General features: G+C 59.7%; 57 protein-coding genes and 2 pseudogenes (1 of these 59 only partly in view). 39 read left to right on the plus strand and 20 right to left on the minus strand.

Annotated elements, in window-relative coordinates:
* Positions 1-332: 332 nt before the first annotated feature.
* Both ABID44_RS16300 and ABID44_RS16305 read right to left on the minus strand, forming a co-directional pair.
* Complete coding sequence (locus ABID44_RS16300) at positions 333-806, minus strand: type II toxin-antitoxin system VapC family toxin (RefSeq protein ID WP_354152766.1); 474 nt, start codon at positions 804-806, stop codon at positions 333-335.
* Positions 803-1105 carry a type II toxin-antitoxin system Phd/YefM family antitoxin gene (locus ABID44_RS16305; protein ID WP_354152767.1) on the minus strand — a complete coding sequence of 101 codons (303 nt, stop codon included), beginning with the start codon at positions 1103-1105 and terminating at the stop codon, positions 803-805. The genes ABID44_RS16300 and ABID44_RS16305 overlap by 4 nt, the downstream gene beginning before the upstream one ends.
* Positions 1106-1611: 506 nt before the next feature.
* Here ABID44_RS16305 and ABID44_RS16310 point away from each other — a divergent pair.
* Positions 1612-1950, plus strand: a complete 339-nt coding sequence (locus ABID44_RS16310; RefSeq protein ID WP_354152768.1) for a hypothetical protein — start codon at positions 1612-1614, stop codon at positions 1948-1950.
* On the opposite strand, the gene ABID44_RS16315 is transcribed toward ABID44_RS16310, so the two are convergent.
* On the minus strand, positions 1931-2521 hold the full coding sequence (locus ABID44_RS16315; RefSeq protein WP_354152769.1) for an amino acid synthesis family protein: 591 nt from the start codon (positions 2519-2521) through the stop codon (positions 1931-1933). The genes ABID44_RS16310 and ABID44_RS16315 overlap by 20 nt on opposite strands.
* Positions 2522-2634: 113 nt before the next feature.
* Between ABID44_RS16315 and ABID44_RS16320 the strand changes: the two genes are divergently transcribed.
* The 9 genes from ABID44_RS16320 to ABID44_RS16360 all read left to right on the plus strand — a co-directional run bounded on the left by ABID44_RS16320 (position 2635) and on the right by ABID44_RS16360 (position 12649).
* Complete coding sequence (locus ABID44_RS16320) at positions 2635-4488, plus strand: helix-turn-helix domain-containing protein (RefSeq protein WP_354152770.1); 1854 nt, start codon at positions 2635-2637, stop codon at positions 4486-4488.
* A 114-nt stretch (positions 4489-4602) separates the two neighbouring features.
* The gene (locus ABID44_RS16325; RefSeq protein ID WP_354152771.1) at positions 4603-5616 is read left to right on the plus strand and encodes a flavin reductase; all 1014 of its coding nucleotides are present in this window, start codon (positions 4603-4605) and stop codon (positions 5614-5616) included.
* 4 nt (positions 5617-5620) lie between these two features.
* The gene (locus tag ABID44_RS16330) at positions 5621-7132 is read left to right on the plus strand and encodes an aldehyde dehydrogenase (protein WP_354152772.1); all 1512 of its coding nucleotides are present in this window, start codon (positions 5621-5623) and stop codon (positions 7130-7132) included.
* A 55-nt stretch (positions 7133-7187) separates the two neighbouring features.
* Positions 7188-8270, plus strand: a complete 1083-nt coding sequence (locus ABID44_RS16335) for an LLM class flavin-dependent oxidoreductase (protein ID WP_354152773.1) — start codon at positions 7188-7190, stop codon at positions 8268-8270.
* Positions 8267-9109, plus strand: coding sequence for an alpha/beta fold hydrolase (locus ABID44_RS16340; protein WP_354152774.1), 843 nt, complete (start codon positions 8267-8269; stop codon positions 9107-9109). The genes ABID44_RS16335 and ABID44_RS16340 overlap by 4 nt, the downstream gene beginning before the upstream one ends.
* Positions 9102-9506 carry a carboxymuconolactone decarboxylase family protein gene (locus ABID44_RS16345; RefSeq protein WP_354152843.1) on the plus strand — a complete coding sequence of 135 codons (405 nt, stop codon included), beginning with the start codon at positions 9102-9104 and terminating at the stop codon, positions 9504-9506. Before ABID44_RS16340 ends, ABID44_RS16345 begins: the two co-directional genes overlap by 8 nt.
* Positions 9503-9817, plus strand: coding sequence for an NIPSNAP family protein (locus ABID44_RS16350; RefSeq protein ID WP_354152775.1), 315 nt, complete (start codon positions 9503-9505; stop codon positions 9815-9817). Before ABID44_RS16345 ends, ABID44_RS16350 begins: the two co-directional genes overlap by 4 nt.
* Before the next feature lie 281 nt (positions 9818-10098).
* Entirely contained in the window at positions 10099-10932 is an 834-nt protein-coding gene (locus tag ABID44_RS16355; protein WP_354152776.1) for a hypothetical protein, read from the plus strand.
* A 169-nt stretch (positions 10933-11101) separates the two neighbouring features.
* The gene (locus tag ABID44_RS16360; protein ID WP_354152777.1) at positions 11102-12649 is read left to right on the plus strand and encodes an acetolactate synthase large subunit; all 1548 of its coding nucleotides are present in this window, start codon (positions 11102-11104) and stop codon (positions 12647-12649) included.
* Between the two features lie 41 nt (positions 12650-12690).
* On the opposite strand, the gene ABID44_RS16365 is transcribed toward ABID44_RS16360, so the two are convergent.
* Positions 12691-14550 (minus strand): helix-turn-helix domain-containing protein, encoded by a 1860-nt coding sequence (locus ABID44_RS16365; RefSeq protein ID WP_354152778.1) that lies wholly within the window; start codon positions 14548-14550, stop codon positions 12691-12693.
* Between the two features lie 190 nt (positions 14551-14740).
* Here ABID44_RS16365 and ABID44_RS16370 point away from each other — a divergent pair, with 190 nt between their 5' ends.
* The 16 genes from ABID44_RS16370 to ABID44_RS16445 all read left to right on the plus strand — a co-directional run bounded on the left by ABID44_RS16370 (position 14741) and on the right by ABID44_RS16445 (position 30674).
* Complete coding sequence (locus ABID44_RS16370) at positions 14741-16279, plus strand: ABC transporter substrate-binding protein (protein ID WP_354152779.1); 1539 nt, start codon at positions 14741-14743, stop codon at positions 16277-16279.
* Positions 16280-16388: 109 nt separating this feature from the next.
* Positions 16389-17342 (plus strand): ABC transporter permease, encoded by a 954-nt coding sequence (locus ABID44_RS16375; RefSeq protein WP_354152780.1) that lies wholly within the window; start codon positions 16389-16391, stop codon positions 17340-17342.
* A gap of 14 nt (positions 17343-17356) precedes the next feature.
* The gene (locus ABID44_RS16380) at positions 17357-18241 is read left to right on the plus strand and encodes an ABC transporter permease (protein ID WP_354152781.1); all 885 of its coding nucleotides are present in this window, start codon (positions 17357-17359) and stop codon (positions 18239-18241) included.
* A 3-nt stretch (positions 18242-18244) separates the two neighbouring features.
* Entirely contained in the window at positions 18245-19219 is a 975-nt protein-coding gene (locus ABID44_RS16385; RefSeq protein ID WP_354152782.1) for an ABC transporter ATP-binding protein, read from the plus strand.
* 14 nt (positions 19220-19233) lie between these two features.
* Positions 19234-20238, plus strand: a complete 1005-nt coding sequence (locus ABID44_RS16390; protein WP_354152783.1) for an ABC transporter ATP-binding protein — start codon at positions 19234-19236, stop codon at positions 20236-20238.
* A gap of 129 nt (positions 20239-20367) precedes the next feature.
* A complete protein-coding gene (locus ABID44_RS16395; RefSeq protein ID WP_354152784.1) occupies positions 20368-20529 on the plus strand; it encodes a hypothetical protein in 162 nt (53 codons plus the stop codon).
* Positions 20530-20650: 121 nt separating this feature from the next.
* On the plus strand, positions 20651-20821 hold the full coding sequence (locus ABID44_RS16400) for a hypothetical protein (RefSeq protein WP_354152785.1): 171 nt from the start codon (positions 20651-20653) through the stop codon (positions 20819-20821).
* A 241-nt stretch (positions 20822-21062) separates the two neighbouring features.
* The gene (locus ABID44_RS16405) at positions 21063-21533 is read left to right on the plus strand and encodes a tripartite tricarboxylate transporter TctB family protein (protein ID WP_354152786.1); all 471 of its coding nucleotides are present in this window, start codon (positions 21063-21065) and stop codon (positions 21531-21533) included.
* Between the two features lie 15 nt (positions 21534-21548).
* The gene (locus ABID44_RS16410) at positions 21549-23048 is read left to right on the plus strand and encodes a tripartite tricarboxylate transporter permease (protein ID WP_354152787.1); all 1500 of its coding nucleotides are present in this window, start codon (positions 21549-21551) and stop codon (positions 23046-23048) included.
* A 103-nt stretch (positions 23049-23151) separates the two neighbouring features.
* Entirely contained in the window at positions 23152-24099 is a 948-nt protein-coding gene (locus ABID44_RS16415; protein WP_354152788.1) for a Bug family tripartite tricarboxylate transporter substrate binding protein, read from the plus strand.
* Between the two features lie 35 nt (positions 24100-24134).
* The gene (locus ABID44_RS16420; protein ID WP_354152789.1) at positions 24135-25580 is read left to right on the plus strand and encodes an amidase; all 1446 of its coding nucleotides are present in this window, start codon (positions 24135-24137) and stop codon (positions 25578-25580) included.
* A 15-nt stretch (positions 25581-25595) separates the two neighbouring features.
* A complete protein-coding gene (locus ABID44_RS16425) occupies positions 25596-25790 on the plus strand; it encodes a hypothetical protein (RefSeq protein WP_354152790.1) in 195 nt (64 codons plus the stop codon).
* A gap of 170 nt (positions 25791-25960) precedes the next feature.
* Positions 25961-26719: an SDR family NAD(P)-dependent oxidoreductase gene (locus ABID44_RS16430; protein ID WP_354152791.1), complete on the plus strand. Its 759-nt coding sequence runs from the start codon at positions 25961-25963 to the stop codon at positions 26717-26719.
* An 89-nt stretch (positions 26720-26808) separates the two neighbouring features.
* A complete protein-coding gene (locus ABID44_RS16435) occupies positions 26809-27858 on the plus strand; it encodes an AbrB family transcriptional regulator (protein ID WP_354152792.1) in 1050 nt (349 codons plus the stop codon).
* A gap of 28 nt (positions 27859-27886) precedes the next feature.
* The gene (locus ABID44_RS16440) at positions 27887-29284 is read left to right on the plus strand and encodes an MmgE/PrpD family protein (protein ID WP_354152793.1); all 1398 of its coding nucleotides are present in this window, start codon (positions 27887-27889) and stop codon (positions 29282-29284) included.
* Positions 29285-29327: 43 nt separating this feature from the next.
* Positions 29328-30674: an MmgE/PrpD family protein gene (locus tag ABID44_RS16445; RefSeq protein ID WP_354152794.1), complete on the plus strand. Its 1347-nt coding sequence runs from the start codon at positions 29328-29330 to the stop codon at positions 30672-30674.
* A 61-nt stretch (positions 30675-30735) separates the two neighbouring features.
* Here ABID44_RS16445 and ABID44_RS16450 read toward each other — a convergent pair whose 3' ends face one another.
* Positions 30736-31671, minus strand: a complete 936-nt coding sequence (locus ABID44_RS16450; RefSeq protein WP_354152795.1) for a LysR family transcriptional regulator — start codon at positions 31669-31671, stop codon at positions 30736-30738.
* Between the two features lie 78 nt (positions 31672-31749).
* Here ABID44_RS16450 and ABID44_RS16455 point away from each other — a divergent pair.
* Positions 31750-31934: pseudogene (locus ABID44_RS16455) on the plus strand (DDE-type integrase/transposase/recombinase); the annotation flags it as partial.
* 88 nt (positions 31935-32022) lie between these two features.
* Here ABID44_RS16455 and ABID44_RS16460 read toward each other — a convergent pair.
* The 9 genes from ABID44_RS16460 to ABID44_RS16500 form a co-directional block, all read right to left on the minus strand.
* Positions 32023-33426, minus strand: a complete 1404-nt coding sequence (locus ABID44_RS16460; protein WP_354152796.1) for a dipeptidase — start codon at positions 33424-33426, stop codon at positions 32023-32025.
* A gap of 41 nt (positions 33427-33467) precedes the next feature.
* Positions 33468-34565: an ABC transporter ATP-binding protein gene (locus tag ABID44_RS16465; protein ID WP_354152797.1), complete on the minus strand. Its 1098-nt coding sequence runs from the start codon at positions 34563-34565 to the stop codon at positions 33468-33470.
* A 57-nt stretch (positions 34566-34622) separates the two neighbouring features.
* A complete protein-coding gene (locus tag ABID44_RS16470) occupies positions 34623-36017 on the minus strand; it encodes an amidase (protein WP_354152798.1) in 1395 nt (464 codons plus the stop codon).
* A 69-nt stretch (positions 36018-36086) separates the two neighbouring features.
* Complete coding sequence (locus tag ABID44_RS16475) at positions 36087-37463, minus strand: ABC transporter substrate-binding protein (protein ID WP_354152799.1); 1377 nt, start codon at positions 37461-37463, stop codon at positions 36087-36089.
* Between the two features lie 60 nt (positions 37464-37523).
* Positions 37524-38357, minus strand: coding sequence for a carbohydrate ABC transporter permease (locus ABID44_RS16480; protein ID WP_354152800.1), 834 nt, complete (start codon positions 38355-38357; stop codon positions 37524-37526).
* A gap of 1 nt (position 38358) precedes the next feature.
* Positions 38359-39276: a carbohydrate ABC transporter permease gene (locus ABID44_RS16485; protein WP_354152801.1), complete on the minus strand. Its 918-nt coding sequence runs from the start codon at positions 39274-39276 to the stop codon at positions 38359-38361.
* Positions 39277-39418: 142 nt separating this feature from the next.
* Complete coding sequence (locus ABID44_RS16490) at positions 39419-40921, minus strand: UxaA family hydrolase (RefSeq protein ID WP_354152802.1); 1503 nt, start codon at positions 40919-40921, stop codon at positions 39419-39421.
* Positions 40918-42045 (minus strand): mannitol dehydrogenase family protein, encoded by a 1128-nt coding sequence (locus ABID44_RS16495; protein WP_354152803.1) that lies wholly within the window; start codon positions 42043-42045, stop codon positions 40918-40920. Before ABID44_RS16495 ends, ABID44_RS16490 begins: the two co-directional genes overlap by 4 nt.
* A gap of 4 nt (positions 42046-42049) precedes the next feature.
* Positions 42050-43057 carry a zinc-binding alcohol dehydrogenase family protein gene (locus tag ABID44_RS16500; RefSeq protein ID WP_354152804.1) on the minus strand — a complete coding sequence of 336 codons (1008 nt, stop codon included), beginning with the start codon at positions 43055-43057 and terminating at the stop codon, positions 42050-42052.
* Between the two features lie 193 nt (positions 43058-43250).
* Here ABID44_RS16500 and ABID44_RS16505 point away from each other — a divergent pair, with 193 nt between their 5' ends.
* Positions 43251-44144 carry a GntR family transcriptional regulator gene (locus ABID44_RS16505; protein ID WP_354152805.1) on the plus strand — a complete coding sequence of 298 codons (894 nt, stop codon included), beginning with the start codon at positions 43251-43253 and terminating at the stop codon, positions 44142-44144.
* On the plus strand, positions 44141-45235 hold the full coding sequence (locus ABID44_RS16510; RefSeq protein WP_354152806.1) for a sugar kinase: 1095 nt from the start codon (positions 44141-44143) through the stop codon (positions 45233-45235). The genes ABID44_RS16505 and ABID44_RS16510 overlap by 4 nt, the downstream gene beginning before the upstream one ends.
* Positions 45236-45462: 227 nt before the next feature.
* Here the strand turns inward: ABID44_RS16510 and ABID44_RS16515 are convergent, their stop codons facing one another.
* The 6 genes from ABID44_RS16515 to ABID44_RS16540 form a co-directional block, all read right to left on the minus strand.
* Entirely contained in the window at positions 45463-46449 is a 987-nt protein-coding gene (locus tag ABID44_RS16515) for a Tim44 domain-containing protein (protein ID WP_354152807.1), read from the minus strand.
* 207 nt (positions 46450-46656) lie between these two features.
* Positions 46657-46932 (minus strand): DUF1488 family protein, encoded by a 276-nt coding sequence (locus ABID44_RS16520; protein ID WP_354152808.1) that lies wholly within the window; start codon positions 46930-46932, stop codon positions 46657-46659.
* A 184-nt stretch (positions 46933-47116) separates the two neighbouring features.
* Complete coding sequence (locus ABID44_RS16525; RefSeq protein WP_378226658.1) at positions 47117-47365, minus strand: hypothetical protein; 249 nt, start codon at positions 47363-47365, stop codon at positions 47117-47119.
* Between the two features lie 34 nt (positions 47366-47399).
* The gene (locus tag ABID44_RS16530; protein ID WP_354152809.1) at positions 47400-47543 is read right to left on the minus strand and encodes a hypothetical protein; all 144 of its coding nucleotides are present in this window, start codon (positions 47541-47543) and stop codon (positions 47400-47402) included.
* Complete coding sequence (locus ABID44_RS16535; protein WP_354152810.1) at positions 47518-47829, minus strand: hypothetical protein; 312 nt, start codon at positions 47827-47829, stop codon at positions 47518-47520. Before ABID44_RS16535 ends, ABID44_RS16530 begins: the two co-directional genes overlap by 26 nt.
* Complete coding sequence (locus tag ABID44_RS16540; protein WP_354152845.1) at positions 47826-48089, minus strand: hypothetical protein; 264 nt, start codon at positions 48087-48089, stop codon at positions 47826-47828. Before ABID44_RS16540 ends, ABID44_RS16535 begins: the two co-directional genes overlap by 4 nt.
* Before the next feature lie 503 nt (positions 48090-48592).
* Here ABID44_RS16540 and ABID44_RS16545 point away from each other — a divergent pair.
* The 10 genes and pseudogenes from ABID44_RS16545 to ccoS form a co-directional block, all read left to right on the plus strand.
* Positions 48593-48910 (plus strand): co-chaperone GroES, encoded by a 318-nt coding sequence (locus ABID44_RS16545; RefSeq protein WP_354152811.1) that lies wholly within the window; start codon positions 48593-48595, stop codon positions 48908-48910.
* 49 nt (positions 48911-48959) lie between these two features.
* Positions 48960-50585 (plus strand): chaperonin GroEL, encoded by a 1626-nt coding sequence (gene groL, locus ABID44_RS16550; RefSeq protein WP_354152812.1) that lies wholly within the window; start codon positions 48960-48962, stop codon positions 50583-50585.
* A gap of 597 nt (positions 50586-51182) precedes the next feature.
* Positions 51183-51380, plus strand: a complete 198-nt coding sequence (locus ABID44_RS16555; protein ID WP_354152813.1) for a hypothetical protein — start codon at positions 51183-51185, stop codon at positions 51378-51380.
* 28 nt (positions 51381-51408) lie between these two features.
* Positions 51409-53067, plus strand: a complete 1659-nt coding sequence (gene ccoN / locus ABID44_RS16560) for a cytochrome-c oxidase, cbb3-type subunit I (RefSeq protein ID WP_354152814.1) — start codon at positions 51409-51411, stop codon at positions 53065-53067.
* 2 nt (positions 53068-53069) lie between these two features.
* Entirely contained in the window at positions 53070-53798 is a 729-nt protein-coding gene (gene ccoO / locus ABID44_RS16565; RefSeq protein WP_354152815.1) for a cytochrome-c oxidase, cbb3-type subunit II, read from the plus strand.
* 4 nt (positions 53799-53802) lie between these two features.
* The gene (locus ABID44_RS16570; protein ID WP_354152816.1) at positions 53803-53970 is read left to right on the plus strand and encodes a cbb3-type cytochrome c oxidase subunit 3; all 168 of its coding nucleotides are present in this window, start codon (positions 53803-53805) and stop codon (positions 53968-53970) included.
* A gap of 4 nt (positions 53971-53974) precedes the next feature.
* Positions 53975-54853: a cytochrome-c oxidase, cbb3-type subunit III gene (gene ccoP, locus ABID44_RS16575; RefSeq protein WP_354152817.1), complete on the plus strand. Its 879-nt coding sequence runs from the start codon at positions 53975-53977 to the stop codon at positions 54851-54853.
* Entirely contained in the window at positions 54850-55059 is a 210-nt protein-coding gene (locus ABID44_RS16580; protein WP_354152818.1) for a hypothetical protein, read from the plus strand. The genes ccoP and ABID44_RS16580 overlap by 4 nt, the downstream gene beginning before the upstream one ends.
* Positions 55060-55070: 11 nt before the next feature.
* Positions 55071-55847 carry a DUF2189 domain-containing protein gene (locus ABID44_RS16585; RefSeq protein WP_354152819.1) on the plus strand — a complete coding sequence of 259 codons (777 nt, stop codon included), beginning with the start codon at positions 55071-55073 and terminating at the stop codon, positions 55845-55847.
* Between the two features lie 46 nt (positions 55848-55893).
* Positions 55894-55917: pseudogene (ccoS, locus tag ABID44_RS16590) on the plus strand (cbb3-type cytochrome oxidase assembly protein CcoS) (its annotated part continues 126 nt past the right edge of the window); the annotation flags it as partial.

Genomic DNA, 55917 nt, shown 5'->3' on the forward strand with positions numbered 1-55917 from the left:
GGCCGAGAACCGTCTGCGTGTCTTCATGCTGGATCGTCCTTTTCATCGGTCGATCCACCTTATGCCCCTGTCTCGGAAACCGGGACCACCTCACCCTGGCGCCTCTCCTGGCGTGCTGTAGAGGGTTGCGGGGCGCACGCCCGGGAGCCGGGCGGTCTCGGCCGGCTTCTTTTCTTCATAGAAGAGCTGGCGCGCCTGCGCAATCTGCGCTGTTTGGTCTCGCGGCTCCCGACAGTATCCGAGACCTGCATCGTATGATCAGCGGGGCAGCCGATGCGCTGGGGGAGGGCCCTGGCGAGCGTGCGACGCGGATCCATCTCCAGCGGATGTCGCTATGGTGCGCCACGCCTGCCCGGGCTCAATGGGAATTTCTCCGCGTCGTCGTTCCACGGATCGAAGACGATCGCGCCGGACGGCCGTGCGTCCCGCACATTGCGCGTGACCAGATAGAGGTCGAAGGTGATCGCCGTTGCGGCAAGCATCGTGTCGATCACCGGCGGGGCGTAACCGCTTTCACGCTTCACCTCTCCGGAAATCCTTCCCCATAGCCGCAAGATGTCGTCGTCGAGCGACAGGACGCGTCGGCCGAACCGGTCGGCCAGCGCATCGCGCGCCGCGATGTAGCGCTGCCGGTCTTCGTGATCGGGAGGAAGGTTGTGGATGCCCTTGTCGTATTCGGCCAGCGTCAGGACGCTTATGTGGAAGGTTTCCTCCCGCTCGCCGGCCGCCCATGACTTTACCGAGGGCGCACCTCGCGGATTGATCAGAGCGGCCACGACGTTGGTGTCGAGCAGCCAGCCCTTCAAAGCTCGATATCCCGGCCACGATCCACCTCGCGATCCAGATCGAGCCCATCGAGATGCAGGCTTTCCATGAACGCGACAAATGGCGCGCGCGGCCTTTCCGGTGCGAGCCTGTCGAATTCCTCTACGCTCATGATAACGACCGCGTCATGGCCACGCACGGTCACGCGCTGAGGCCCGTCCTGGCGCGCATGCCGGACCACTTCGCTAAACCGGGCCTTGGCGTCCTCGAGCTTCCAACGTCCGGCAGCCGCGCTGCCGGCGGCTTTTTTGCTCTTGGTAAGTTCTGCCTGCTTGCCCATCGGTCTTATACCTAGTCAGATAGTCAGGTATATAGCATATCCGATGTGGAAATTCCAGATCGCGGGTCGGCGGATGCAGGAAAAATGCGCCCGCGGCCGAGATTCAGGAAAATGGTCGGGAAAGAAAGCGGATCGCGCGTAGCTGGGACTTGCGGCTAGAGCAGTGGGCGTTCTGACGAACGCAGTTTCCGCTGCTCCAGCTTTTTTCCAAGCCGCATTTGTGCAACGTCAGACGATCCCGGCTGAGTGCAAAATGTTCTAGAGCGTTGATCATTTGGGGAGCCCATCTTACGGCAGCAGAACGACCGAACCGCTGATGCGGTGGGCTTCCATGTCGGTGTGAGCCTGCTGTGCGTCCTTCAGGGCATAAACCCGAGGTTTCGCGGCCTTGATAACTCCGGTTTCGATGTTCGAGAACAATCGCTGCGCCACAGCTATTCGGTCCGATCCGCCGTGTAATGCGCAATCGAAGAACGGGTTAATAGAGCGAACCCTTAGCCTCGAGCATGTCGCTCGCGTCAGCTCAGAAAGAACGCCGCGAATTGCTGGGCAATTTCGATTTTGCCTCCTTCGGCAACGCGGCGGCAATCCGCGTTCGTGATGTTTCGCCAATCGACAAAGAGGGATGTGCAGCATGTAATCGTCAAGTCGCCTGGCAGGCCGGCTACTTCGAGGATAAATCCGTCACCCAGCGCATCATTGTGAACTCGACGGGGATGGTGACGAATGAAATACCTTTCCTGTCTTGGGTGTGCCACCGACTACGATGGCCGGGCCGCCGCCGGACGAATGCCGGCGGCAGCGCGACCTGTTGCTGCGGATACCTCAGCTCTTGGGGGGCGTGATGCCCATTTCCGCCATGTCCTGGAAGCGATCGCCAATGCGGGGATGAACGCGCCCGCCATCGGATACGCCGATGGCCACCAAAATCTCGTCACGATCGGGCGCGTCGTTGATGCTGAGGTTGAGAGTGATGAAATGGGAGCGCTGCCCGACAACCCCCTTGTGGGTCATCGGCAACGACATAAGCACACCGGGCACCCCCCGGGTGTTGGTGAAATTGAGATAGCTCGTACCGCCAACCGCATCACGGAACACGTTTCCGAAGCGGAGCGTGTGGATCAATGCGGAGCCATGCTCGATTTCACCGCCGAGGCCCACGACAGCCGCCTTGCCGTAGGCTTCGACGCGATCAGCGGGGCACAGGGGGAGCAGTCGGCTGACGAGTTCGTTTGCGAGGACCGGCGCGACCTCCAGGACCGCAGGGCGGAGATCTTCGACGAAGCCCTTGCCTGCCCACGGGTTCCTGATCACCGCAGCCACCGCTACGGCGATGACCGGACGTTCAGCGGCCTTTCCACCTTCGATGAAAACTTCCTCGACGTGGCGGACGATCTTGCGGATTTCAAGGCTCATGGCTTCCCTTCTGTATCTGTGGACGGTTTGTCCCAGGACGCAGTAGCAGGTACAGAGCGATCCGTTCTTCCTCCGAATGAGAGGAAGAACGGCATTGATGTCTCGCCGGATTGATGACATTTACTTCAAGCCGTGGCATAGGGAACCTCGGAGTACAAATTTTGCACGCGATCGATCGCCCGCTGTCTCAGGCCCTCCGCGATATAACCAGCCTCATAAACTCCAGCGTCGATCTCACCACAACGCTCAGACACCTCGTCCATGCCGCATGCCACCACACTGTATGGTCAATGGCGGGCATAATGAGTATCGACCAGACAAGTGGGCATGCTCTCGTTGTTGCCCGCCACGATCCCAACCTACTTGCTCATGCATATAAGAACCGGTGGACGCTCGTCACGAGTCCGTCGCTGGTTGCGCTGACGCGAAATGAACCGGTCATTATCCGAGACGCTCAGACGGCTCACGAGTATCCCGGATACCAGAAAGAGGCCATCGAGCGAGGCTACCGGACGGTGGTGGTCCTGCCACTCGGCTGCAAGGATGCCATGGGGCATGCCATGGTTCTTTCGGTGCAGTCGCGTGAAGTCATCGATCTTACTGAAATCGACCTGACATTCCTTGAGACAGTCGTTCATCTCGGCGCTATCGCGGTTGACAAGGCCCATCGTCTGACGACGGAACGGCTCACTGCGGAGAGGTTGCAGAATGCGCTGACCGCCCATTCCGCACTCATGCACAAGGTCCTGTCGGATGGTTCGGTCGCGTCGGCGACTGCTATGATAAAGACCTTTTTACCGAACCCGGTCGTGGTCGTGGATCTGACTGCAAATCTGGTCATTTTCGAACGCTCTCCTGCGCCCGATCTGATCGACGACGCCACATGGAAGGCAAGTTTTGACAAGACGCTGAGCAGACAGTTCTTGCGGCTGGCACGAGATGTTGCCAAAAGCGCCCGTCTGGAGCCTACACGACTTTATTTGAACTGTGGGGGTCACCACCTCAATCTGCCGGCGCTTCTTGAGCCGTTGCTTGTCGATGGTGAAGCGGCTGGCGTACTGGTCGTATTCTCCGAAAATGCCGATCTTGGAAATCTCGATCACCTCTTGCTGGAAAGCGCTAAATTCGCTCTCAGTGTTCAGATGATGCGTAGTTACGTCCGGTTTCGCAGCGAATCCCAGACGTCCAGCGAGCTTTTTGCGGAAATCGTTTCAGGGCGCTGGCGCAGCTTCGAGGACGTTGCCGCGCGGGCAAGAAGGCTAGGGATCGAGGTTGATGCTCAGGCCCGACTTGTTGCAATCAGTATCCCCGCTGACACCAAGCACCCGGTCAAAACGTCGCTCGAACTGCATCGCTCGATCACGCGAATTGCCGAACAGCAAAATCCACCGGCAACCGCGGTTGCGCTTGACGACATCATAGTCTGCCGCGTTCCAAGTGTGGGTCGCGATAGTGATGCTGCGGCCAAGGTGCTGGTCGCCAAGATAATGGAGGAGGCGTCTTGGCTCCTCGACACGACGCCGGTCGCCGTCATCAGCAAGCCGTGTTCAAGCCTTCAAGAATATCCGATCGCTTGGCGGGAATGCGAGCGCAAAATCAAACTGGCGGTTCGTTACAACCGCAAGGGCCTGCTTTCGGTTGAAGACTTTGGTCCCTCGCCAATTTTGCTTTCTGCGGTCAATTCTGAAGAGGTCCGTTCGTTCATTGAAGTCACAATCGGCTCAGTGACCAGATATGACGAAGAAAATCGGACGGAATACAACAAGACATTGGCGCTTTTCCTTGGGCATGGCTGTCGCCACCAGGCCTGTGCCGATGCAATGGGCTTACATGTGACGACGCTCCGTTATCGCCTGAGTCGGATCCGCGAGCTGTTCGGTATCGAAATTGATACGCCCGAGCGTCGCTTTGCCCTGGAGTTGGCGATCCGCTTGCACGACACGCTGGCGGACGGTTCGTCAGCCTAATAACCCGCTGCTCTGTACAATAGGAATATTCCGCCGCCCTCTCCTGCGTAGTGAAGGAGGAAACGTCCTGCGCTGATCGCTATCCTCCACCACGAAACTGGAGAGATCGTGCGCATGTCAGCGGATAGCGAAGATGAACGAAGCCCAATCGATCCGATCGAACTCCGGCGGGCATTCGGAACATTTGTTACTGGCGTCACGGTTGTAACGACACTGGATGAGGACGGGATGCCGAGAGGCATGACCGCGAACTCGTTTACGTCTGTGTCGTTGGATCCGCCGCTGCTTTTGGTGTGCATCGGGAAGAAAGCCAGCAGCGCCAAGGCGTTCGACGCAGCCCGCTCGTTCGCCGTGAACATCCTGCATGACCGGCAAAAGGATGTCGCATCTGTTTTTGCGTCCAAGTCGCTCTGCAAGTTTGATTCGGTAGAATATGACGCTGTGAATACCAGGGCTCCCGTGCTCACAGACAGCCTGAGCTGGTTCGACTGCGCGCTGCACGAGCGTGTTGACGCGGGCGATCACGTCATTCTCATCGGCCGGGTGGTCGCATTCGGCTCCAGTCCGGCCGCCCCGCTTGGCTTCTGCCGCGGCTCTTACGTGAATGTCGAAGATCCGATGCCGGCCGGCTGGGGAGCATCGCATCGCATGATGGTCTGCCATCTAGTCGAGCACGGCGGTCGTATCCTGCTGCGCGGCGACGGGTCAGGCGGCTGGGGCCTTCCCACCGAGAGCCGAAGTGGCGCGCGCAAGCGCATCGACCTCGACGAGGATGGCCGCATCGCGTCGATTTCCCTGGATGCGTTCCTTTACTCCGTATTCGATGTTGCCGACGAGCACCCCGGCTATGTGATCTACCGGAGCGTTCTGGCGGATCCGAACGGCGCCGTGGCCGAGCTGCCGCCGACGCTGAAATTTTTCGCTCCCGAAGAATTGCCCTGGAACCTCATACGGGTTCGCCAGGTGCGGGCGATGCTGCGCCGCTACCTGCACGAGCGCCAGGAGGGGAGGTTCGGAATCTACAACGATTCCGACGATGGCGGACGGATCGCGATGATCGGTGGGACGCCGCGCCCCTGGAGTTCCTTGAGTGGCGTGGCCTCCGAGCATGAAGCCGCGGAAGGATAGAACAATGGAACTCACGATGAAGGCGATCGAAGGATCGCGCCAGGATCTCTATATCGCCGGTGAGCGCGTCCGCCCCAAATCGGGACGATATATTCCGAGCTACGATCCCACCTGCGCCGAGCCCTGGTACGAAGTCGCAGATGCCAATGCAGACGATGTGGACGCTGCAGTGAAGGCGGCCAAGAGAGCCTTCAACGATCCGGCTTGGCGACGCATTACCCAGTCAGATCGCGGGAAGCTGGTGCGACGCCTGGCCGACCTGATCGCGGAAAACGCCGACGAACTCGCCGCCATCGAAATGCGCGACAATGGCAAGTTGCTCAAGGAAACGCGTGCGCAGCTTCGCGCCGCGCCCGACAGCTATCTGTATTTTGCAGGCATGGCCGACAAGCTCCATGGTGAGACCATCCCCGTCAACAAGCTGGACATGCTGAACTTCACGTTGCGCGAACCGATCGGCGTGGTCGGAATGATTTCGCCCTGGAATTCGCCGCTCATGCTGCTCACCGGCACCCTGGCGCCATGTCTGGCGATTGGAAATACGGTCGTCGTCAAGCCTTCCGAGCACACATCCGCTTCCACTCTCGCGCTTGCCGAACTGGTTGCGAAGGCAGGCTTTCCCGCTGGCGTCTTCAATGTGGTGACGGGCAATGGCTCGACAGCCGGCGAAGCGCTGACCCTGCATCCCGACGTTGCCAAGATCACCTTCACAGGGAGCACGACCACCGGCAAGCGCATCGCAAGCAATGCAGCCGGCCGGCTGGTGTCCACCCAGATGGAGCTCGGCGGAAAATCCCCTCATGTTGTATTCGGCGACGTGGATATTGACCGTGCGGTAAATGGCGTGGTGGCTGGTGTATTCGCTGCGGCGGGCCAGACCTGCATCGCGGGTTCCCGCTGCTTCGTGGAACAGCGTATCTACGACGAATTCGTCGCACGCCTGGTCGAGCGTACGTCACGTATCCGCATTGGACACCCCGCCAAGGATGAGACCGAACTCGGCCCCTTGGCGCTCGCCGCCCAGCTCGAGAAGGTCCAGCAATATGTCGGCTATGGGGTTGCTGACGGAGCGAGGCTGGCAATTGGCGGGCGACGGCCGCAGCAGGAGGCGCTGGCTGGTGGCTGGTACTATGAGCCCACTGTCCTTGCAGACGCCAGAAATGACATGCGCTTCATGCGCGATGAGATCTTCGGGCCGGTCGTCGGCGTTACGCCCTTCCATGACGAATCCGAACTGATGGCGCTGGCCAACGACACAAATTACGGTTTGGCCGCAGGCATTTGGACTCAGAATATCGACCGCGCCATGCGCTTCGCCCGCAATGTCGATGCCGGCACCGTCTGGATCAACACCTACCGCTCCGCTGCCTACATGTCGCCGGCCGGCGGTTTCAAGGAAAGCGGCTACGGCAAACGTGGCGGCTTCGAAGTGATGCGCGAGTTCTCACGGCTGAAAAACGTGGTGCTGGATTATTCGGGCGCTACCCAGGACCCGTTCGTCATCCGGCTGCGCTAGGCGCCACCTTGTTCCCAAATCCGATTGCAACATTTATCCCCAGAGGGTCATTCCCATGAAGTTTTCCATCGCATTGCATATGGAGCGTTTCAGTCCGGACGTCGACATGCGCGAGGTCGTCTCCGACACCCTTGAAATCGCCCGGATTGCGGACGCTGGCGGCTTCGAGACAATCTGGACGGCCGAGCACCACACGATTGAGTTCACCATAGCGCCTAACCCGTTCCAGATGCTGACCTGGTGGGGCGCTCACACCGAACGTATCCGGCTTGGCTCAGCCACTGTCGTAGCTCCATATTGGACCCCTATCCGGTTGGCTGGCGAGGCTGCGCTGTGTGACCACCTCACCGGCGGAAGGCTTGAATTCGGCATCGCGCGCGGCGCCTATCAGTACGAGTTCGACCGCATGGCGGGCGGAATGCCCCAAGAGCAGGGCGGAGCTTACATGCAAGAACTGCTGCCCGCCGTCCAGAAGCTGTGGGCCGGTGATTACGCACACGAAGGCAAATACTATAACTTTCCGCTGGCGACTTCCGTGCCCAAGCCGCGCCAGCAGCTGAATCCTCCAATCTGGGTGGCCGCACGCGATCCCGGCACCTTCGATTGGGCCGTGCGCAACGGATACAATATCCTGTCGACGCCGTTGTCCGCCCCGCCCGCCGAAGTCGGCGTTCTGGGCGAGAAATTCCGCAAGGCGACGTCCGATCACCCTAACGTGCCCAAGCCGCGGTTCATGATGCTGCGCCGCGCCTGCGTCTACGAGAAAGCGGGTGACTGGGAACTGCCGGTGAAACTTTCCGCCGCCTACGGCCGCAGCTTCGAAAACCTCTTCCGTAACATCGGGACAGTCGTGAACGGCTTTCCCGAGAACGTGCCGATGGAAACCGTTGTCAATCGCGCCGACTATGATCCTGAAGCGATCCGCGACAACCTCCTCTTTGGCACGCCTGACGAGGTGATCGAGAAGCTGATGATATATGAGGCCGCCGGCGTCGATCAGTTTTGCCTCGGACTCGCATTCAACCTGCCGCAGGAACTGAAGCGCAAGACGCTGGAGCTGTTCGTCAAGGAGGTTATGCCTGTGTTTGCCGCGCGAGAGCGCGACGCGGCACATGAAAGAGCTAAAGCGACGGCATGATGACTGCGCAGCCAGGCAAATCGATAGATGCTATGTTCGATGCCGGTGGCGTCGGCATTCGCTATCGGCTCGATGGCGCGGGCACGTATCCTCTGGTGTGCGTGCACGGCGTCGGATCGAGTCTGGAAGCCTGGGACCGTGTGGTCGACCGGCTCGCCCCCGATTTTCGTATCCTGCGCTTCGATCTGCGTGGCCATGGTCGTTCTGCTCGCGTCAAAGGGCGCTATGAGATCGGTGATTTCGTCCGCGAACTGTTTCTCCTGGCCGATCATGCCGGTTTCAAGCGTTTTGCGCTCGCCGGCTTCTCGCTGGGCGGTTTGATTGCGCAGCGCGCGACGCTTGATCATCCCAGCCGTATCGATCGGCTTGCGCTGCTGGCCACCGTCGCCGGACGCAATGAAACCGAAAACCAGCGCGTCCGGGATCGCCTGCATCTGCTCCAGACCAAGGAACCTGGATCCCACTACGACAATTCAGTAAGCCGCTGGTTCAGCAAAGAATTCCAGCAGGCGAATCCTGAGTTGATGGCGCAATTGCGCGCGCGCAACGCCTCCAATGATCCCGAGTGCTACGCCGCCGCTTATCGGGTCCTGGCCGAGAGCGACTTCGGAGGCGAGCTGGCGCGCATCGGCTGTCCTACCCTCATCGCCACCGGCGAGGATGATCAGGGCTCCAATCCCCGTATGGCAAGGTTCATGAGCGAGCGTATCGCGGGATCGAAACTGACTATCTTTCCACGCAGGCGCCATTCCATCCTCCTCGAGGCCCATGAAGAGGTCGCTGCGGAACTCAGGACCTTTCTGCTTGCTGGACGAAACCCGGAGAACGAACATGGATAAGAGTTTGCGGGCCAAAGGCGAGGAAATTCGTCGGGCGGTTCTGGGTGACGCCTATGTTGACGCTGCGCTCAGCAACGCCGATGATTTTTCCATGCCCTTTCAGGATGTTCTCAATGAATATTGCTGGGGCATGGGCTGGACCGACCAGGGCCTGTCGCTGCAGCAGCGCAGCCTCCTGAATCTCGGCATGCTGGCGGCTCTGGGGCGGATGCACGAATTCAAGGTGCATTTCCGCGGTGCGATGCGCAACGGACTAAGCGATGCCGAACTGCGCGCGGCGCTGATCCAGATTGGTATCTATTGTGGCGTGCCCGCCGCCGTGGAGGCCTTCCGCGTAGCGCGTACCGTGCGCGAGGAAATGGCCGCGGAAGCCGCTGGGGGGGATATGCCTCTATGATTGTCGAAGAACGCATCTACCGGATCAAGGCCGGCAAGCTTACCCGCTACCTGCAGCTTGTACGCGAGGAAGGGCTTGCCATCCAACAGCCGATTCTGGGCAATCTCATCGGCTATTTCCAGACCGAAATCGGGCCACTCAATCACGTGATTCATCTGTGGGGCTACCGGGATCTCGGTGATCGCGCCGATCGGCGCAAACGCCTCGCAGCCGATCCCGCATGGCAGGCTTTTATCCCGAAACTGTCTGAAAACATCGATATGCTCGACAACCGCATCCTCCTTCCAACGGATTTCTCCCCGTTGCGTTGAGGAAGACGATCGTTCTCCCTGCTTTCCTAACAACAGCCTGGGATCAAACGGCTCTTGCCTGGCGCAACGGAGGGAACGATCGGCCATGCCGCAAAATGGTGCTTTTGGAGAGGCCCTCGTTCTCGAAGAAATAGGATCCTGCCCGTTTGATACCGTTTCGAGGAAACCTGCTCCGGTTAGTAGTACGATTTCGATATGGAAGGCATTGCGGCTGAAAGTTAGGCTTTCCTTGTTTCGGTCGGATCGCTCGGCCGCTCCCATCTTCAACAAGAGGTTACCAGATGACTGATCCAGTTCGACGCCCTGCATTCCGGTTTACGGCCAATGACAGTTTGCAGTACCACTTTTTTGCGGACAACCGACTTTTCTCGATCCGTATGGCCTATCGGGGCGGGCACTGGACTCACGCTGCCTGGATTTATGATGGATCAGCTCGAGAGATTGCCAAAAGCCCCAATCTCTGGGTCCAATCTGATAGTCCGTATCTGGACATTCAGTCTGACATTGCCGAGGTCCGCGACGAAGACGGTGAAATCGTCGTCATTGTCCATGCAGCGTCAAGCGAGGATTCCTTCGAGGCTCGGGTCCGTCCACTGAACACACTTACCTGGATGGACACCTTGTCGGAATCGAACGAGGAAGTTCTCCACCTGCCGGATCTGACGGGCACATTGAAGTTCCGTGGCAAGACCTATGACACCAAGGGTTATTGCAAGCATGTGATGTGGCATACGGGTCCAAGATACACGGGTTACCGTTTTCTACATGGCTTCGTGGATGACGGCGAACTGGCGATCTGGTCCGCCGACGCTGTGTTTGCTTACCAGAAATATGACTACTTCAAGATGGCGAAGCCGGACGGCACGATCATCGCCGCCGACTATGAACAATCGTCGCATAAGCAAAATACGGTCTATGCGCGTATTGGGGAGCGGGCGATCAAGGTCGATTTCGAAGAACTGGGCATGTGGGAACTTCCGATCGTCAACTCGTCATCGGACATGGTCATCATGCAGCGTTACGGCAATATTCGCTATACTGAAGGATCGGTTGTGAAGACCGGCTTTGCCCTCACCGAATATGGATTCGGCAAGTACAGTGATATCAAGCTCTGATTCCACTGTCCGTCTCTATCTGCACCCCCGCCACGGCGAGGGTGCAGCACCAAGGGAAGCGGACTGACGGCAAATGGCAGGAGCCGTATTTCTCCAGCGATACGGAGAATAATTTCCAGGGGAATGGCCTCTTGTCTGTATTCCCTGCCGAGCGTGGAAAGGAATTCCTATGAACGGGGCCGACACCCTGTGCGATGTTCTGTTGGCCAACAAGGTTGATGTTTGCTTCGCCAATCCCGGAACATCGGAAATGCACTTCGTGGCTGCGCTTGATCGTAAACCGCAGATGCGTTGTATTCTCGGCTTGTTTGAGGGCGTCGTCACCGCCGCTGCCGATGGATATGGCCGCATGGCGGACAGGCCGGCGGCAACATTGCTGCATCTGGGGCCAGGTTTGGCCAATGGCCTGGCGAACCTGCACAATGCCCGCCGCGCCCGCACGCCAATGATCAATATAGTTGGTGACCATGCGACGTTTCATCTCGAACATGACGCGCCGCTGACGACTGACATAGAAAGCCTCGCGAGACCCATGTCCCAATGGGTCGGAAGGGTTGCCGATGCGCAGGACGTTCGCAGATGCACGGAAGCCGCCTATCTGGCGGCCATGCGTATGCCGGGCATATCCACAATGATCTTGCCCGCCGATGCGGCATGGACCAATGTGACGCCCGGCATCGAAGTTCCGATAGATCTGCCGCCTCTTTCAGCCATTGCTCCCGAAAAATTGCGCGCGGCAGCGGACCTTCTGCGGGGGCGCAAGGCCGCTATCATCTTGGGCGGAAAGGCGATGCGGGGCGAAGCGCTGCGCATGGCAGGCAGGATTGCGAAAGCCAGGGGCATTCCGCTATTCTCGCACAACGCCTCACGCATGGAGCGCGGAGCCGGACGTGTGGCGGTGCGGCCCATACCCTACAATGTGGATCAGGCCGTCCGGACCTTGGCTGGCTTTGAAGCCGTGGTTTGCATAGGCGCTCGAAGCCCGGTCGCATTTTTCGCATATCCTGGCAAGCCCGGCACTCTGCTGCCGACGGGTTGCGCCGCCGTCGAACTCGCTGGCGACGAGCATGATTACGTTTCTGTCCTGGAAGAGTTGACGGTTGAACTCGGCGTCGCGATCAATGCTCCGTTCGACACGAACTCACTCACCACACGCGACCTCCCGTTGCCATCCGGAAAACTGGACCCGGATACTCTCACCATGGCCCTCGCGCGCTTTTTGCCGGAAAATGCAATTTTGTGTGACGAATCCATTTCATCGGCCGGACGCATGGCCGAACTTGCGCCGTTCGCTCCTCCGCACGACCTCTTGCGGCTTACAGGAGGAGCGATTGGAATAGGTATTCCGCTGTCGGTCGGCGCGGCCGTCGCCTGCCCCGATCGGAAGGTGATCGTATTGCAGGCCGACGGTAGCGGCATGTACACCGCGCAGGGGCTCTGGACCCAGGCACGAGAAAATCTGGACATACTGACGATCGTCCTCGCAAATCGCGGCTACTCCATCCTCAAGGGTGAAATGCGGAATGTCGGGGTGAACGAATTTGGCCGGAATGCCCGGCTCATGTTGGAGGTGGACAATCCAGCGATAGACTGGTGCTCCCTTGCCAAAGGCATGGGTGTTGAGGCAGGGCGTGCCGAAACCGTGGAAGAGTTCGTCAGCCTGCTGCGCGCCGGGATGGCGCGGCGCGGCCCGTTTCTGATAGAGGCGGTGCTGTAGCCCATCTGTACGCAAAATGTCGGGGGCTCCCAGCCTCCCGCTCACTCGATTTTCAATTTTCGAATCCGAAGCGCCAATGAAAGCGCGAAGCGGTGATCTTCGTTACCGTCAAGGTCCAGATCGAAGAGTTCCTTCAGGCGATTCAGCCGATAGCGCAGTGTTGAAACATGAATTTCCAACGCGTCGGCGGCCGCCTGATAGCGGCATGCATGATGCAGGAATGCCTCGCCGCAAGCAAGTAAGGCGCCCCCCTTTGAGTTATCGTGAGCTTCAATCGGCTCTATTGTTTCTGCCAGATATCTGGAGATTGCCTCGTCGCCCAATGCTGCGATTAAGACCGCGAAAACGCCAAAATCATCATTTTTCACCAACCCGGTGCGCTTGAAGAGCCTGGCCAGCCGAAACACCTCAAGGCACTGCGTCCGTACGGTCTTGTAGTCGCCGGGCGATGCGCAGATATGGCTTGCCACCATGGCGACTTCGGTTCCGAGACGCCACTGGATCTGCTGCGCCACCTCCTGTGACAGACGCCTGAGCGTGCGGTCGTCTTCCCTCTTGTCATATGGGTATAGAATGAAGAGGACGTTGGAGTTGATGCATGCCGTCGCTGCCGGAACGATCTGTCGGATCGCCTGCTCTATGGAGCGTAAGGGAGGAGGATCAGCAGAAATCACCGGAAGCAGGTCAACCGCCAAAAAGCGCATTCGTGCCTTAATGTCGATTCCGAGCCGCTCGGCCATGAGCTGAACGCTTTGCCCACCCCGCCAATCTCCATCGAACAAGTAGCCCAGAAATTCGGAGAAGTCGGTGCTCTTCTGCGTCCACTGTGCATAGGTTCGCATCAGATGAGCCGAAAGTGCAAACTGTGCGCCTTGAGCGACCAATGATTCAAAGTCGGTCAGACGTTTTTCGCCAAGCATTATAGCCAGTCCACCTGCCGTTTGATCACTAACCGACATTGGCTGGATAAAAGCATCCATTTCAATCTGTTTGCCTTCATTCAGAGAGATGGAGATTCTGCTTGTCGAATCCTGTTTGGGCTCCGTTACAATAAGTCGTCGGATTTCCGCATCCAGCAGCTCGATGGCGGCAGATCTCTGCTCACTCGGCAGCTTCATCACCGAGTCCGGATAGCGGGACCACAAGAACAAATCTGAAATACAATCATAAAAGGCGACTGGAAGGTGGAGATACGCTTGAATAAGGCTGATTAATTCCGCTAGCGTGCATCCAGATATTACGCGGCTCATCAGGGTTGAATTTATTTCAAGTGTCTGATGCAAATTATCATTTGCTGTCTGCTCGGCGCGGAAAAGCTTAAATTTTTCAACGGCAATCGAGATCATGTGGGCGATTGTGAAAAGGTTGTCCAGTTTTGCAGCTGTGACCTTGGAAAGGTCGCGTGCCGACACCGTAAAGACCATCTCACGACCGTCGACGTCGCGCGAGGACAGAGGCAGCAGGACTATCGTCTTCAGCTTGTGACGGACGGAAAACTCCCGGTAGGCCGAATATCGCTGATCGTTTTGTGCATCGGCAAGAATGATCGCCTCACCCTTCTCCGCCACGTTTAGGGTCGGGCTGCTGACAAGATTCCAGGCTGTTTCAGCGATTTCATCGTTCGGGAAGGCGCGGTCGTGGAGGGCGACGCAACGGGACAGGCCATTTTTCCGGTCAACTATCAGGATGCTGCAGCGTCCCCAGTCGCTCTGCTGGCACACCGTCTGCACGATCCGCGTCAGCATGCCTTCGTAATCGTTGCTCATATTAATGAGATTGGCCACTTCGCGGACGGTGCGAAGTGTCTTTTCTTCGGAATCTAACGGGAGTTCGTGGAGTTGGCGAGCAATCTCCGGCGCATTCGGTTCGTCGATCTCATCCGTGCCTGAAAAGGACCCCATTTCTCATCTCCATAAGGCGGGCAGAATAGCATTGCGGCCTAGTTCCAAGCAGCGCCCATTTTCGTCAAATCGTCAGCATCTTTAGCTATATTTTGGGTGATTCATACAGTGCCGCATCGATGGTGAGGCGTCTATAACGTCTGAGAGAACGTAGATTCTGTGCATAAAAACATAAAAGAGGGTGCAGCTCATGATCACACGCAGGCAGTTTGTTAAAGTCGGAGCCATCGGCGTTGCGGGGCTGGGGCTTTTTCGCCCTGGCGCGCCTGCCGTGGCGGCGCCCGCTCGCGGCGGCACTCTGACGGTGGCTCTGATTGCGGATCCGCGCAGTCTTGATCCTCATCTCACCGGAAATCTACAGGGGCGCGCGACCGTCCGCGCCATCCATGATTCGCTCCTGGCCGTTGACGAAGGCGGAAACCTTGCTCCGATGCTGGTTGAGCGCTGGGAGCAGCCCGATCCCAGGACATACCTGCTGCATCTGCGCCCGGGTGTGAAATTCCATGATGGCACTGACTTTGATGCGGAAGCGGTCATCTATAATTTCAAGCGCATCCAAAACCCGGATATCAGCTCGATCCGCGCCGGCGAAATCAAGGTGCTGGAGAGTATGGAAGCGGTCGACAGCCTTACTGTTAAGCTGACACTCCAGTATCCGTTCGCCGCTTTCCTGTACGCCCTGACCGACGTGGTGGGCTGCATCGGCTCACCCGCCGCGTTCGAAAAGTACGGCAAAGAGCAGTCAGGGCTGAATCCGGTTGGCGCGGGTCCATTCCGCTTCGTGCACTACGCGCAGGACACTGAAACGGTCCTCGAGAGAAATCCCGACTACTGGGATTCCGAGCGTCCCTACCTCGACAGGATCATCCTGCGCCCGATCCCCAGCGATAGCACCAGACTTACTGAACTGAAGACCGGCGGCGTGGATATCGCGGAGGAACTGCCGCTGCAGAATATCGCCGGGCTGCGCAATGAAACGAATTTCGCCGTTTCCGAACGCATCGGCTTCCGCTGGGAATACTTTTCCTTCAACGCCAGAAGCGAATATCCGGGCAGCAACAAGAAACTGCGCCAGGCGTTCCAATGGGCAATCGACCGCGAAGCCCTGCATCGGGCCGCATATTTTGGAACCGGCTCTGTCGGCTATAGCGCCATCCTTCCCGGCAATCCGTTCTACGATGCGGACTACGCTCCATTCTCCTTCGATCAGGACAAGGCCAAGCGGCTCCTGGATGAGTCCGGGCTCGGATCGGTCGAGATCACCACCTACCTGCGCCCCGAGGCCGTCAAACAGCGTGCCGCGCAGATCTTCCAGTCGATGGCTGCGGATGTCGGCGTCAAGGTGAACCTTGAGCAGGTCGACTATGCAAACCATCGAAATAAGCTTTTTGGTGGTACGTTGCCGCTTGATCTTCACGGCTGGTGGGGATATCGCCCCGATCCGGATCAGTACTTGTCCATCCTCCTGCAGTCCGAAGGCTCGTACGCGAAGGCCTTTGCCTGTGCGAGCCCCGAGATGGACGCCCTGTTCCTGCAGCAGCGCGGTGAACTGGACCCGGGCAAGAGAAAGCAGGTCTTCGACCAGATCACCGCCGGGGTGAGCGACGATTCAATCTACATCCCTTGGCACTACAGCTCCGATTTCAAGGGCATCGGTAAGCGGGTCCAGGGCTTCGTCCACAAGCCTGACTCGATCATCGACTTCACGCGGATTTCTGTAACCGCGTGACGCGCGGCCGCCACTTCTGCTTGAGATCATTCGTGTATTGCGCAATTCAGCGACACGACGCGACACCCCAGACGGGGTGTCGCAGCCATTCATCTCGACGGGGAGCTTGATGCTTTCACTCATCACCAGGCGCGTTATCGCCACCATACCCGTCCTGTTCCTGGTTTCCGTGGCCGTCTTCGGGCTTATGCGCCTTTTGCCCGGCGACGTTACCGACCTGATCCTAAGTGATGCTCAGGCCAATGTGAGCGAAGAACAAGTCGCGGAACTGCGCCGTCAGTACGGCATCGATCAGCCGGTCTATATCCAGTATGCGAAATGGGTCGGGCGGCTGGCTACCGGCGATCTGGGCGTCTCGTTCCGAAACAAGCAGGATGTCGGGCAGATCATCCTCCCAAGACTGTGGCCGACACTGCAGATCGGCCTTATGGCCATTCTGCTTGCAACAGCAGTCGGCGTCCCCCTTGGAGCGCTGAGCGCCTCCTTCCCCAATTCCCTATGGGACAAGCTGGGATCATTGATCACCTTTGTCGGCGCATCAACGCCCTATTTTCTTGCAGGCGGCGTGTTGATCTACGTGGTTTCGCTCCAGTTCAATCTGTTGCCTCCATCCGGCTATGTCTCGCCCTTGGTTGATTTCCAGGAGAGCCTGCGGCGATCAATCATGCCTGCGGTGACAATCAGTCTGAGTCTGGCAGCGATCATCCTGCGGCAATCGCGGGCAAGTTTCAGCGATGTCCTGCAACTGCCATATATCCGCACAGCGTATGCAAAGGGTCTCTCGAAAAGCACGGTGGTCCTGAAGCATGCTCTCAAGAATGCGCTTTTGCCAGTCGTGACGATCCTTGGGCTACAGCTTGGTCTTGTCTTCAGCGGCGCTGTCGTGACCGAGACGGTATTCGCCGTGCCGGGCATCGGACGTCTGCTGGTTGATTCAATCTTGGGGCGGGACTACCCTGTCGTTCAGGCCCTGGTCATGATCATCGCCGTCGCCGTGACCTTCTCCACATTGCTGGTCGACATCGTCTACGGCGCACTTGATCCCCGCTCCTCCCGTTCCTAGATCGGCGTGCTTTCATGACCATAGCTACCGAACAGTCGCTCGACGGCAGCCATCCCCTAACCATGAAAAAGGCGACGAGGCAGGTGCGCGATCATCTGGCGCTGATCGGGACGGCGACCTGGATCGGCGGAGGTATACTTCTTGTCCTGGGAATCGCCGCGCTGCTCGCACCCGTGCTCGCGCCCTACGATCCGGACGCCATCGACTACCGGGCGCTCTTGTCGTCACCAAGCGCTGACCACTGGCTCGGTACGGACGAACTCGGACGCGACATTTTCAGCCGCCTGCTTTTTGGTGCGAGACTGTCTTTGCTGGTGGCCTTCGCATCGGTCTTGATCGGCATCGGCGCGGGAGTGCCGATCGGCCTCATCGCGGGTTATGTCGGCGGCGTTGTCGACGAATTGCTGATGCGTGTCCTCGACAGCATCATCGCCCTGCCGCCTCTCGTGCTTGCCCTGACAATCTCGGCTGTGCTTGGACCGGGGCTGGTCAACGCGACGATCGCAATCGCCATTGTGTCGATCCCCACTTTCGCGCGCCTCACGCGCGGTCAAGTGTTGTCGATCAAGAACAACGACTATGTTCTTGCCGCGCGCTCGGTGGGAGTCCGCCCTTTCCTCATCCTCGTCAGGCATATCCTGCCCAACGTGATTTCACCGGTCATTGTCCAGGCGACCCTGGGAATTGGCTTCGCCATTATTCTTGAGTCGAGCCTCAGCTTTATCGGCTTGGGCGCGCAGCCGCCGACGTCCACATGGGGTTCCATGGTTCAGGTGGGATTCGAGTATCTCGATATAGCTCCGTGGTTTGTCATATGCCCATCCATCGCGATCTTCATTGCCGTTCTGGGTGCGAACCTTCTTGGTGATGGATTGCGCAACCAGACGATGAGGAGGTAGACGATGGGCTCGGCGCCTGTGCTTGAATTCAGCAATCTCCATGTCCGATTTTTCGACGAATTCGACGTGGTCAGTGGATTGTCATTCTCCGTCCAACAGGGCGAAACGCTTTGCATCGTCGGAGAATCCGGCTGCGGAAAGAGCATGTCCGCATTGTCTGCGCTGGGATTGCTGCCGCCTATGGCACGGATCAGCGAAGGGGAGATTCGCCTGGACGGGCGTAATATCGCCGACCTGTCGGACAGGGATCTGAGAAAAGTCCGGGGCAAGGAAATCGCCATGATTTTCCAGGAGCCCATGAGTTCCCTGAATCCTCTTATGACTGTCGGAGAGCAGATTGCCGAAGTGCTCGTGCTGCACCAAGACCTCTCAAGAAAAGCAGCGCTGGAGCGCGCTGCGGAACTCCTGGAAATCGTCCAGATCCCCGATGCGCAGCGGCGCTTGTCCGATTATCCGCACCAACTGTCGGGCGGTATGCGTCAGCGCGTGATGATCGCGATCGCGCTGGCTTGCAACCCACGCGTGCTCTTGGCCGATGAACCAACCACGGCCCTGGATGTGACCGTACAGGCACAGATCACCGACCTGCTGGGTAAGCTGCAGCAGGATTTCGGGACCGCAATTGTCCTCATCACGCATGACATGGGCCTGGTTGCGGAAAACGCGGACCGCGTGGTGGTCATGTATGCCGGCAGGAAAGTGGAAGAAGCGTCGGTTGAACGGTTCTTCTCCCAGCCGAGTCATCCCTACTCGCGCGGCTTGCTGGGGGCCTTGCCGAAGCTGGGCAGTTCATTGCAGGAAAAGTCCGAACGGCTGCGGGAAATTCCGGGTGTGGTTCCCAAACTCTCCGGGCTTCCGGCGGGATGCCCCTTCCAGCCGCGGTGCGGGGAGGCGACGTCGGTATGCGCAGAAAAGCCACCGCCTTTCGAAGTGGTCGACACCAATCATATTGTCGCCTGCTGGCATCCTGCAAGATAAGTGGGGGAACACCTATGCCGAGCATTCCAGCAGTGGATACTGCCGCTTCCAATACGCCGTACGTACTCAGCGTCAAAAATCTCAAGAAATACTTCCCGATCCGAAAGGGCGTTCTGTCACGGGTCGTGAACCATGTGCGTGCTGTCGACGGGATATCCCTGGACCTGACCAAGGGCGAGACGCTGGGGATCGTTGGCGAAAGCGGGTGCGGCAAGTCGACTGCGGGAAAGACCATTCTGCGGCTTCTTGAACCGACGGAAGGAACTATCCGGCTGTTCGGCCAGGATATCAGCAAGCTGCGGGAAGCAAAGTTACGGCCTTTGCGCCGTCACATGCAGATGGTGTTCCAGGATCCGTATTCGTCCTTGAACCCGCGCATAACCGTTGGTCGTCTGGTGGCTGAACCGCTTGCAACGCATAGTCAGCTCAGCGGCTCAGCCAGGACCGACCGGGTTGCCGAGCTGTTCAGGCAGGTGGGAATGCGGCCTGAACAAATGAGCCAGTATCCACATCAGTTCTCCGGCGGCCAACGCCAGCGTATCGCCATAGCAAGGGCTCTCGCGGCTGGTCCCAGCATCATCATCGGCGACGAACCCGTGTCCGCACTTGATATTTCGGTCCAAGCGCAGATCATTAATTTGCTGAATGATATTCAGGCTGAGTATCAGCTTTCCCAGATATTCATCTCTCATGATTTAGCCGTGGTCGAACGCGTCTCGGATCGAATCGCCGTTATGTATCTGGGGAATATTGTAGAGATCGGGAATACAGCGCAAATTTTCGGAAACCCTCAGCATCCATACACAGAGGCCCTGCTATCAGCAGTGCCGCAAACCGATCCGGGGCGTAAAAAACAAACACGCATCATTCTCAAAGGTGATGTGCCGAGCCCGGTCAATCCACCTAACGGTTGCCGGTTCCACACGCGGTGTCCTGTTGCAACTGCGCGTTGCCGCGTGGAGGTTCCCTTGTTGCGCAAGGTAGACACAGATCACTCTGCGGCGTGTCATCTGAGATGAGCGTCAGAGCATCAGCATGACCGAAAAGTTGTCCACCCAAGCTACATGCCGTCTCGCAACTTGAACACCGCCGGTCAGCCCATCATGGGCGCCTGACAACGGACATGTCGACCACGCTGGTGGTGGCCGGTGCTGCTCGCCGACCTCACTTACAATAGCGATCCGCTGCATGAAGAAATGACCGCGGGCGGCCTCAATGCCAATATCCGGCTGATGTCAACGCGCAAACACTTCCTGGCCGTTGATCACGAACTTTATCGCAAGCGCAAGCTGGCCGTGCGTTTCCCATGATGCAATGAAGGTTGCGAGATACCCGCAGGTTTACGATAGCCGTTCTTTGAGCGTCTCTTAAGGAGTTTTACCCTTGAAGGCTCCATGAGGTCTGGCGTCGCTCGATGCCCCTGCCATTCGCATGTTCCAGAGTGTCATCGCCGAAGCACGCAGCCTGATCCGGCAATGCAATGAGATCGAGACACAGGCCGATGAAATGGCTGAGCTCCGCTCCGTGCGTAGCCCGATCAGCTACGGCGACAACCGCATGCCGCTTGCCGAACCACTACCGATTCCGAGCGGGCTCGGCTGATAAGGCATGCAGCCGGTCCCGCAGCATGAATATGACATTCTGTGAGCGCCCAATGCCTTGCGTTGACTATCCATGCACGTTCAACGCCGCGATCTGCTGCGTGTTGATTTATGCGTATTGCGCATCAGTTGGTGGGTTATTTGCGCTTAAAAAAATGCAATCCAGCGACTACTCATAAGTCATTCGCGATCAAGCGACGCAGAAGCGCTGGCGACGGGATCATCAGATTGGGAGGAAGCCAATGCTCCAAGATCGGAGTATTGCGGCAAGCGCGCTCGCGTTCTCTTGCCTATATGTCTATGCAACACTCAGCATTCCGGTTCTGGACAACATAGATCCGGTCGGGCCGAGAGTTTACCCGCTTATCCTGGGGGCGGGGTTCGCAGTCTCGTCTCTGTGGCTGTTCATGGAGACGGTGTTTGCGGGCAGCCAGCAAAGTGGCCAGAACGACAACAGGCAGGATGGAAGGACAAAATCGGAGTGGATGACGGTGATATCCGTATCCGCCTGGATGGTCGCCTATTTCATGGCACTGGTTCCCTTGGGGTTCCTGCTCTCCAGCAGCCTGTTCCTCCTCGGTCTCAGCAGCTATTTCAATCGCAACAGGTTTGCGGCAAACGCAATAACGTCGGTCTTGTTCTCGATCGGGATGTACGCCCTTTTCACCCGTGTTCTGCAGGTGCCGCTTCCCGGCGGCCTTCTCGGTTTCTAGGGGGAGGCGCGAGACATGGACGCACTTCTTCAAGTTATCGACGGCTTCTCGATCAGTCTTCAGCCGCATAATCTCTGGTACACCTTCATAGGTGTTTTCATGGGCACGGTGATCGGTGTCTTGCCGGGAATCGGACCGTCGGCGGCGATGGCCCTGCTTATTCCCTTTTGCTACGATCTTTCGTCGACTTCCGCCCTGATCATGATGGCGGGAATATACTACGGCGCCCAATATGGCGGCGCGATCACCTCCGTCCTTATCAATACGCCTGGCGAGTCTTCTTCCGTCATGACGGCGATCGACGGCTATCAGATGGCGCGAAAGGGACGGGCGGGCGCGGCCCTTGCCATATCGGCATGGGGCTCCTTCATCGGCGGGACGACGGCGATCATCGCCCTCACGATATTCGCCGTACCGCTCACGACCGCCGCGCTGAGCTTCGGCCCGCCCGAATACTTTATGCTCATGCTGGTCGCGATGACATGCGTTTTCTCCCTGACCGGGAGTTCGCCTGCAAAAGGCATGCTGTCGACGATGATCGGCCTCGCCATTGCGACTGTCGGCACCGATCTTCAAAGCGGACAGATACGCTACAGCTTCGGGGTGCCTGCCCTCCAGGAAGGCATAGATTTCATCATCGTCGTCGTCGGCGTATTCGCCGTGGGCGAAGTGCTCAGCGCGCTCGCAGAGAAATTCCAATCGACAGGCGACATCATCAAGCTTGACGGCAAGCTCATGCTGACACGGGAGGAATGGAAGCGTTCTGCAAAGCCCGTTGCGCGTGGCAGCCTGATCGGCTTTCTCGTGGGCGTGCTGCCGGGCGCCGGCGCCACGATAGCTTCGATCGTCTCCTATTCCGTCGAAAAGTCCAACGCCAAGCATCCAGAAGAATTCGGCAAGGGCGCGATCGAAGGCGTCGCCGGCCCTGAAACGGCTAACAACGCGGCGAGCACGGGATCCATGGTGCCACTGCTGACGCTCGGTGTTCCGGGTTCGGGCTCGACCGCTGTCCTGCTGGGCGCATTCATCATGTTCGGCATTCAGCCTGGCCCGCTGCTCTTCCAGAACCATCCCGACGTCGTGTGGGGCCTCGTGAACAGCATGTATGTCGGCAACGTTATGCTTCTTCTTCTTAACCTGCCTCTCATCTTCATTTTCGTACGCCTGCTTTACATTCCCAAGGGCCTCCTCTTCCCCATCGTCCTGGTCCTGGCGACAATCGGCATCTTCGCTATCAACAATCTCGAATTCGAACTGTTTCTCTGCCTGGCTTTCGGGCTGCTCGGATTTGTTTTCCGCAAACTGGATATCCCACTGGCGCCGATGGTTCTCGCCGTCGTGTTGGGAAGCCTGATGGAGCAGTCATTCCGCCAGGCGATGACGATATCCGGCGGCAGCCTCTCAATCTTCCTGCACAGCATGGTCAGCATTTCGCTCGCCATACTGTGCGTGACCATCCTCGTATTCACGATCTTCAAGACATCCATAAGGGGTCGGCGTGCGCCGGCGACCTGACATTCCATTCAACCCAGAACACCACCGATGAAACTAGGAGTTAGATATGAAAAAGCATAGCAAACTTCCTGTACCCTCCATGGCTCTGATCACGGCCGCCTTCATGGCTTCGCTCGCTTTGGGAACGTCGGCCATCGCGCAGGAGGCCTGGAAGCCCTCAAAGACGGTGGAGATCGTGGTCGGATCCGCGGCGGGCGGCGGAAACGACAAATCGGCCCGTGCGCTTCAGAAGGTGCTGTCTGAGTCGGGTGTCACCGAAAGTGTCGTGCTCAACAAGACGGGGGCCGGCGGCGGACTGGCCTATGGTTATGTCAGCCAGAAAAAAGATCCGCATTTCATCGGTATTGCGCAGGGCGGCATCATGTCGAACCACATCAGCGGGCGCTCAGAACTCGACCCGTTGACCGACGTCACGCCACTCTCCTACATGGGCAACGAGGCTGTCGCCATCGCGGTGCGGTCCGACTCCCCCTACAAGAACATTACCGAGTTCGTTGAGCAGCTGACCAAGGACCCCGCGTCGCTTGCAATCTCCGTGGGAAGCGATCGCGGCGGCGTCAATCATGGCGCCGTGGCGCTGCTGGCGAAGGAGCGGGGCATCAATCCGAACCAGCTGAAGATCGTTATCTTCAGCGGCGGCGCGGAATCGGTGACCAATCTTCTCGGCGGTCACATCGATGCGATGTCACAGTTGCAGAATAATGCGATCCCGCACCATCAGTCTGGTGCGATGCGGATTCTCTGCCTCACGTCGGACCAAAGGGCGCAAGCCGTTCCGGATGTGCCGACATGCAAGGAAGAAGGCTTCGACGTCGTCATGACGAACTGGACCGTAGTTATCGGTCCGAAGTCGCTCACTGAAGAACAGGTGAAGGGTTGGGAGGCGGTCCTGCGGGATGCGAATGCAAGCCCGACCTGGAAAGCCCTGATCGAGTCCGTCGCCGGTGACGGACGCTACATGGATTCGGCCACCACACGCGAATTCCTCAAGGAGGACTACGCCCAGGCGAAGGACCTCATGACCGAACTCGGACTGGCCAAGAAACAGTAGCTGATCCGCTCGCCTTTCTACCCAAGGACCTCAGAATGTCATTGAATGAACTTGTGCATATGACCTGCCGGGAGCAGGGGACGCTGATAGAAAGCCGGAAGATCTCGCCGGTCGATCTGGTTCAGGCGAGCCTCGACCGCATTGACCGATACGACAGGAAGCTCAACGCGTGGATATCGGTCGATCCCGAGCGGGCGCTGAAGCAGGCGAGGCAAGCTGAGGCGGACATCTGTGCGGGCCGCTATCGCGGACCTCTGCATGGAATACCTTATGGTGTGAAAGACCAGATGCACGCGCTGGGATTTCCCACCACCCTGGGCACGAAGGTCCTCAGAGAGGATGAGATGGTTCCCCCTCACGATTCGACGGTCGTGAGGAAGCTTGCCGATGCGGGCAGCGTTCTGCTCGGCAAGCAGAACCAGCATGAATGGGGCAAGGGCAGCACAATCGAGTTTCCCTATGGCCTTCCGCGCAATCCCTGGCATCCGGACTATGACGCCTCGAGCTCCTCGACCGGTTCCGGAATTGCTCCGGCGGCGGGGCAGTGTTCGTTCTCGATCGGGGAGGATACCGGGGGGTCCATACGTGGGCCCTCATCCTGCAACGGCATCGCAGGATTGAGGCCGACGTTCGGGCGTATCAGCCGCCACGGCGGCGTCATGGCCGGTTATACCAGCGACACCTTCGGACCCATGGCGCGATCAGTGGAAGACCTCGCTCTCGTTCTCGAAGCGGTCGCCGGTCATGATCCACTTGACCGGCTGTCCAGTCCTCGTCCCGTGCCGCGCTACTCTCAAGGACTGGATGGCGACCTGAGGGGAATGCGCCTCGCCGTCGTCAGGGAGATTGCCTATGGCGACATCGATGCGGAAGTCCTTGAGACCTTCGAAAATGCCGTAAGCGTCCTGAGGGATGCCGGCGCGACGATCGAAGAAATTTCGCTGCCCCTGGCGCGGCATGCGGTCGCGCTGCAGATGCTGACGACGGATGCGGATGTCGCGTCATGGTTTCTCGCGAACTTCCTGAAAGACCGGTATGAGCTTTTCGATCAGGGTACGCGCACCCGGCTGGTGGCGTCGAGCCTGATCCCGGCAACTGTATATCATCGTGCGATGCGAGCCCGCACCATCGTCCGTGAGGAGGTGCTGGATGCGATGCGCAGATATGACGCGCTTTTGACTCCGACCGACGTCTTCCCGCCGAGACTCGTGGATGCGGCGCGCGAACGCATATCCAGCCGGGAAGACGTGCTTCCGAAGCTGATCAGACGCCGCATCGCATACTATCCGTTCAGCCTCTCGAACGTGCCGGCAATGGCGATACCGTCGGGGTTCTCCTCGAAGGGACTGCCGCTGTCGTTGCAGATCGCGAGCCGCCCTTTCGGTGAGCCGACCGTTCTCAAGATCGGCCACGCGTTTCAGCAACACACCCAATGGCATCGCCAGCACCCGGACATGAACCGGACACTGGCGCACCTGTGATCGGATGGATCTCTCATGCAACTGACATACACCCAAATCCGGACGCTCGCGGAACTGCAAGGGCTTCGGCTGCCTGACGAAGATCTCGAAAGCATCGAGATACGTCTGGCGACCTGGCTGTCGGCGATGGCCGAAATCGAAGCCGAGCTGGGACCTCTCATCAATGCAGCCGAGCCTATCCCGCCGGTCTATCCCCGGGAGGAATTCTAGAGCGGTTCTGGTGTCATTGAATCGGCAGAACCGATCTATCTCATTGCTTTAGCTGCATTTCCTTGGCGCAAAATCGTTTCACACTTTTGCTGGAAATGCTCTTGAGCGTCCCGCGACGATCGCGGACGCCGCAGGTCAACCGCAAGCTTGGAAGGTAACGAGGCTGAGAGATGATTGAGGATACTGATCTGGCCCTTTCGGGCAAGTGCGCCATTGTGACCGGCGCCGCCCGGAACATCGGCCGCGAGACGGCGCTGGCCCTGGCGAAAGCCGGCGCCGATGTGGTCGTCCACGCCAATCGCTCCCGTGAGGACGCTGAGAAGGTTGTCGAGGAAATCAGGCATATGGGGCGGGGCGCGATCCTCCATCTGGGCGATCTGACCTGCCCGGACGCGGGACGAGATCTGGTTGCGGCAGCTCTGGCCGCGTTCGGCCGAGTGGACATACTGGTGAACAACGCCGCTGTCCGTCGCGAAGAAAGCCTGGCCGCCATCTCCTACGATGCGTGGCGGTTGGTTCTGGCCAGCATCCTCGACGCAGGTTTCCTCTCGGCGCAGGCAGCCGCCGGTGTGATGGAGTCAGGAGGGCGTATCATAAACATCGGAGGCATGACCGCTCACACCGGCGCTCCCGAACGTGCGCATGTGGTTACGGCAAAGGCCGGGCTGATCGGGTTGACCAAGGCGCTGGCCAGGGAGCTTGCGCCCCGCGGCATCACCGTCAACATCGTGGTTCCGGGTCGCATCAACACGGACCGCAAAGCCGCTGGCCTGAGCGAGCCGGTTCATCACGCCACAGGCTCGCTTCCCCTTGGGTTCGAGGGCGAGCCCTCCGACGTCGCGTCGATGGTTGCATATCTTGCCGGGCCACAGGGACGCTACCTCACCGGGCAGACCATCCACGTCAATGGCGGGCTCTATTTGCCCTGATCGCAAGGCTTGACGGCAGAAAGAGGGGAGCCATGGCGCTGTGGGATAACAAAGTCGGAAACAGCTGGCTGCAAAAGGGAAAAACGTTGGTGATCCTGGTAGCGGCGGTGCTTGCTGGCGTTGGCGCATCAAGCATCGGGATGCCGCTCGCCTGGGTCATGGGTCCACTTCTCGTCGCCGCCTTCGCATCGATAGCAGGCGAAAAGATTTTTGCGCCCAATTCCGGCAGAAAGCTCGGCCAGCTCATCGTCGGCTCTTCAGTGGGACTGTCGTTAAGCGCGGAAACCCCGGCGTTGATTGCCGAATGGTTTCTTCTGATTCTTGTGACGCCGATCGTCGCCGTTCTGGTCTGCGCATTGCTCTCGGTGCCGTTCGGGCGCATTGCGCGGCTTGATCGGGCGACGGCCTATTTCTCCCTGACTCCCGGTGGTCTGGCGGAGATGGCGAGAACCGGTGAAAGCGAAGGCGCGAACACGGAGGCGGTGGCGCTGTCGCAGACCATTCGTGTTGCGATCATCGTCATGTGCCTGCCCTGGCTGCTGCTCACGATAGGACATGACGGGGGGCTTTCGGGGCCGGGCGACAGGGCGGTTCTCGACTGGCCTTCGCTGGCGGTCGTATTTGCCGCCGCGGCCGCGCTTGCGCTTCTGGTCCGGAAACTGAAAGCCAACAACTCCTGGATGATAGGGGGGCTGCTTGGTGGAGGAATCCTGGCGGCGTCGGGTCTTGTCGAAGGTCGGGTTCCATATCTTCTTTTTGCTGCCGGCCAGATCATGATCGGCATTTCGATTGGCGTTCGCTTCAAGCGAGACGCCTTGATGGCGCTTCCGCGCGTGGCGTTCGCATCGACGCTGTTTGTTCCTGTCGTGACGACGATTCTGATCGTTTACGCCGGGATATGCGCCTGGTTCACCGGCATAGATTTGTCGACGATGGCGCTGGCGGCTTCGCCGGGAGGACTGGCCGAGATGGCGCTGACGGCGCAGGCTCTGCACCTCAACGTGGCTCTGGTCACAACCTTCCATCTTTTGCGGTCGTTCACGGTCAACGCCTGGAGCCTCCAGTTCTACCGTCTGTTCCAACGCATCGGCTTCTTCAGCGCCGTTGAGCGGATGTTCGGTTGGAACCGCGCACGATGATGACCGGGGAAATATTGAAAGGATAGTTATGGAACGGATATCGGTGGCACCGGGCGAGGCGATCGCCGAAATTTTCGCCCGCTGGGCCTGTTCGATCAACGCAGCGACCATACCGCTGGAAGTCAGGGATGCAGTCACCCGTTCGCTCGTGGATCATGTGGGCCTGGCCATTTCGGCGCGCGCGGAGCCTTATGTCAGGGCGATAATCGCGGACTGGGACGGCTCCGGTGAATGCATGGCCTTTGGGCATGATCGGGGATTCGACGCCGCCGGCGCGGCGCTGATCAACGGCACGGCGGCGCATGGTGAGGATTACGACGACACCTTCGAGGGATCACCGATGCATACCGGCGCGGTGGTTATCCCGGCGGTGCTGGCTGTGGCCCAGCGCTACAAGCTTTCGGGTGAGGATATATTCAGGGGAATCATCGCCGGGATCGAATTGATGTGCCGTCTGGCGGTGGTGGCGCCCACGGCGCAGCACCGGGCGGGTTTTCATCCTACGGCGGTGGCGGGAACGATGGCGTCGGCAGCGGGTGTCGCCGTCGCATTGAGGATGAACCCGTCCGAGACGGTGAATGCTCTCGGGATCGCGGGCAGTCTTTCTTCGGGGATCATCGAGTATCTCGCCGAGGGAACCTGGACCAAGCGACTGCATCCCGGTTGGGCGGCTCAAAGCGGAATACGCGCCGCCCTGCTGGCGCGCAACGGTTTCAAGGGACCGCGCACCGTTTTCGAGGGGCAGCATGGCTTTTTCTTCGCATTCTCGGATCCATCCATTGCGAGAGACTACTCCTTCCTGACGCGCCTTCCGGGCGACGATTGGCTGAGCGCCAGAATCGCCTTCAAGCCATATGCCTGTGGAACGATGGTCCAGCCCTTTATTGATTGTGCCGTGCGCCTTTCCACCCGGTTGCACGAAAGCGACGAGATCACCGCTATCCGGTGCATGGTCGGCGAGGGGACCGTTCATCGCCTTTGGGAGCCGCTTTCCGAAAAGCGCAGGCCGAGCACGCCATATTCGGCCAAATTCAGCGTGCCCTACGGCGTCGCCGTAGGTCTGATCGACAGAGCCGCCGGCCTGCGTCAGTTCACTTCGGAGCGGATTGCGGACCCCAGGCTCCTCGCGCTCACCGGGCTGATTGGCTACGAGATTGATCCACTGGACGAATATCCGAAGAACTATACCGGTCATGTCCAAATTCATCTTGCTGACGGCCGGGTCCTGAGCGAGCGTCAGTCCCATCTTCGCGGCGGCGTTCGCGAGCCGCTCTCCGATGAAGAAATCACTCTCAAATACTACGCGAACTGCGCCTTTGGCGGGATGAAGCGCGACAGCGCGAAACAGCTCCTCTCAGCCCTGAAAGGCCTGTTCGGTCCCGAGGGCGCTGAAGGGCTCCGGGGTTTGAGACCTGAATTCGATTGATTGGCGAGATCAACTTCCACGGCACCACCAACACGAGGTAATCATGATCGTTCCCGACGTTACGCTTGAGCTTGCTCAGTGGGTTGTTCAACTGCGACCACAAGACATTCCAGATGACGTTCGCCGTGAAGGCGTCAGAACGTTTGTCAATTGGCTGGGCTGCGCCGTAGGCGGCGCCAATCACGAGACCGTTGATCGCGCCATGGCCGCTGTTACCCAGTTTTGCGGCCCGCAACAGGCAACCGTGATCGGCCGACCCGAACGTCTTGACGTTTTGCATGCGGCTTTGCTGAACGGCATCAGCTCACATGTTCTCGATTATGACGACACGCACCTGAAGACGATCATTCATCCGGCGGGCCCTGTCGCATCCGCGGCGCTTGCTGTTGCGGAACAGCGGTCGATTTCAGGCGCCCGCGTCCTCGACGCGATGATCGTCGGCATCGAAGTCGAATGCCGGATCGGCAACTCGATCTATCCGGATCACTACGATCGGGGATGGCATATCACCGGTACGGCCGGCGTATTCGGCGCCGCCGCCGCGACCGCACGTCTGCTCGGGTTGGACCAACAAAGAACCGCATGGGCGCTCGGTCTGGCGGCGACTCAATCGGCCGGCATACGCGAGATGTTTGGTACGATGACGAAGAGCTTCCATCCGGGCCGGGCGGCCCAGAACGGTGCGATGGCGGCGTATCTTGCGGAGTCCGGTTTCGACAGTTCGGAGCGAGGCATCGAGGCGTTGCGCGGATTCGCCAACATCTACTCGAACAAGCAGGACTACAATGAAATCCTGGGCGACCTCGGCCGGCGCTGGGAGGCTGCCCTGAACAGCTACAAGCCGTTCGCCTGCGGCATCGTCATTCATCCCACGATCGATGGCTGCATCCAGCTTCGGAACGAACTTGGGGTGTCCGGCGACGAGATCGAATCCGTCGCATTGAGGACGCATCCCCTGGTTCTGGAACTGACCGGGAAAAAGACGCCCAAAACCGGCCTGGAGAGCAAGTTCAGCGTCTATCACGCCGCGTCGGTCGCGCTGTTGAAGGGAGATGGTTCGCCTGAGGCGTTCACCGACTCGCTTGCCACTGATGCCGAAGTCATTGCCCTGCGGGACCGGGTATCCGCAGAACCGGGTGAAGGTATCGGGGAGGATCAGGTCGTGATTTCTCTGCGGCTTCGCGATGGCCGCGTGGTCGAGAAGCGGATCGAACATGCCATCGGCAGTGTGAAGCGACCGCTCTCCAATTCCGAACTCGACGCCAAGTTCATGCGCCAGTCGTCCCTGGTGATCGGCGAGGAAAAGGCGGGAGCGCTTTTGAATGCCGCCTGGCAGGTAGCCGAAGCGGGTATCGTCGGAGACATCCTCGGCCATTCAGCGCCGGCATAAAAACGGGCGCATCGCTGAAATCTGAAATGGAGCGGCCGTGGATCCGAGATCCCCGGCCGCTCTAACTGTGTCTTTTGACCGCGAGAAACTCGTCGACAAGGCTCTGCGCGGTCGGAGACATTTTTTGGCCGGCCCGCGTTATCAGGCCGATGGTGCGTGAAACGATGGGGTCGACCAGCGGAACGCTGACAAGCAAGGGGTGTTCTTCAACCGGCATGGCGATGCTCGGCACAGCGGCCACGCCCACCCCCACCTCGACCAGTGAGACCAGTGTCGAGACATGCCGCGCCTCGCAATATGCGCGCGGGCCGTTCAGTACGTTCTGCTCCATAAGAAGGCGGTTCTGGCTGGATTTGGAAACAATCATATAATCCTGTCCGCCGAGATCGGCCCACCGCACCCGGGGGCTGCGCGCCAACGGATGGGACTTATAACAGGCCAGGACAAGGCGCTCCTGCAGGATTTCGGTAAACGCCAGCGCCGGATCCGGGTTCTCCAGCTGATTGAAGGCGAAATCGACTTCCCCGCGCTTTACCGCGATGCTCGCCTCCGTCGCGCCCTGTTCTCTCACATTGACTGTGGCGCCGGGATATTGCGACCGGTAGGACTTGAGAACCGGCGGCAGGAAGAACCGGACGGCAGAGGGCATGCAGGAAAGCGTAACCTCACCGCCCAGCCTGCGTGTCGCCTCGTTCATTCCGAACATCGCTTCTTCGAACTTGTGAAGTATGTCGATAGACCGTCGGTTGAACTCCACCCCGAAGGCGGTGAGGCTCACCTTTCGTGTCGTCCGCAGAAAAAGTTGCGTTCCGAGCGCGCTTTCAATTTTCTCGATCCTTCGGGACAGTGCGGATTGCGACAAGTTCATTTCCGCCGCGGCTGAGGTGAAGCTGCCGAGACGGGCGACGCTCACGAAGGCTCTGATGTCCCCGAGCTCAAACTTCATCGTGTCTTCCCGTGTGTTCTTCCCTGTCGGTGACGAGACCAACCATGCCAAACTCTGCGGCGCTTTACCAAGACATTTGTTGGCGGAACGCCTCGACGCAACCTGCGAGCGGGCAACGTCGTTTCAATTTGGATTGAACAGGACCACAGACGCATCAAGCGCCGGACACAACCGATGTTCGGTTTCAAGTCGATGGCAAGCGCCGGGATCATCCTCTCCGGCACTAAGATGGTGCATATGATGCGCAAGCGACAGGCGAGGTCGCCTACGAACTACATCCGGCGATCGCCGAGCAACTCGAGAGCCTCTCCGCCCGCCCTTGCGCACAAGATTCGTCTCGTGACCACCAGCAGAATTGCGACAGAACCGTCGAAATAACGGCCGGGAAAGCCAACAGTTCTTCTATCGCGTTGCGAGGGCGGAGAGAATTCTGATCCATGAGCGAATGCCGAGCTTGTAGCTCGACAGGTCGTACTTTTCGTTCGGACTGTGAACGCGGTTGTCGAAGCGCGCGAAGCCGACAAGAAGAGCATCCATACCGAGGCGTTTCTTGAATTCATTGATGACGGGTATCGAGCCGCCGCCACCCGCTATGGCGGCTTCGGTCCGCCATTCTTCCGAAAGCGCCTTCAAAGCCGGGCCGATGTATGGGTTGTCCATCGAAACATTGGTCGCACGGCTGCTTGAATGCACAGTGAATTTTGCGGTGCAATCCGCCGGCAACCGGGCCTCGACATGGGATTGGAAGGCGTCGAAGATGCGCGCCGGATCCTGGTCCCCGACCAGGCGGAATGAAATCTTGGCCGAAGCCTTCGCCGGGATCACCGTCTTGAAGCCTTCGCCCGTATAGCCGCCGATCAAGCCGTTGATCTCCATCGTCGGGCGCGCCCAGATTTGTTCAAGGACGCTGCGCCCTTTTTCACCGGCGGGAACGGACAGACCGACCTTATTGAGAAAGGCGTCTTCGTCGAACGGCAATCTGGCCCACAGGTCCGTGATCTGCGTGGGAAGTTCTTTCACGCCGTCATAGAAACCGTCGATGAGAATGCGGCCGTTCGCATCGCGCAATTCCGCGAGTATGGTCGTCAGCACCTGAAGCGGATTGCGGGCTGCGCCTCCGTAGACGCCAGAATGAAGGTCCCGGCTGGCGGCTTCGATCTCGACTTCGACGCCGCAAAGCCCGCGCATCATGGATGTGATCGCCGGCGTGTTCTCGTCCCACATATCGGTATCGCAGACAAGGACGACATCAGCCTTGAGTTCATGCTCGGTCGCATCGAGAAACGGCCCGAGATTTCTGGAACCGGCTTCTTCCTCGCCTTCCAGCAAGATTGACACCGGAAGCGGCAGGGATCCGTTCGCTTCTTTCCAGGCCCGGCAAGCCTCGATGAATGTCAGAAGCTGTCCCTTGTCGTCGGAGGCGCCGCGCGCAACGATATGCGTGTCGCCGTTCTCGGCGGGAACGAGCTTCGGTTCGAAAGGATCGGAATTCCATTCCGAGATAGGATCCACTGGCTGAACGTCATAGTGGCCGTAAAACAGGACATGCGTGCCCTCGGGGCTCGTGTCGTGCGCCACCACCATCGGCTGTCCGCCCGTGGGGCGCACCGACGCTTCGAAGCCCATCGTTTCCAGTTGAGCTGTCAGCCACTCGGCCGCTTTCCGGCAATCGTCACGATAGGCAGGATCGGTCGAAATGCTCTTTATGCGGAGCAGTTCGTAAAACCGGTCGAGGCTGCCTTCGAGATTCGCGTCTGCGCGGGCAAGCACTTTTTCGAGAGCCGGATTATTGGTAGTGTCGGTCAATCTAACGAACTCCAGATGTTTTCGCCGCTGTGGGACAACGATCAGATGACCGTGCCGGTCTCCGTGTCGATCAGATGCATATGGCGCAGATTGGCCATGAGCTCGAGAGGCTGGCCCGCCTGCGGATCGACGGATGGATCGATGCGCGCACAGTGCATCACGTCGTTCATCAGGAAATGCACCAGCGTTTCGACACCCATGGGCTCGGCGACATCGACGGTGATCGGCAGCGGAGCGAATTCGGCGGACATTCCTTCCTTTCGCTCCGTCAGATGTTCGGGACGCAGGCCGAGCTCCAAGGCCTTTCCGATATGGGCCGCATAGCGCTCCGAGCGTTCTTTCGGCACGGGAAGCCGCGTGCCCTCATCCAGCACGACAACCAGACCGGACGCATCGCCCTCCAGCCTGCATGGTATGAAATTCATCGAAGGGCTACCGATAAAGCTTGCGACGAAGCGGGTGGCCGGCGAGCGATAAAGCTCCTGCGGCGGGCCAACCTGCTCGATCACGCCATGGTTCATGACCACGACACGGTCGGCGAGCGTCATGGCCTCGATCTGGTCATGCGTGACATAGATTGTCGTCGTGCCAAGCTTCTGGTGAAGCTTCTTGATCTCTGTGCGCATCTGCACGCGCAGCTTGGCGTCGAGATTGGAAAGCGGCTCATCGAACAGGAACACTTCCGGGTCGCGGACGATCGCGCGGCCCATGGCGACGCGCTGGCGCTGGCCGCCGGAAAGCTCTTTCGGCTTGCGGTCAAGCAGCGTGGAAAGCCCCAGAATGCGGGCGGCGTCCTCGACGCGCTGTTTAATGTCGCTTGCCGCGAACTTCCGAAGCGTCAGGCCGAAGCCCATATTTTCGAACACGTTCATATGCGGATAGAGCGCATAGCTCTGGAACACCATCGCGATGTCGCGGTCGCGTGGCGCAACATCATTGACGAGCTTGTCACCGATACGCATTTCACCATCGGTGATGTCTTCGAGCCCGGCGATCATGCGCAGCATAGTCGACTTGCCGCAGCCGGAAGGACCGACGAGAACGATGAATTCGCCATCAGCGATGTCGAGGTCCACGCCCCTTACCGCGTGATAGTCTCCATAATGTTTGACGATCTTGTCGATCGATACCTTCGCCATCGTTACTCCAATCGAATTGCTGTGCTCTTCGCCGCGTAAGCTTGCCTGTTCGGGCGCTTACAGAGGCGGAAGAGGAAATGCCCTTGTTTTTTCGTAGGCCCTTGCGGCGCGCAGCACTGTCGCTTCCGCGCGCACGCGGCCCACAATCTGCAAACCGATCGGCAAGCCTTCCGGGCTCAGGCCGCACGGTATCGATGCGGCGGGCTGATAGGTAAGGTTGAATGGGGAGGTGAACGGCGTCCAGTCTCCGCGCCATTCGCCGCCCTTGTCGCCCGGGAAATCCTCGCCGACCGGGAACGCGGTGCGCGGCATGGAAGGCAGGATCAGCAGATCGTAAGTCTCATGAAGCGCGCGCATCCTCGCGCCAAGTTCGGCGCGCTCTACATGCAAGGCCTGCGCGTACTCCAGAGCTCCAAGCTTGCTTCCTGCATCAGCGATAATGAGAAGGCCGGGATCGACCAGCTTGCGCTGATCTTCGCTCATCGGCGCGATTGCGCTGGCGAGCGTGACGGAAAGAATGGTCGTATAGATATCCACCGCGCGTCGCAGGTCGAGATCTATCTGCTCGACGGTTGCGCCGAGTTCGCGGAAAACCGCTGCCGCCTGTGCAACCGACTGCGCGACTTCATCTGTCACCGGCGCGCCGCTGATCGTTGGAGCGTAAGCGATGCGGAGGCCCTTGACGCCTTCGCCGAGGCCCGAAAGAGCATCGAAAGCAACGTCGGAAAGAGCCGTCCAGTCTCGCGCATCATCGCCTGCGATCACCTGCAGCATGAGCGCTGCGTCTTCGACCGTGCGTGTCATCGGGCCCGTGCCCGGCAACGATCCGGCAATGGAAGCAGGGGCGCCCGGAACGCGACCGAAGCCGGGCTTGATTCCAAATATCCCGCAAAACGAAGCGGGGATGCGAATCGAGCCGCCGCCATCGCTGCCCAGATTGAGCGGAGCCATGCTTGCGGCCGCCGCTACACCTGCGCCGCAGCTCGATCCGCCCGGTGTGAGGTCGGTGTTCCACGGGTTGCGTGTCGTGCCGTGCAGCGGGCTGTCGCCCACGCCCTTGTGGCCGAATTCCGTGGTGGTCGTCTTGCCAAGAAAAACCGCACCCTGTTCGCGAAGCCTGGCGACTGCTGGAGCATCGGTGTCGCAGGCCTGCTCGCGCGACACCGTCAGTGAACCTTTCATCGTCGGCCACTTCCTGGTCAGGAACAAATCCTTGATGGTGGTCGGAACGCCGTCCACCAGACCGGCCGGTTCGTTTCGCATCCAGCGCGCCTCGGATGCGCGAGCGTCCGCAAGGGCGCTCTCCTCGTCCACCAGACAGAAAGCGTTCAGTTTTTCATCGAGCGCAGCAATTCGCCCGAGACATGATTTCGTCGCCTCGACCGGCGAGATTTTTTTCGCTTTGTAGGCATCGACGAGTTCTGCGGCTGATAGCGAAAAAAGCTCGGTCATTGGCCGTATCCAAATAGATTCGGGAGGGAAGGCCGGAGAGACATCTCCGGCCGTCGAGGTTCAGACGCCTCAGGTGCGCAACTGCGAATTGGCTTTTGCGGCCGCCTTTTTCATGGCGCTTTCCGCCGTTTCGGCTCCGCTCAGCGCGAGGCTGACGCCCACAGCCAGCTCGTTGAGAATCTGCGGCGACTGCGGATGGAAACGGGCGCGCTTGGCGAGGTCCGCATCGGCGTTTTGCAGATTGGCGAGCGCGGCCTGCGCCGCCTGATCGCCGAACGCCTTTTTGAAGCCATCGCTTTCCCAGGCCGAGACGCGCGTCGTCGCCAGACCCCTGGCGGCGGTCTGCAAGGAGGTCGCCTTGCTGGTGGCCCAGAGAAGGAACAGGAACGCCGCGTCCTTGTTGTTCGACTTCGAGTTTACGGCAGCCTGCCAGCACGACATGTTCGGGCGCGAAGGCTTGTCGCCTGCGGTCGGCATGATTGCGAACGCAGCGTCCGCCGCAACCTTGCTTTTCGCCGGATTTGAAATGTCGGTCGCGAAGTTCGACGTATCGGACGTGATGGCCGAAGCGCCCTGCATGAAATCGTTCAGGGCTTCATACCAGTCGTAATTGCTCACGCCGATCGGTCCGGCTTCACGCAGAAGCGTCGTGAACATCTCCACGCCGGCGATGGCTTCCGGGCTGTCGTAGACCACGCGGCCATCGTTGAACAACTCGCCGCCATATGAGTAGATGAATCCGGTCAGCGGGAAGGTCGCATTGCCGGCAGCCTTGGCGCGCATCGCGATGCCGGAGACGTTGTCCGTCTTGATCGCGCGCGCGGCGGCCAGAAGCTCGTCGAAAGTCTTCGGCGTATCGAGATCCTTTTCGTTGAGGTAGGCCTTGTTCAGATACAGGGTCTGCGCCTCGGCGGTGATCGGGAACGCATAACGTTCGCCATCGTGCCACAGCGGATATTCGCGCGCGGGCTTGAGGACGTCCGCCTCGTCATACCATGCCGGATCAACGAGATCCTTGTTCTCGTAATAGCTGTTCAGCGGTTCGAGCCAGCCCGCGGTGATGCCCTGGCCATATGCCAGATACATGAAAACGTCAGGGGTCCGGCTGCCGCTGGCGAGCTTGATCGGCAGAGCCGTCAGGAACTCGGTCTCGGAGCGGAAATCCGTCTCGACCTCGATGCCGGTCAACTCGGTGAACTGCGGGATGAAAGGCGTAACCGCGTTCGACCAGGGATGGGTCGCGCCGCCGACCATGATCTTTTTGCCGGCTTCACGCTTCCAGTCGACATTCGCCGATGTGTAAGCGTCAAGCCCTTCGCCGCTCTGTGCGAATGCCGAACGGCCTATGATGGCTGGCGCCGCCAGGGCCACGCCGGCAAGCATCGCCGAGCGCGTGAAAGCCCGGCGGGTCAAAACAAAGCGACGGTCATTATTCTGGTCAGTCATGCGAATTCCCCTTTTTGTGGTCAGCAGTCACCTGTGTGAACCGCTTGTTGAGATAGACGGCTATTTCACGGCGCCCAGCGTCAGCCCGCGAACGAGCTGGCGTTGGAAAAGAAGGATGAAGATAAGAACGGGCGCCAGCATCAGCGTCGCCGCGGCGGAGAGCTTGCCCCACTCAATCTGTTCGAAGCCGATATAGGCGTAGATGCCGACGGGCACGGTCATCACATCATTGCCGCCGAGCACCATGGAGAACAGGAACTCGTTCCATGAAGACAGGAATGTGAGAATGCCGACCGCCGCGATGCCCGGAAGTGCGAGCGGGAGGATGACCTTCCGGAACGATGTGAAACGCCCCGCGCCGTCGATGAACGCCGCTTCCTCAAGATCACGCGGCAGATCTTGGAAGAAGCCGCGCAGGATCCAGACGATCATCGCCAGGTTGATGCCGATATGCGCGACGATCAGGCCGGCATGCGTGCCGAGAAGGCCGAGATTGTAGAAGATCACGAAGAACGGGATCAGCATGGCGATGGGCGGTGTAAAGCGCGTGGCCAATATCCAGAACGCGATCTTGCTGTCGCCACGAAAGCGATGGCGGGCCAGCACATAGGCCGCCGGCGCACCGATGAGCAGTCCGAAGAAAGTGGCCGAGAGCGCGATGATCAGGCTGTTCATCATGTAGCCGATCACACGAGGGTCCTGAAGAACTTCGATGTAGTTTTGCAGCGTCGGCATGAAGATGAATGTCGGCGGGCGCGCCACGGCGTCGACAGGCTGCTTCAGCGACATGTTGACCAGCCAATAGATCGGGAACAGGCACCAGGCCGCAAATCCCCACAGGATGACGCGGCGCAGAACCACGCCCAGCGACAGGGCTTTCTTTTTCTTGGCCATCTCAGGACTCCGCTACTGTGAGAAGTCGCGACCGGCGCAGGAATAGCTGGGTCACTATGGTGATGATGATCAGCATGACGATCGCGATGCTGGAGCCATAGCCGAGCGAGACGAATTCGATCGCCTGCTTGTAGGCGTACATATTGAGGGTGGTCGTCGATGTTCCCGGACCGCCGGACGTCAGCACGTAGATGATGTCGAACGTCTTGAACGCGTCGATGGAACGAAACAGAAGCGCGATTGCCAGAAACGGCTTGAGCAGCGGCATCGTCACCAGCCTGAATGTCTGCCAGGGCGTCGCACCGTCGATTTTCGCCGCTTCGAACGGGTCGGCGGGGAGAGAAGCCAACCCGCCTGCGATAATAAGAAGAATGAACGGCGTATGCTGCCAGGTATCGACAAGAACAAGCGAAAACAGCGCCATATTGCCAGCGCCAAGCCAGTCCTGCGGCGGCAAGCCAAGGCTGACCAGAATATGGTTGAATACGCCGAGGCCGGGATTGAACATCATACGGAAGGTGAAAACCGCCGCGATCGGCGTCACGGCCATCGGCAAAAGATAGATCGCACGAAGGGCGGGAACCGCTTTGGTCTCCTCATGGAGAAGAATGGCCAGACCCAGCCCGATTGCGGTCTGAAGCGCTACCGAACTGACTGTGAAAATAAGCGTGACCCTGAGCGAATCCCAAAACTCGGGCGTGGAAAGAAGCGTCAGATAATTATCGAAGCCGGCAAAGCGCGCGGGCGGCAGAGACAGAATGTAATCGGTGAAGCTCAAGCCGAAGCCGACAAGGAACGGAACCAGGATCAGGCCGGTCAGGAGAACGATTGCGGGGATCAGCATAAGCAGAATGAAATGGCTGCGCTCGCGTCGCCACGATGCGGCTTTGCCTAACCCGCCAGCCGGCACTTTATTCATCTGCGACTCCACCCATTACAGTTCAGACTTACACCCACGATCGAGGCAAAAGCCTGACATGCAAATGTTATTTATCCATAATATTCAAGTTGACGACACTGTCAACAATTCGCTTGTTTATCCATAAAAAACTTTTCACAAGTCACAAAACCGCGCCGATGGCCCAGGGTACGAACTCGCTGTCGCCATAGCCGAACACCTCGCTGGTCGTCTTTTCTCCGGAGGCGACGTCGAGCATCAGGTCGTAGATTTCCTGCCCCAGCTGATGAAGCTGCACGTCCCCGTTCAGCAGCCGGCCGGCATTGAAATCCATGTCGTCTTTCATGCGCTCATAAAGCGTCGAATTGCTCGCCACCTTGATCGACGGAACGGGGCGGCATCCAAAACACGAGCCGCGACCGGTGGTGAACACGATCATGTTCGCGCCGCCGGCCACCTGTCCGGTGGCGGAGACGGGGTCGTAACCCGGCGTGTCCATGAAAACGAGGCCCTTCGACGTGACGGTTTCAGCGTATCCGTAACAGTCCTTCAGCGGCGAGCGGCCCGACTTGGCGACCGCGCCCAGCGACTTTTCCAGGATAGTCGTCAGGCCGCCGCGCTTGTTGCCCGGAGAAGGGTTATTGTCGAGCGACGCATTGTGGGACGCTACATATTCTTCCCACCAGGCGATGCGCTTCATCAGTTTTTCGGAGGTTTCCGGCGACGCGCGGGATGTCAGCAGATGCTCCGCGCCATAAATTTCCGGTGTTTCAGAAAGAATCGCGGTTCCTCCCGCAGCCACCAAAAGATCCATTGCGATGCCCAGAGCCGGGTTCGCGGTAATGCCGGAAAAGCCGTCGGAGCCCCCGCATTGCAGGCCGATCGTCAGTTCCGATACGGGCGCGTCCTCGCGCGCGACCGCATCGGCGGCGCGTGCGATCGATTCCAGAACGACCATTGCGCGTTCCAGAGCCGCACGCGATCCGCCGACCTGCTGAATGTCGAAGCTAACCCGCGTTTCGGACGGGCCTCCGGTGGCGTAAAGAGCGATCTGATTGACTTCACAGCCCAGGCCGACGAGCAAAACACCTCCGAAATTCGGATGACGGCAGTAGCCGGCAATTGTTTTCTGGAGCAGCCTTTGCCCCTCGCTATTGGTCGACGCGCCGCATCCGGAGCCGTGGACGATCGGCACAAAACCATCAATGTTGGGAAATCTGGCGAGCAGGCGCTTGTTGGCTTCCTCGGCGATCGCCCGGCAAACCGTCGTGGAGCAGTTCACGCTTGCGATGACGCCGATATAGTTGCGCGTGGCGAATTTTCCCGTGGCGCGGCGAATGCCTTTGAATGTCGTGCGCGACGGGAGCTGATGCGGCGCGGCGGAAGCCGCGCCCGGCCTGATCCGCGTAAGACCGGCCGCGAAGCCAAGATTGTGGGCGTGAACCCAATCGCCGATTTCTATGGGCGACAGGGCCTCACCGATCACCTGCCCGAACTTCACAACCGGTGCGCCGTGTGCAATTGCGGCGAGCGCGATCTTGTGACCCAGCGGAATATCGGCGCGAGCCGTAATCGCGTCCATGATCGTATCGCCGGCCGCGATGTCCCTGATCGCAACTGCAATGTTGTCTTCCGGATCCAGACAGATGATTGCGGATTTGCTCATCTGGCCAACCCGTGACGTTCGCATATCGCGTTCAGCATCGGCATCTCAAGGTCGCTGCCCGACTGCGCGACCCATGAAATAAACGCCGCCAGTCGACGCTGCACCTTCAGATCATGATTTTGTGCAATGTCGGCGATTCGATGCTGAAGGAATGGGTTGCGAAAGCGGTCAAGCGTCGTCTGGATGTAGATTTCCGCTTCGTCGCCGAGCCCGTTCGCAGCAAAGCCGGCCAGGACTTCGGTTTCGAGAATCTCTTCCAGGCGATGTCGGATGTCCGCATTCGACATCGCCTGGAAAACAGTCAGTCCCTCTTGCGGGTTCTCCAGCCATTGGTCGGCAAGAACCGTATGTCCGAGATTCAGGATGTGAAGTTTCAGCCGCTCATATTGTTCGAGGTCATCCGTGACCACGATCGACGGGTGAAGAAAAGGCGCGTCATCCGGTGAGGCGCCTTCGATCGCCCACAACGCATAGGGTTCCGCAACGGCGCCGACCGGTTCGATCGGCTCGGACACGATGCGGTCGACCAGCGTATTGACGAAGCGCACCTCGCTTTTCAGCCAGGTCAGGAACGCATGCGGCGCGTGCGCCGCGATGGCGACTTTGGTGACGATCGAACGCAGCGTATCGCCATTTTTGTTGACCAGCTCGCAAGGATAGATGACCAGCCTGCGCCCGGAACCGCGCCAGCGGGCAATCAAAAGCGCGGCGAGCTTTTCCGGAAAGCCTTTGGGCGCCGTCTGTTCGCTGAGCGCGATGTCATCAGACTCGGTCTTGTAGCCACTATCGCCGCTGTTCGAGACGATGATATCGGCGTCGTCGACGAACGCGCGCACGACCTCGGGCCACTCATTATCTGCAATGAGCGCGGATTTTACGGATTTTACCTGAACCGTCCGATCTATCGTCTCGCCATTCGCCACGCCGCGGATCTTGACCGGGAAACCGCCGGCGTCGGAAAACGCCGCGACGCGGTGCGCCCGCGCATTATCGGGCGAGATTTTCACCACGGTGATCTCGACAGGTGTCGCGCCATTCTCGTTCGCCTCATGAGCGAACAGATCGACATGCGATTGGAGGAAGCGGCTGGTGCCGAACTGCATTATCTGGCGGGGGCGCGTCATTTCGTTAAATCCGAACCAGAGCCTTGATCAGGCCCTTTTTGTCCTTTGCCCATCTTGGCAAATCGTTCGACACCTCATCGAGCGTGGTTTCATGCGTGGCGAGACTGTCGAGCGGGATAAGGCCTGCCGAAATGGATGCGATCACATGCTCGAAATCCTCCGCCGTCGCATTGCGGCTGCCCAGCAGGGACATTTCGCGCTTGTGGAATTCAGGATCGGAGAAGGTGATGTCGTCTTTCACGACGCTCACCAGGACATATGTGCCTCCATGCGCCACATGCTCAAAACCATCCATGATCGAACGGCTGCTGCCCGTCGCATCGAACACCACGCCGTAACCATCCGCATTGATCGCTCGAACCCGCTTCGCTGCGCCAGCATCTCCGACGAGGACGCCCGAACCGAACCCCAGGACTTTTGTCGCCTGCTCTATTCGCTCCGCGCTGACATCCGCCAAAGTTATGTCCAGCCCGGCAATCTTCGCGAATATCGCAACGCCCAGACCAATCGGCCCTGCGCCGATGACCAATGCCGGACCTTTGCTCATGTTAGATCTGCGAACCGCATGCGCGCCGATAGCGAGAAACTCGACCATCGCTGCATCGCGCAGCGCGAGATCACCCGCAGCGATCAAATTCGACGCCGGCACGACGAGTTGTTCGCACATTCCGCCATCCGTATGGACGCCCAAAACCTGCACGCGTTCACAGCAGTTCGGCTTGCCGCTTCGGCAGGCGATACATTCGCCGCAGGCGAGATACGGGTTCACAACGACCCGGTCTCCCGCCTTGAACAGCGAGCCGTTCGCATCCGATACGGTGCCGGAAAGCTCGTGCCCGATAACACGCGGATATTGCAGAAAGGGGTGTTTGCCTTCATAGATATGATAGTCGGTTCCGCAGATGCCGACATACCCGACATCGATCAGAACCTCGCCTTCCGTGATCGCGGATGGGGATTGCCGCTCTTCCAGCGCCATCTGGCCGGGCTGAAGGCAGACTATTGATTTCATTATAATTTCCTAAAATGCGTCTAGTGCCTGCAACTGATCTTTCCTGAACCGCAAAACGAAGGCGTTGCGCGCTTCACGGCCAGGATAAATCTGTCTATTATCGTTAAAGCACACTTGAACATAATCCTCATGCGTGTCAAAATGTTTTTAAGATCGAAGTTTTTTGAATAAGAACAGGCGAGCGAGCAGCCGGATGAAAGACAACTCTGTCTACAAACGAAGTTACAATACGTGCCTGGATTTCATACGCGGGCATAAACCCGGCGCCCTGTTGGGGTCCGAGCCCGCGCTTGCGCAGCAACTGGAAGTGAGCCGCACAACCGTCAGGGCTATTCTTGCATCACTGGACAGCGCCGGAATTTTGCGTGTCGAGGGGCGCGAAAAGCGCATATTGAGGCATCCGGCCGATGGTGAGTACTTTCCCGATCCGGAAACCGAGACAAGCTCGGAATTGATCGAACGCAAGTTCAAGGACTGGATCCTGAGGGGCGATCTGAAGCCCGGCGGGACGATCAATTCACTTGAACTCGCGCGGCAGTTCAACGTGTCGACCTCTGGCATACGTGAGTATCTCAATCGTTTCAGCCGGTTCGGGCTTATCGAGAAACGGCCGAATTCAAGCTGGGTGTTTCAGGGTTTCACCAAATCCTTCGCACTGGAGCTGTCGGATATTCGTGAGCTTTTCGAACTTCAGTCTATTTCACTGTTCGCCGACACCGTCCGCACCGAGGAAGGATACCGCCAGCTGATCGAACTCAAATCCGATCACCACGATTTGCTGAGCCGGCTGGAGACGGACTTCCATGCGTTTTCCGCGCTCGATGAAACATTTCACCGCACGATTAACGACGCGTCGCAGAACCGGTTCATTCGTGAGTTCTACGACGTAATTTCGTTGATTTTCCACTATCATTTTCAGTGGAACAAGGTGGACGAGCGGGAGCGGAACGAGGTCGCCATCCATGAGCACCTCGAAATTATCGAGGGGCTGGAACGTGGCGACAAGCGGCAAACGCAGAAGGCCGTGAAACGGCATCTTGATTCCGCCAGAAAGACGCTCCTCCGCTCAATCCGGGATTCCGAATGACGGAGACAGCCACCAATCTCGCGGATCAGCGTTGCGACTCTGTTCTCAGGTTTAATTTCAAGACGGTGCAGACGGGGGATGAGAATGATAGTTCAGGATCCACAGGGATGTGGGATCGGCGCACTGGACGAAGGGGAGTTCCGCGTATGACGTCTTCGTCCCAGATTGTCGCAATTGGCGAATGCATGATAGAAATGGCGCCCGGAAGCGAGGGGCAATGGCGGCTCGGCGTTGCTGGCGACACTCTCAACACTTTATGGTATGCGCGTTCGCATCTCGACCCCGACCTTGGGGCGCTCGACTATTTCACCGCTCTGGGCGACGATTCCTTTTCGGACCGCATCGTCGCGTTTCTGGACGCTAACGGCATTGCCACGGACAACATAGCGCGTCTTTCCGGCCGGCGTCCTGGTCTTTACTTTATCGAACAGCACAACGGTGACCGGCGCTTCGCCTATTGGCGTGACGCCTCGGCGGCCCGTCGCCTCGCCGAAGACGAGGCGCGCCTGAGATGCGCGCTCGAGAATGCAAGGGCGATCTATCTCTCCGGCATCAGTTTGGCGATCCTGCCGCCGGAGGGACGAGAGGCGCTTTTGCGCGCGCTCGAGGCCGTGCGGTCGAAAGGACGGATTATCGCCTTCGATCCCAACATCCGTCCGATACTTTGGGAAAGCATGGACGCTGCGCGCGAGACAGTCATGAAGGCTGCCGCCCTCGCGACGATTGTGCTGCCGAGCTTCGACGACGAAGCGGCATGTTTTGGCGACGTCGATCCCCGGGAAACCACGCGCCGGTATCGCCGGGCGGGCTGCCTGGAGGTTGCAGTCAAGAACGGCCAGCAGCCGGTGACGGTGCTCGCGGATGAGGTCGTGACTTCGGTTGAGGTGGCGGTCGTCGACAAGCCAGTGGATGCGACCGCGGCCGGCGATTCATTCAATGGCGCATATCTCGCTACTCGCCTGACAGGAGGCGCGCCGAATGAGGCGGCCCAGGCAGGTTGCCGGATGGCGGAGAAAGTGGTCGCCCATCATGGAGCGCTGATCCGTATGCCAGGCATGGAACGATGGGAGAGACCGCCGGTTGATTTGTGAACTGGCGCGGCCGGCTTTTACCGGCTCGTTTTCAGGACGGACCCGGTTCGCCGAGGGCCGCTCCGGCAACAGGACCCAGGCAGATCCAACTGCGTTCAGTGAAGACAGCCTGCGGATCAAAGAAAAAGCCCACGAATCCATGATTCGCGGGCTTTTCCAATTGGCCCCGGCGCACACCTCTCGAGAGCGGAAGCCGGTCCGGGCAATGGCAGCAGGCGCTGGCTTCTTCAGGCGGGCTGCTGGATGGCGGAGAGCTTCCAGTCCTGGCCGTTCTCGCGCATGAAGGTCCAGAGTTCGGTGGTCTCGCTGGCCGCATCCGCATCGCCTTCCACGATCTTGCCGGTGGAGCGGTCGCGCATGAAGTCGCGCGCTTCATATCGCATGGCTGCGGTCGCGTAGTCGCGCGCGCCCTCGCTCCAGCTTTCGGCGATATCGGCTTGCAGAAGCCGTACATCGTTGACCTCGTTGCGCACGCCGTTGTGGGCGTTTCGGGCAAGCTCCTCCGACAGGTAGGAAACCATTTCCGGGGTGACCAGCAGTCGCAGTCCGGCGTGATCCTCGCGGGTAAAGGCGTCCTGAACTTCGCCGAGAAGGGCTTCGAAACGGTCAAGATCGCCCTGATCCGGTTTCAGCTCTTGCGTTGCTGCGGCTTCGTGTGCGGAAGCGGGTCGTGCGCCAAAGGTAGGAACCGCCAGGGCGGTCGGCTTGCCGACATCCGAATAGGCGTCCCGGCCATAGCGGTTGGCGCCGGGGGCGTTGCCGGCGGCGGCCATGGCGGGCTGGCGGGCGTTCTGGCCGCGGAAGAAGCGCAGCGCCAGCATAATCGCGCCGGCGATCAGCAGGCCTTGCAGCAACAGGCCGAACAGGCCGGCAAGGCCGCCAAGGCCCTGTCCAAACAGGAGACCGATCAGGCCGCCGATCAAAAGGCCGCGCATGAGCGAGCCGCCGAGGCCGTTCATGAAACCGGGCCGCTGTTGCGCACTCGATGGCTGGCGGGCCGCATTTGGCGCGGTGTTCGGCGTCATGGAGCGCTCGACGGGGGCCGCCTGGTTCGGTGCGGTGCGGGTGGCCGGCACACTTTGATGGGTACGGACGCCGCGGCTGCCGAAGCTGCCGCCCCGCCGTGCCTCGGCGTGGTCCACCGACACCATGGAAAAGGCGAGCATCAACCCTGCAAACAGGGCGAGCATCTTGGTGCGGCGTGGCTTGAACATGTCTGATTTCCCCCGAACAGCGCCCGGAAAAGCCCGGACGGGGCTGATGTAGAGGGGCAAAAGGCCGTGCACAAGGGTGTATGGCGCACTCGGCCAACGTATCTTGCAGGTTTTCAAGGCGCGGGGCATTTGCAAAGCAAGTCAGACGAACTCGTCGACCTGTCTCTCACCACCGCTCCAAAGCTGATTCTCACGCGTCTGGCCGCGCTAGCGGAAATCAGCAGCGGTCAGCGTGTAGGAGTCACGGCGGTTGCTGGAATAAGCCCTGCGCGCGACATCGTGGATTGAGGCGCGCAAGGCGTCAAAAGCTGAAAGGGACTTCATTTCAACCATCTCCGTACCGCGCAAATCCGGCTCCGATTTCGTAAGCGCATCCGCTTCGATGAAAAACCGCACCTCGAACATGCCGTCATGGCCGACGAAACGGACGGCGTTGCGCACCTCATCGAAGCTGCGGCTCCGGTTTGGAAATTCCAGCGTCATGATCCGCATGCTCCAGCTTCATGTGCCCCGGGCCGGGCAGATCGGGAAAGGCTGATCCGCTCTTTCCGGTGTCCGGCCCTGTGGCTGTTGAGGGTGGAGTCGCGCGCCGGCGCGCCGCCTTCGTTTTCCCAGGTGCTGATCGCAGCGACATCGCGGCTTCGTCTGGTTTCACTGCTATGAGCGTTCATGGTATCGGCCTTTCTTCGTCAGACGCCGCCGCATCAATGTTTTCGGAATGGAGCGTTGCGCCGCGCGCATCGGCGATCGTCATGGCGTCCGGTTTCTGCGGCATGGCGAGTGTCTGCGAAAGCTGCCGCGCAATCCCGATCGCAGCGTCGAGGTCGGCAACATCCGCTGTTTCGCGACCGACGACGGCATGCGCGTCGTCCTTATCCCGGATACGGTAGAACTCGATCACGACCCGCATCGCCATCCCTGCTTCGTTTCGCGGCGGCGGTGTGGGGCCGTCAGGTCTTGCCTTTGCCGCGCGCGGTGTTGGCGCTGGTGGCCAGCTTGATCTGGTTGCCGAACGTGCTTTCAGGCTTGGGCGGCGCCTTTTCCTGTTTCGGTTTCCTGATCTCGCGGCTACTGCGTTTTTGTCCTTTGGCCATGGCCGAACGTCCTTTCTATAAGAGTTGCGTCGTCGTCGGGCCGCGGCGTGCGAACCGGTTCGAGGTTGTCCTGGGTTGTCACCCGCTCATAACGTTCATCGTCGTTGCGGATGCGGTACTGCGGGGAGTTGCCTCGCGGCGGCAGCGTAGCGGTGATGTGATATATCTCCCCAGGCGCAGCCGGCCATCCGCCTTTCAGGCGGACAGACTGTCCAACGGTGAAGAGATGAGCTGTGGCGTCTCGTGGAGGCTGACGGCTGCGTTGCAAGACGTGTGTGGTCGTCATGACGATTCATTGTCCTTTTCGAGTGCGGCATCGAGATCCGCCGGATTGATTGGCGCCATCTGTTGCGTTGGAAGTTGCATGGAGATCGCCGGCAGATGGATGAACGCCCCAACCCGTCTCCAGGCGAGCCGGGAAACGCCGTCGATCAATTCTTCGTCGTAATCGACTCGATATTCGCCAGCCGGCTGCAGAGCGTCGAAACCCGGCAGCAGGAAGGGGGATGAAAAGCGGATGACTGTCTGCGTAGTGCGTGTTGTCATGGCTATGACCTCCACAGGAACCCGCGGAAGCGCTTCCTGCATCATACCTGCCCGAACCGAAACGAACCTTATGCTGCCAGTACATCCGTGGTCAGCGGTGGGGTTCGTTCCATGTTCGCGCAAAGCGACAGATCGCGCCAAGCTGGAACAATACTTTCGCTGTCGAGAATTCGGTGGTGAATGGCGGGTCTCTGACACCGCAAAGCCAAATCGGCCAAATCAACGAGTTCTATATATGCGCCCCAAATGGCTTTCAAACAAGCCGTATCGCCATATTTATTTTATGGAACAATGTAAAATCGATCTGAATAAAAGCCTGCCAGATTGAACATCGAAGCAAAGCATGATCTCAAATCAGACAAACGCCAACCTTTGGGCGCGCTAATTCTTTCAGCCTTTTTCAAGCGCCGGAGAATAAATTTTAGCACTCCTATCATTCGAGTGCCAAACGCGCTACATAAGGGATGCAGTCGCCCTATGCGCCGGCCGCAGAAAGAATCCCAATGAAATTTCGGCCACTCCACGACCGCGTCGTCATCCGTCGCGCGGAAAACAATGCAGTATCCAAAGGCGGGATCATTATCCCGGACAATGCGAAGGAAAAGCCGCAGGAAGGTGAAGTGCTCGCCATCGGCCCGGGCTCCCGCGACGAGAGCGGCAAGCTCGTGCCGCTCGATGTCGAAGTGGGCGATTTCATCCTGTTCGGCAAATGGTCCGGCGTTGAAGTCAGCATCGATGGTGAGGATCTCCTGATCATGAAGGAGACCGACATCATGGGCGTCGTCAGGAAAATCGAGGCGGCCGCCAGGAAAGCTTCCTGACCGGCCGACCTCCGACCCTTCAATCACATGACCGAACTGGACGAAGAAAATGGCTGCCAAGGAAATCAAATTCTCCGCTGACGCGCGCGACCGCATGTTGCGCGGCGTCGAACTGCTCAATAACGCCGTCAAGGTGACGCTCGGCCCCAAGGGGCGCAACGTCGTCATCGACAGGCCTTATGGCGCGCCGCGTATCACCAAGGACGGCGTCAGCGTCGCCAAGGAGATCGAGCTTGGCGACAAGTTCGAGAATATGGGGGCGCAGCTGGTGCGCGAGGTCGCCTCCAGGACCAATGACCTTGCCGGCGACGGCACCACGACGGCGACCGTGCTTGCCGCTTCCATCCTGCGCGAAGGCGCGAAATTGGTTGCCGCCGGCATGAACCCCATGGACCTCAAGCGCGGCATCGATCTCGGCGTGGCCGCCGTCGTCAAGGAAATCCAGACGAGGGCGAAGAAGGTGGAATCGACGGCCGAAATCGCGCAGGTCGGCGCCATCGCCGCCAATGGCGACGCCAGCGTCGGCGAGATGATCGCCAAGGCGATGGACAGGGTGGGCAATGAGGGCGTCATCACCGTGGAGGAGGCTCGCACCGCCGAGACGGAACTCGACGTCGTCGAGGGCATGCAGTTCGATCGCGGCTATCTGTCGCCTTACTTCGTCACCAATACCGAGAAGATGCGCGTGGAACTGGAGGACCCCTACATCCTCATCCACGAAAAGAAACTCGGCAATCTGCAGGCGATGCTGCCGATCCTCGAAGCCGTCGTGCAGTCGTCAAGCCCGCTGCTGATCATCTCCGAGGATGTCGAAGGCGAAGCATTGACGACGCTCGTCGTCAACAAGCTGCGTGGCGGCCTTAAGGTCGCGGCCGTCAAGGCTCCGGGATTCGGCGACCGCCGCAAGGCGATGCTCGAGGATATCGCGATCCTCACCGCAGGTCAGATGATTTCGGAAGATCTTGGCGTCAAGCTGGAAAATGTCACGCTTGCGATGCTCGGGCGTGCAAAACGCGTGGTGATCGAGAAGGATACGACCACCATCGTCGACGGCGCGGGCGAAAAGAGCGCCATTGGGGGGCGTCTTGCCCAGATCAAGGCGCAGATCGAGGAAGCCACCTCGGACTACGACAAGGAGAAGTTGCAGGAGCGGCTGGCGAAGCTCGCCGGCGGCGTCGCCGTCATCCGTGTCGGCGGCGCGACCGAGACCGAGGTCAAGGAAAAGAAGGACCGCGTCGACGACGCGCTCAACGCGACCCGGGCCGCGGTCGAGCAAGGCGTTGTGCCGGGCGGCGGCGTGGCGCTCTTGCGCGCGCGAGCGGCGCTGAAAGGACTTACCGGAGAAAACGCCGAGGTGACGGCGGGCGTCTCGATCGTTCTCAGGGCGCTCGAGGCTCCGGTTCGGCAGATCGTCGAGAACGCCGGATTCGAAGGCTCGATCGTCGTCGGCAAGCTGACGGACAGCGAGGACCATGATTACGGCTTCGACGCGCAGACCGAAACCTATGTCGACATGATCAAGACCGGCATCATCGATCCAGCCAAGGTGGTGCGGGCCGCGTTGCAGGGCGCCGGCTCCATCGCCGCGCTCCTGATCACCGCCGAAGCGATGATCGCGGATGCGCCCGCCAGAGATGCCGCTCCCGCAAACGGCAATGGCGATATGGGCTATTGAGCAGTGGCCTGATCCGTCCGGCCAGCTTGGACCGGACGGGCGAGGCCTCTCAGCGCATAACGCTCCGTCCGTGGTCTGCTCTCAGTGGAAAACAACACCAGGCCTTCAAGGGAATTGAATCCTTCGATCCGAAATCCATTGGGGGCGGCTTTCGGGAAGGCGGCTGCGGTCGGCTTCCCGTTTTTCTTCGGCCGACAGGCCGCGTCGGCCTATACGGTCGATCCGGTGTTCAGGCGTTTGACCATGTTGCGGTGAACTTCACACCGTCATAAGCAGCGGCGTTCGTGACGGCCCGACCACGGATCGAGCCGTGCCGCTGATCGATCGAGGCGTGGCCTCAAAACGGGGAACAGCGATGTCGCGCCTGGCTCCTTACCCGTCCACCTTGGCCTTCGCAATTTCCCGATCCATCGCGCATCACGACCCTTCCGGGTCGCCATACGTCCGGCAGGAATCATGGCGCTGCGGCGTCGCCTCCCGAGGGAAAACGTGTCCTGCGACCATATCGCACATTTTTCCCCGGAGACGTTTGCGAAAAAAGAGGCATTGAATATACTTCTTTGAAAGCGGGACACGCGTTTCGTGCAGGAGAGCCTGATGCCATCCGATTCCGATTTGCAGCAGACCGTCACCTTACCGCGCGTTTCTTTCGGCTTCCCGCCTGTTCGCCTTTGCAAGAGCAACGCCATGCATCCGACGCCACACACCGGTCATGCGCTGCGCATGCAGGCCCGTGCCGCCACGCGGGACCGGCCGGGCGTGCTGTCTGGCATCGAAACAATGGCGGCGGCTTAGCCGGCGGACGAACGAGGGGAAAAGCCAGATGATCTCAGCATTGACGGTCGCCGAACGCCAGCTCTCCCTGATGGTGCTGTCGTTGCTCGCTCTTTGCGGGCTTGCCATGGCCGCAGCCGGCCGGGGCGACGCGCTGGGCATTCATGGCTTCATCGTGCTCGCCTTCAGCCTCGGGCTGATCTTTGTGGTGATCTCGCGCTATCATGACCCCGAACCGCCAGAAGAGCGGTTGTCACGCTATTACGACGATCCGACCAAGTTCGGCATCGTCCTGACCATGATCTGGGCAGTGGTCGGAATGTTCTTCGGCGTCTGGGTGGCTGCGCTTCTGGCCTGGCCGGACCTCACATTCGACGCCGGCTGGGCGAGCTTCGGCCGCATTCGCCCGGTGCACACCTCCGGCGTTATCTTCGGCTTCGGCGGCAATGCGCTGATCGCCACTTCCTTCCACGTTCTCCAGCGCACCTCGCGGGCGCGGCTGCCCGACCAGTTCAGCCCGTGGTTCGTGCTGATTGGCTACAACCTGTTTTGCGTGCTGGCCGCCAGCGGCTATCTGATGGGGCTCACCCAGTCCAAGGAATATGCCGAGCCCGAATGGTATGCCGACATCTGGCTGGTGATCGTGTGGGTGGTTTATTTCCTCATCTATATCCGCACCCTGCAGCGGCGCAAGGAGCCGCACATCTATGTCGCCAACTGGTACTACATGGCCTTTATTCTGGTTGTGGCGGTGTTGCACATCATCAACAATCTCGCCGTGCCGGTCTCCTTCGGTCACGCCAAGAGCTACTCGCTGTTTTCCGGCGTGCAGGATGCGATGACCCAATGGTGGTATGGCCACAACGCCGTCGCCTTCTTCCTCACCGCCGGCTTCCTCGGCATGATGTATTACTATCTGCCCAAGCGCGCCGAACGGCCGATCTTCTCCTACCGGCTCTCCATCATCAGCTTCTGGGGCATCACCTTCATGTATATGTGGGCGGGCTCGCACCACCTGCACTACACGGCGCTGCCGCAATGGGTGCAGACGCTGGGCATGACCTTTTCGCTGGTGCTGCTGGTGCCGTCCTGGGCCTCGGCAGGCAATGCGCTGGCCACGCTCAATGGCGCGTGGGACCGCGTGCGCACCGACGCCACGCTTCGCTTCATGATGGTGGCGGCCGTGTTCTACGGGCTTTCCACCTTCGAGGGCTCGTTCATGGCCATCCGCGCCGTCAATTCGCTGTCGCACTACACCGACTGGACCGTGGGCCACGTGCATGCCGGCGCGCTCGGCTGGGTGGCGATGATCACCTACGGCTCCATCTACGCGCTGGTGCCGTGGATGTGGAAGCAGGAGCGCATGTATTCGCCGAAACTGGTCGAGGTCCACTTCTGGCTCGCGCTCTCCGGCACGATCATCTATGTCTTCGCGATGTGGAACTCGGGCATCATCCAGGGCCTGATGTGGCGCACCTACAATGACAGCGGCACGCTGGCCTATTCCTTCATCGACAGCCTCGTCGCCATGCATCCCTACTATATCGCACGCACCGTGGGCGGGCTGTTCTTCCTCGCCGGCGCGATCGTCGGCGCCTACAATGTCTTCATGACGATCCGCATGTCCCGCACGCAAGCAGCGGCAGCCGGGACGGACGCCGACGTGCCCGAACTACAGCCGTCCACCGCCGTCCAGCCGGGAGAGTGACCATGCCCAGCTTTCACCGCAAACTGGAACGCAACGCCATCGGCTTCGTGATCGCCATCGTAGCGGTCGCCTCGATCGGCGGGCTGGTCGAGATCGCCCCGCTGTTCACCATCGACGAGACGGTTGAGGAAGCGCCCGACATGCGCCTCTACACACCGCTCGAACTGGCCGGCCGCAACATCTACATCCGCGAGGGCTGTTACGCCTGCCATTCGCAGATGATCCGTACGCTGCGCGACGAGGTCGAGCGCTACGGCCCGTTCTCGCTGGCGGTGGAGTCGCAATACGACCATCCCATGCTGTGGGGTTCGAAGCGCACGGGGCCGGACCTCGCCCGCCTCGGCGACAAATATTCCGACGCCTGGCATGTCGCCCACCTCATCAACCCGCGCGACGTGGTGCCGGAATCGGTGATGCCGAAATATGGCTGGCTGATGCGCAACGAGCTGAAATACGACGACCTCGGCCTGCATCTGGCGGCCCAGCGCAAGGTCGGCGTTCCCTATACCGATGAGATGATCGCCAATGCGCAATGGGATGCTTTCGGGCAGGCCAATCCCGACAGCAGCTATGCACAGGGCGTGGCCGAACGCTACGGCGAGGCGACCAACATCAGGGCATTCGACGGCGACCCCGCCCGCATCACCGAGATGGACGCGCTGGTCGCCTATCTGCAGATACTCGGCGGCCTGACGGACGCCGCGCACCAGACGGCGTCGGCGCGGGAGTGAGGCTATGGACCATGAAACGCTCGTCGCCTTCGCCAAGAGCTGGGGGCTTTTCTATCTGATCATCTTCGCCGTCGGGGTGCTCGTCTACGCCTTCTGGCCGGCCAACAGGAAGCGCTTCGACCGGGCCAAGAAAAGCATTCTCGATGATGATGACGACCGGCCGGGGGAGTAGGCGCATGGCAACCGAAAAGCACGATCCCGTCACCGGACGGCTGACCACCGGCCATGAGTGGAACGGCATTGAGGAACTGAACACGCCAATCCCGCGCGTGGTGTTCTTCTTCCTGATCGCCGGGACGCTTTTCTCGATTGGCTACTGGCTGCTGATGCCGGCCTGGCCGCTCGGCTGGACCTACACCAAGGGGCTGCTCGGCATCGACCAGCGCACTGTGGTGACGCGACAGGTCGAGGAGGCGACGGCTTCGCGAGCGGTCTGGACCGACCGCATCGCCACGGAGGATTTCGCCGCCATCGCTGCCGACGACGAGCTGATGCGCCATGTGCGCGACACCGGCCGCACGCTGTTCGTTGACAATTGCGCCGTCTGCCACGGCGTGCGCGGCACAGGTGGTCCCGGTTTCCCCGACCTCGCCGCCGGCGCGTGGTTGTGGGGCGGCGACCCGGAGACCGTCGCCGAGACCATCGGCGTCGGCATCAATTCGACCAATGACGACACGCGGGTCTCCCAGATGATGGCCTTCGGCCGCGACGGCGTGCTCGAGATGGCGCAGGTCAGCGCGGTGGCGGCCTATGTGCGCTCGCTGTCCGGCCAGCAGCTGTCCGAAGCCGATCGGGCCCGGCTGGAGGTGGGACAGGACGTGTTCACGGCGAACTGCGCGGCCTGCCACGGCGAGGAGGGCAAGGGCATGGTCGAGGTCGGCGCGCCCGATCTGACCGACGGGAACTGGATCTATGGTGGCGACGCTCAGTCGGTGTTCACGACCATCTATTCGGGCCGGCAGGGGCATATGCCGCACTGGCAGGGTCGGCTTTCGCCGGTCGATATCAAGATTCTGGCGCTCTATGTCGGCGCGCTTGGCGGAGGCGCCCAATGAACGCCGGCAGCCGGAGCGTGCGCCGCGCCACCCTTGTTAACTGGCGGCTGATTTCGGTGCTGATCGTGACCGCCGGCGTGCTGCTGTTCGTCGGCGCCAACGCCCATCTCGTTTATGTCGCGCTTGGCTCCCAGCCGGAGTGCGTGCCGCATGAAAAGGCGGCTGACGGGGCGGGAACCTACCGCGCCGCCAGGTCGGCCTGCTGAGGAGGAAGTTCATGGGACGCACTGAAAGCACGCCTCTGCCCCTGGCCCAACAGCGCCGGCGCAACCTCCCGGCAAGCGCCGCCTTCGGCTGGCTGGCAGCAGGCTGGCGCGACCTGTGGCGCAAGCCCCTGCCCAGCCTCGCCTACGGGCTGGTGGTGTTCGTGCTGTCGCTGGCCGTCGTGACCTGCCTCTTCAGGCTGGAGCTCGACTACATATTGTTCCCGGCGCTGGCCGGCTTCATGGTCGTCGGTCCGTTGGTCGCCATCGGCCTTTATCAGAAGAGCCGCGACCTGGAGGAAGGCAGGCCGGTGAGCCTTGCGAGCATGATCTTCGTCAAGGCGGAATCGGGCGCGCAGGTGTGGTTCACCGGCGCGATATTGTGTCTGCTGATGCTTGTGTGGATGCGCGCGGCGGTCATCATCTACGCGCTGTTCTTCGGCCTGCGGCCATTCCCCGGCATAGACCATATCGCCGCGATGCTGTTCACAACGCCGCAGGGGTGGGGCATGCTGGTGGTCGGCGCCGTGGTTGGCGGCCTGTTCGCCGCCTTCTCCTTCGCCATCAGCACCTTCTCCATTCCCATGTTGCTGGCCGAGAAGATCGACGCCTTCACGGCGATGGGAACGTCCATCTCCATGGTGTTCAGGAACCTGCCGGTCATGCTGATGTGGGGCGCTATCGTGCTTGTGCTTTTCCTGATCGGCGTTGTCACCGGCCTCGTCGGCCTGATCGTGATCTTCCCGCTGCTCGGTCACGCGACCTGGCACAGCTACCGGGCGATCAGATGAGGCGCCGTCCGCGCGCAAGCCGGGCGATTTTGCCGGGGGCGGTCGGATGACGGGCAGCCTCATCTATCTG

Origin of the sequence: Aquamicrobium ahrensii, assembly GCF_040545755.1 — a bacterium.
In the GTDB taxonomy this organism is placed as follows: Bacteria; Pseudomonadota; Alphaproteobacteria; order Rhizobiales; family Rhizobiaceae; genus Mesorhizobium; species Mesorhizobium ahrensii.

What these genes read in the sequence shown, in the direction of transcription:
- ABID44_RS16305 (WP_354152767.1), bottom strand. Translation starts at nt 1,105, where the DNA reads ATGGGCAAGCAGGCAGAACTTACCAAGAGCAAAAAAGCCGCCGGCAGC.
- ABID44_RS16310 (WP_354152768.1), top strand. Translation starts at nt 1,612, where the DNA reads ATGTCGCTCGCGTCAGCTCAGAAAGAACGCCGCGAATTGCTGGGCAAT.
- ABID44_RS16315 (WP_354152769.1), bottom strand. Translation starts at nt 2,521, where the DNA reads ATGAGCCTTGAAATCCGCAAGATCGTCCGCCACGTCGAGGAAGTTTTC.
- ABID44_RS16320 (WP_354152770.1), top strand. Translation starts at nt 2,635, where the DNA reads ATGACATTTACTTCAAGCCGTGGCATAGGGAACCTCGGAGTACAAATT.
- ABID44_RS16325 (WP_354152771.1), top strand. Translation starts at nt 4,603, where the DNA reads ATGTCAGCGGATAGCGAAGATGAACGAAGCCCAATCGATCCGATCGAA.
- ABID44_RS16330 (WP_354152772.1), top strand. Translation starts at nt 5,621, where the DNA reads ATGGAACTCACGATGAAGGCGATCGAAGGATCGCGCCAGGATCTCTAT.
- ABID44_RS16335 (WP_354152773.1), top strand. Translation starts at nt 7,188, where the DNA reads ATGAAGTTTTCCATCGCATTGCATATGGAGCGTTTCAGTCCGGACGTC.
- ABID44_RS16340 (WP_354152774.1), top strand. Translation starts at nt 8,267, where the DNA reads ATGATGACTGCGCAGCCAGGCAAATCGATAGATGCTATGTTCGATGCC.
- ABID44_RS16345 (WP_354152843.1), top strand. Translation starts at nt 9,102, where the DNA reads ATGGATAAGAGTTTGCGGGCCAAAGGCGAGGAAATTCGTCGGGCGGTT.
- ABID44_RS16350 (WP_354152775.1), top strand. Translation starts at nt 9,503, where the DNA reads ATGATTGTCGAAGAACGCATCTACCGGATCAAGGCCGGCAAGCTTACC.
- ABID44_RS16355 (WP_354152776.1), top strand. Translation starts at nt 10,099, where the DNA reads ATGACTGATCCAGTTCGACGCCCTGCATTCCGGTTTACGGCCAATGAC.
- ABID44_RS16360 (WP_354152777.1), top strand. Translation starts at nt 11,102, where the DNA reads ATGAACGGGGCCGACACCCTGTGCGATGTTCTGTTGGCCAACAAGGTT.
- ABID44_RS16365 (WP_354152778.1), bottom strand. Translation starts at nt 14,550, where the DNA reads ATGGGGTCCTTTTCAGGCACGGATGAGATCGACGAACCGAATGCGCCG.
- ABID44_RS16370 (WP_354152779.1), top strand. Translation starts at nt 14,741, where the DNA reads ATGATCACACGCAGGCAGTTTGTTAAAGTCGGAGCCATCGGCGTTGCG.
- ABID44_RS16375 (WP_354152780.1), top strand. Translation starts at nt 16,389, where the DNA reads ATGCTTTCACTCATCACCAGGCGCGTTATCGCCACCATACCCGTCCTG.
- ABID44_RS16380 (WP_354152781.1), top strand. Translation starts at nt 17,357, where the DNA reads ATGACCATAGCTACCGAACAGTCGCTCGACGGCAGCCATCCCCTAACC.
- ABID44_RS16385 (WP_354152782.1), top strand. Translation starts at nt 18,245, where the DNA reads ATGGGCTCGGCGCCTGTGCTTGAATTCAGCAATCTCCATGTCCGATTT.
- ABID44_RS16390 (WP_354152783.1), top strand. Translation starts at nt 19,234, where the DNA reads ATGCCGAGCATTCCAGCAGTGGATACTGCCGCTTCCAATACGCCGTAC.
- ABID44_RS16400 (WP_354152785.1), top strand. Translation starts at nt 20,651, where the DNA reads ATGTTCCAGAGTGTCATCGCCGAAGCACGCAGCCTGATCCGGCAATGC.
- ABID44_RS16405 (WP_354152786.1), top strand. Translation starts at nt 21,063, where the DNA reads ATGCTCCAAGATCGGAGTATTGCGGCAAGCGCGCTCGCGTTCTCTTGC.
- ABID44_RS16410 (WP_354152787.1), top strand. Translation starts at nt 21,549, where the DNA reads ATGGACGCACTTCTTCAAGTTATCGACGGCTTCTCGATCAGTCTTCAG.
- ABID44_RS16415 (WP_354152788.1), top strand. Translation starts at nt 23,152, where the DNA reads ATGGCTTCGCTCGCTTTGGGAACGTCGGCCATCGCGCAGGAGGCCTGG.
- ABID44_RS16420 (WP_354152789.1), top strand. Translation starts at nt 24,135, where the DNA reads ATGTCATTGAATGAACTTGTGCATATGACCTGCCGGGAGCAGGGGACG.
- ABID44_RS16425 (WP_354152790.1), top strand. Translation starts at nt 25,596, where the DNA reads ATGCAACTGACATACACCCAAATCCGGACGCTCGCGGAACTGCAAGGG.
- ABID44_RS16430 (WP_354152791.1), top strand. Translation starts at nt 25,961, where the DNA reads ATGATTGAGGATACTGATCTGGCCCTTTCGGGCAAGTGCGCCATTGTG.
- ABID44_RS16440 (WP_354152793.1), top strand. Translation starts at nt 27,887, where the DNA reads ATGGAACGGATATCGGTGGCACCGGGCGAGGCGATCGCCGAAATTTTC.
- ABID44_RS16445 (WP_354152794.1), top strand. Translation starts at nt 29,328, where the DNA reads ATGATCGTTCCCGACGTTACGCTTGAGCTTGCTCAGTGGGTTGTTCAA.
- ABID44_RS16465 (WP_354152797.1), bottom strand. Translation starts at nt 34,565, where the DNA reads ATGGCGAAGGTATCGATCGACAAGATCGTCAAACATTATGGAGACTAT.
- ABID44_RS16470 (WP_354152798.1), bottom strand. Translation starts at nt 36,017, where the DNA reads ATGACCGAGCTTTTTTCGCTATCAGCCGCAGAACTCGTCGATGCCTAC.
- ABID44_RS16475 (WP_354152799.1), bottom strand. Translation starts at nt 37,463, where the DNA reads ATGACTGACCAGAATAATGACCGTCGCTTTGTTTTGACCCGCCGGGCT.
- ABID44_RS16480 (WP_354152800.1), bottom strand. Translation starts at nt 38,357, where the DNA reads ATGGCCAAGAAAAAGAAAGCCCTGTCGCTGGGCGTGGTTCTGCGCCGC.
- ABID44_RS16485 (WP_354152801.1), bottom strand. Translation starts at nt 39,276, where the DNA reads ATGAATAAAGTGCCGGCTGGCGGGTTAGGCAAAGCCGCATCGTGGCGA.
- ABID44_RS16490 (WP_354152802.1), bottom strand. Translation starts at nt 40,921, where the DNA reads ATGAGCAAATCCGCAATCATCTGTCTGGATCCGGAAGACAACATTGCA.
- ABID44_RS16495 (WP_354152803.1), bottom strand. Translation starts at nt 42,045, where the DNA reads ATGACGCGCCCCCGCCAGATAATGCAGTTCGGCACCAGCCGCTTCCTC.
- ABID44_RS16500 (WP_354152804.1), bottom strand. Translation starts at nt 43,057, where the DNA reads ATGAAATCAATAGTCTGCCTTCAGCCCGGCCAGATGGCGCTGGAAGAG.
- ABID44_RS16505 (WP_354152805.1), top strand. Translation starts at nt 43,251, where the DNA reads ATGAAAGACAACTCTGTCTACAAACGAAGTTACAATACGTGCCTGGAT.
- ABID44_RS16510 (WP_354152806.1), top strand. Translation starts at nt 44,141, where the DNA reads ATGACGGAGACAGCCACCAATCTCGCGGATCAGCGTTGCGACTCTGTT.
- ABID44_RS16515 (WP_354152807.1), bottom strand. Translation starts at nt 46,449, where the DNA reads ATGTTCAAGCCACGCCGCACCAAGATGCTCGCCCTGTTTGCAGGGTTG.
- ABID44_RS16520 (WP_354152808.1), bottom strand. Translation starts at nt 46,932, where the DNA reads ATGACGCTGGAATTTCCAAACCGGAGCCGCAGCTTCGATGAGGTGCGC.
- ABID44_RS16525 (WP_378226658.1), bottom strand. Translation starts at nt 47,365, where the DNA reads ATGGCGATGCGGGTCGTGATCGAGTTCTACCGTATCCGGGATAAGGAC.
- ABID44_RS16530 (WP_354152809.1), bottom strand. Translation starts at nt 47,543, where the DNA reads ATGGCCAAAGGACAAAAACGCAGTAGCCGCGAGATCAGGAAACCGAAA.
- ABID44_RS16535 (WP_354152810.1), bottom strand. Translation starts at nt 47,829, where the DNA reads ATGACGACCACACACGTCTTGCAACGCAGCCGTCAGCCTCCACGAGAC.
- ABID44_RS16540 (WP_354152845.1), bottom strand. Translation starts at nt 48,089, where the DNA reads ATGACAACACGCACTACGCAGACAGTCATCCGCTTTTCATCCCCCTTC.
- ABID44_RS16545 (WP_354152811.1), top strand. Translation starts at nt 48,593, where the DNA reads ATGAAATTTCGGCCACTCCACGACCGCGTCGTCATCCGTCGCGCGGAA.
- groL (WP_354152812.1), top strand. Translation starts at nt 48,960, where the DNA reads ATGGCTGCCAAGGAAATCAAATTCTCCGCTGACGCGCGCGACCGCATG.
- ABID44_RS16555 (WP_354152813.1), top strand. Translation starts at nt 51,183, where the DNA reads ATGCCATCCGATTCCGATTTGCAGCAGACCGTCACCTTACCGCGCGTT.
- ccoN (WP_354152814.1), top strand. Translation starts at nt 51,409, where the DNA reads ATGATCTCAGCATTGACGGTCGCCGAACGCCAGCTCTCCCTGATGGTG.
- ccoO (WP_354152815.1), top strand. Translation starts at nt 53,070, where the DNA reads ATGCCCAGCTTTCACCGCAAACTGGAACGCAACGCCATCGGCTTCGTG.
- ABID44_RS16570 (WP_354152816.1), top strand. Translation starts at nt 53,803, where the DNA reads ATGGACCATGAAACGCTCGTCGCCTTCGCCAAGAGCTGGGGGCTTTTC.
- ccoP (WP_354152817.1), top strand. Translation starts at nt 53,975, where the DNA reads ATGGCAACCGAAAAGCACGATCCCGTCACCGGACGGCTGACCACCGGC.
- ABID44_RS16580 (WP_354152818.1), top strand. Translation starts at nt 54,850, where the DNA reads ATGAACGCCGGCAGCCGGAGCGTGCGCCGCGCCACCCTTGTTAACTGG.
- ABID44_RS16585 (WP_354152819.1), top strand. Translation starts at nt 55,071, where the DNA reads ATGGGACGCACTGAAAGCACGCCTCTGCCCCTGGCCCAACAGCGCCGG.